This is a genomic window from Streptomyces sp. NPDC033131 (genome assembly GCF_055578365.1).
The window spans coordinates 1-49,180 of sequence record NZ_JBVIPA010000053.1; the positions used below are offsets into that span (position 1 = coordinate 1).

Below are 49,180 nucleotides of genomic sequence, written 5' to 3' on the forward strand. Positions count from 1 at the left end.
GGGGGGACCCCCATCGCGGCCGCTCCGGCGCCTTGCGATGCACGGCACCAGACCACGCGACCTGATCGGACGCTCATAGTGAAAGGACCCCTTAGAGCGCGCGCTCTCCGGCCTGAAGTGCCGCTTCACGGACCGGACCGCGGTGCGCGGGCCCGTGCCCGGGCAGCAGCAGGTCCCCGGCCAGTCCTTCGAGCACGTCCAGCGAGGCCACGGCACGGGCCCGCTGGTGGTGGAACATGTCGGGCAGCAGCTGCGGACCCCTGGTCCGCGAGGTGGGGTGACCGCTCACCAGGGCGTCGCCCGAGATCACCACCCCGGAGTCCGGGAGGTGGAAGGCGGCGTGTCCGTCGGTGTGGCCGGGCGTGTGCACCGGGACGGGCCGCCCCGGCAGGTCGAGCGGTCCGGCCGCCGGGAACGGCTCGGGCGAGGCGACCGGGACGGGGACGGTGCCGCCCGAGCGGATCGCGTGCACGGCCCACGGCAGGACACCGGGCCGCCAGCCGTTCCTCAGGACCGTCCCGACGCTCACCTGGTGCAGGAACTCCCGCCGGGCGTGCGGCACTTCTGACTCGTGCAGGTAGACGGGGATGCCGTACGCGGCGCGCAGGTACTCGGCGGAGCCCAGATGGTCGTTGTGGGCGTGCGTGATCAGCACGGCCGTGACCGCCTCCGGTGAACTGCCCACCTCCGCGAGGGAAGTGAGGAGCTGCTCCCGGTCGCCGGGGTAGCCGGTGTCGACCAGGGTGGCGGAGTCGCCCTCCGTGAGGATCACCCAGTTCGTGTTGCTGCCGTGCACGAGATAGGTGCCGTCGGCCACGTGCTGGACGTCTGCCCGCATGATCGTCTCCGCCCGGTGAGATACCTGCTCGACGGGGACAGCAAAGCAGATGATCACGGGGCGGAATCGGTGGGTCCGGGGACAGGGCGCCCCGCTCGGAGGAACGAGGCTGCCTCCGGCACCGTCCGCCGGAGGCAGCCCCCGCGCGTGCCTTCGAAGCGGCCGCCTCTCCGCCCCGGCGCACGCCGCCCTCGGGTGTCACTGCACGTCGTGCGGGCGGAACTGGATGCTGATGCGCGGTCCCGTGGCGCGCGTGGACTTGGGGATGGAGTGCTCCCAGGTCCGCTGACAGGAGCCGCCCATCACGATCAGGTCGCCGTGCCCCAGTGGCCGCCGGACCGTGTCCCCACCGCGTGCCGGACGCAGCAGCAGGTCGCGGGGGGTGCCCACCGAGAGGATCGCGACCATCGTGTCCTGGTGGGCACCCCGCCCGATCCGGTCGCCGTGCCAGGCCACGCTGTCCCGGCCGTCGCGGTAGTAGCACAGGCCGGCCGTGGTGAAGGGCTCGCCCAATTCCTCGGCGTAGCGCGCGGACAGTGCCTCGCGGGCGTCCGTGAGCAGGGGGTGCGGCAGTGCGTCGTCCGCCCCGTAGTACGCGAGCAGTCGCGGTACGTCGACCACGTGGTCGTACATCTTCCGGCGCTCCGCCCGCCACGGCACCTCGGCGGCCAGCTGTTCGAACAGTTCGTCCGAACCGCTCAGCCAGCCCGGCAGCACGTCGATCCAGGCGCCGAGGCCGAGCACGGTACGGCGGACCCCGTCGAGGGGGCCGAGGCGGAGCTCGTCGGTCTGGTCGAAGAGGGAGCCCTGGAGGTGCCTGGTCATGGAATCCAGCGTACCCCTTAATCGAAAAGACGTTCTAGGCGAGGTGGCGGCGCGATCGGATTCGGCGGAGGCCTTTCGATACGTTGGTGTATCGGATACATTCCCGTATCGAACGGAGGTCGAACGTGGTGGTGGAGGAGACGACCAGGCGTGTCACCAAGCGCCGCGTCCGCACGCGGGCCAACCTGCTGGACGCCGCCTTCGCGGTGTTCGCCGCCAAGGGCTTCGGGCGGGTCTCGATCGAGGAGGTCTGCGAGGCCGCCGGCTACAGCCGCGGCGCCTTCTACTCGAACTTCGACAGCCTGGACGAGCTGTTCTTCGCCCTGTACCGGCAGCGAGCCGACCTGATCGCCGCCCAGGTCGCCGAGGCCCTGGCCCTGGACGGACCCGAACTCGACGTACCGGCGTCCGTGGACCGGGTCACCGAGGTGCTCCTGCTCGACGTCGACTGGCTGCTGGTGAAGACGGACTTCCTGGTGCACGCCGCCCGGGACCCGGCTGTCGCGCACTCCCTGCTCCAGCACCGGGAGCGGCTGCGACGGGCCATCGAGGACCGGCTCGCCCGGGCCACCGGACACACCGCACTGCCCGCCGCGCTCGGCGGCGTCGACGGCGCCGCCCGCGCCGTCGTCGCCGCGTACGACGGAGTCACCACCCAACTGCTGCTGGACAAGGACGTCGAACGCGCCCGGGTCTGGCTGGGGCAGTTGCTCACCGCCCTGCTGACCGACGGCAGCGGCACACCCGAACGAGACTCACTCAGACCCCAATAAGAAGGGCAGCGGTCGCCATGGATGCGGACGTCATCGTCGTCGGAGCCGGACTCGCGGGCCTGGTCGCCGCGCACGAACTGACCAGCCGGGGCCGCAGGGTCGCGCTGGTCGACCAGGAGAACGCCGCCAACCTCGGCGGACAGGCGTTCTGGTCCTTCGGCGGGCTGTTCATCGTCGACTCCCCGGAACAGCGGCGCCTCGGCATCAAGGACTCCTTCGAGCTCGCCTGGAACGACTGGCAGGGCAGCGCGCAGTTCGACCGGACCGACGACGAGGACTCCTGGGCGGTGCGCTGGGCGCGCGCCTACGTCGAGTTCGCGGCGGGCGAGAAGCGGTCCTGGCTGGAGGGACACGGCATCAAGTTCCTGCCGACCGTCGGCTGGGCCGAGCGCGGCGACCTGACGGCCCACGGACACGGCAACTCCGTACCCCGCTTCCACATCGCGTGGGGCACCGGCACCGGGGTCGTGGAGCCGTTCGTCGAGTACGCCGAGCAGGCCGCGCGCGACGGGCTGCTCACCTTCCACCACCGCCACCAGGTCGACGAACTGGTCGTCGAGGAGGGCGTGGCGCACGGGGTCCGCGGCACCGTGCTGGCCGAGGACAACTCCCCTCGCGGTGTCGCCTCGAACCGCGACCGCGTGGGCGACTTCGAGCTCACCGCCCGGGCCGTCGTCGTCACCACCGGCGGCATCGGCGCCAACCACGACATCGTGCGCCGCTACTGGCCGGAGCGGCTCGGCACCCCGCCCGCCGAGATGGTCACCGGAGTGCCCGCCTACGTCGACGGCCGGATGCTCGACATCAGCGCGAACGCCGGCGCGCGCCTGGTCAACCGTGACCGCATGTGGCACTACACCGAGGGATTGCAGAACTGGGACCCGATCTGGCCCGGCCACGGCATCCGCATCCTGCCCGGCCCGTCCTCGATGTGGTTCGACGCCCTCGGCCGCCGCCTGCCCGAGCCGTGCCTGCCCGGCTACGACACCCTCAGCACACTCAAGTACCTGCGCACCACCGAGGACATCGCGGACCACGACCACTCCTGGTTCATCCTCACCCAGAAGATCATCGAGAAGGAGTTCGCGCTGTCGGGCTCCGAGCAGAACCCCGACATCACCGCCAAGGACCGGGCCGGCTTCCTGCGCACGCGGGTGCTCGGCAAGGGGGCCCCCGGCCCCGTGGACGCCTTCCTGCGCAAGGGCGCCGACTTCGTGTCCGCCCCGAACCTGGAGCAGCTCGTCGAGAAGATGAACGCATTGACCGACAAGGCGTTGCTGGACGCCGCCGGGATCCGGCGCCAGATCGAGGCCCGCGACCTCCAGATCGCCAACTCCTACAGCAAGGACGCCCAGGTGCAGGGCATCCGCAACGCCCGCCGCTACATCGGCGACCGCCTCGGCCGCGTCGCCACCCCGCACCGCATCCTCGACCCGGCCGCCGGACCCCTCATCGGCGTCAAGCTGCACACCCTCACCCGCAAGACCCTCGGCGGCATCCAGACCGACCTCGACTCACGCGCCCTCGGCACCGACGGCAAGCCCCTGGACGGCCTGTACGCGGCGGGCGAGGTCGCCGGCTTCGGCGGTGGCGGCGTCCACGGGTACAACGCGCTGGAGGGCACCTTCCTCGGCGGCTGCCTCTTCTCCGGGCGGGCGGCGGGGCGGGCCGCCGCCCGGCAGACGGTCTGACCCGACCGCGACGGCCCGCCTCCCGCGGGCCTGTTCGGCGGACCAGGTCAGGGCATCAGCGGCGCGCATCATCGACGCGGGTGAGCGGCGCCTGGTCCGCCGAGCCGCACGGCGGAGGAGGGCGTCGACGCGATGGGGGAGTCGGCAACCGACGAGAACGCCGCAGATCGGCGTGCCGGGCCCCGCGTCCGCGGCATGATCCGCCGGACAGGCCCTAACCGTGGAGCAGGCGGGCCAGCACGGCGGCGTGACTCCGCTCGGGGGACTTGGCGGCGGTCAGCAGGGTGACGGCGCCCTTGGCGGCCGACCCCCGCACCCGGTCGAGCAGTTCGACCGCCTCCGGGGCGGCCAGCTCGGCCTCGTACCGCCGGCCGAACTCCTCGTACGACCCCTCGCCCGCGTGGTACCAGCGGCGCAGCTCGGTCGACGGGGTGAGGGCCTTGGGCCACTCGTCGACACGCGCCGCGTCCTTCGACAGACCGCGCGGCCACAGCCGGTCGACCAGGACACGCACGCCGTCCTCGGGCTCGGGCGGTTCGTAGACGCGGCGCACGCGCACACTCACGGGCGGGCCTTTCTCCGGTGGGTCAGGGTGCCGGGAGCGTATCGCCGTGCTCCGCCGTGTCCGGGTCACGCAACGCGGACACTCCGGAACGGGAGTGTGGGAAGGACCTGGGCGAACCGTTCCAGACCCGGCTGTGCACGGAGGGCAAGCCGCGCAGGCCGGAGCACCGGCAGGGCCGTAGCGGCCCAACAGGTTCCGGAAGCTGACGAGTTCCTCACAAGTGTCGGTCAAGGTCGTTCCGTGATCGGACACCGACCTTCCGCCGCGCTGCTCGTCGCGTCGCTGCTGCTGACCGGATGCGGCGGCGGCGCGGCGGCGGTCTCGGACCACCGGCCCGAGGCCGCCCCGACGACGAGCACCCCCGCGCCCTCCCCGGCGATCTCCGTCGAGGAGGCCCCGCGGCACCTGCCCGGCCTGGGGCCGAAGACCCTCGCGCACATCCCGCCCCGCGCCCGGCAGGCCGTCGTGGTGACCGGCCGCGGGAAAAACTCCCCGAACTCCACGGTCGTGCTGTACGAGCGCACCGCGGCCGGCTGGGAGGCCGCCTGGGAGAGCCGGCCCGCGCACAACGCGCTCAAAGGCTGGACCGACCATCACCGCGCCGGTGACCTGCGCTCGCCCATCGGGGTCTACACCCTCACCGACGCCGGCGGCCGGCTCCGCGACCCCGGCACCCGGCTGCCGTACGACCGCGGCAGCGGGTTCACCGCGACCGGCACGGGGTTCGAGGGGGAGCCGCTGGCCGGATCCTTCGACTACGTGATCGCCGTCAACTACAACCGCAGGCCCGGAACTTCGCCCCTGGACTGGACGCGCCCGCTCGGCGCGGGCCGCGGCGGCGGCATCTGGCTGCACGTCGACCACGACGGCCCCACACAGGGCTGTGTCAGCATCGCCGAGAAGCACATGAAGGAACTTCTGCTCGCGCTCGACCCCGACCTCCACCCCGTCGTCGTCATGGGCGACGCCGAGTCCCTGGCCCGCTGAGCCCGCAGAGGTCTCCCGAACCGCTTAGGATCCGCCGCGTGTGCGCACATGTGCTGGTCGCCGAGGACGACGAGATGCAGGCCGAACTCATACGCCGCTCCCTGCTGGCGGAGGGTCACACCGCCACGGTCGTCCACGACGGACGGGCCGCCCTGGACGCCGCCCGCGCGCTCCGGCCCGACCTCGTCGTCCTGGACCTGATGCTGCCGGTGATCGACGGCTTCGGCGTGTGCCGGGTGCTGCGCCGGGACGACGACGTGCCCGTCCTGATGCTCACCGCCCGCGCCACCGAGGACGACCTGCTGCTGGGTCTGGAACTGGGCGCGGACGACTACATGACCAAGCCGTACAGCCCCCGCGAACTCATGGCCCGCATCCGCACGGTCCTGCGGCGCAGCGGGCGCCCGTCCGCCGCCCGGTGGGATGATCCGGTCGTCAGCGCCGGAGGGATCACGGTGGACCCGGTACGGCACGAGGTGCGCTGCGAGGACAGGCCCGTGGAGTGCACGCCGGCCGAGTTCGACATCCTCCTCGCCATGGCCGCCGAGCCCGAACGGGTCTTCTCGCGAAGGCAGTTGCTGGAGATCACCCGCGGCACCGACCGCTCCTCCACCGAACGGGCCGTCGACGTCCACATCATGAACCTGCGCCGCAAGACGGAGCCGGACCCGCGTCGGCCGGTCCGGCTGCTGACCGTCTTCGGAGTCGGCTACAAGCTCAGCGGCGGCCGCGGATGAGCGGCCGGATACCGCTGCGCAAGCGCCTGCTGGTCCGGCTGCTGATCGCCTCCGGTCTCATCGCCGGGTGCTCGGTGGCGGCGACCGCCTGGCTGGCCGTGGAGACCACCACCCGTGCGCTGCGGGAGGAACAGGGCCAGGTCCTCGCCGACGACATGGACGTCCTCGCCCGGCTCAGCGGCCATGCCGCGACCCATCCCGACTGGCGGGGAGTGGAGAAGACCGTCCGGGAGCTGTCGGCGAAGACCGGGCGGCGCATCGCCCTCACCACCACCGACCGCACGCCGATCGCCGACTCCGCGCCGCGCGGCACCGTGCTGCCGGTGAGCGCCGCCGCCACCGTCGACCCGCTGCGCACCGACACCTACAGCGAACGCGGGGCCCAACTCGGCGGGACGGACCCGCGGGTGGTGGGCCCCTACCGGCTGACGGCGGCCGAACGCGTCAAGCTCGACGCCCTGGCCCGGCAGCGGCAGGACTGCTTCACCCGGTACGGCATCGACACCACCCTCACCCGCATGCCGAGCGGCCGCCCGGTCCTCACACCGTCGGAGGGTGCCGCCGACCGCGGGTACGTGCCCGACTCGTGCGCCGACGGCCGGCTCAACACCCCCATGCCCACCGAGGAGAAGGCGCTCAAGGCACTGGAGAAGCAGGCCCGCGGCTGCCTGACCCGGGCCGGCCTGGAACCCGACATGCCGCTGGCGCTCGGGGCGGACCTCACCCCCGGCGGGTCGCTCCAGGCCGCCACCCTCGCACCCGCGTTCGTGAAGGCAGGTGACGGCCAGGCCTGGCGGGCGGCCCGGGCCTGTCTCGACGACGCCCGCCGCGCCCAGCTCGACCCGTACGTCGCACCCACCGCCGAACTGTTCCTCGGCGGCGGGGACACCCCGGCCGTGCGCTTCGACATGTCCCCCGACAACAAGGCCAAGATCATCGGTGCTGCCGGACTCGTGCTGGCCGTCACCGTCGCCGTGACCGCCGTGGTCGCCACCCGGCTCGTCCGGCCGCTGCGGGCGCTGACCGAGGCCGCCCAGCAGCCGCCGGACCGGCATGTCCGCGTCCCCGTCACCACCCGGGACGAGACCGGCATCCTCGCCGCGGCCTTCAACGAACTGACCGAGCGCCGGGAACGCCTGGAGGCGCAGCGCAGGGCGATGGTCAGCGACATCGCCCACGAACTGCGCAGCCCGCTCACCAACATCCGCGGCTGGCTGGAGGTCACCCGCGACGGCCTCGTCGACCCCGACCCCGCCCTGCTGGCCTCACTGCACGACGAGGCCCTGGTGCTCCAGCGCGTCATCGACGACCTGCGCGACCTCGCGGACGCCGACGCCGGCACCCTGCGCCTGCACCCGGAGCCCGTGCGCTGCGACGACCTCCTGGACCAGGTCGCCGCGGCCCACCGCGTCGCGGCCGACGCCGCCGGTGTCCGTCTGCACACCGCGGTCGAGGGCACGCCGTGGCTGGACGCCGACCCGCTGCGGATGCGGCAGGCGCTGGGCAACCTGGTGTCCAACGCCCTGCGGCACACGTCCGCGGGCGGCAGCGTCACGCTGGGCGCGCGCCGCGACGGCGACTTCGTCCTGCTGGAGGTCACCGACGACGGCAGCGGCATAGCACCGGACGATCTGCCGCACCTCTTCGACCGGTTCTGGCGCGCGGAGAAGTCCCGCAGCCGTCGCACCGGCGGCAGCGGCCTCGGCCTGCCGATCGTCCGCCATCTCGTCGCCGCCCACGGCGGAACGGCCGACGCGAGCAGTGAACCCGGTGCCGGCAGCGTCTTCACGCTGCGGCTGCCGGGCGCGGCCGGGCAGAACGGGGCACCGGGGGAACCGGCCGTGTCCGTCGCTCCGGCGCCGTAGCGGTCGTACCGATTCCGCCGGCTTTGAACGGGTACCCCGTCTCCGCGACGGCAAAGAGGGAGGTCAGGACATGAGTGCAGCGGACGACCTGCCGGTCGTGAAGACACTCGAGGAAGTCGCCGATCTGGTCGAGCGGCACCACGGCCTCTACGTCCGCTGGTCCCGCGGCCCCGAGGTCGACCTCGCCGACGCCTCCAGCACGGACGACCTGACGGGCGTACGCATGTCCGGGCTGTCGGCGAACCCGCTCGACGTCGAGGAGTGGTGGGACGGGCGGCCCGTGGAGGTGTGGGTCGCCCGCCGTCTGTACGACTACTCGCATCTTCCGCACGAGAAGGGCCCCGGGGTGTACTCGTGGGTCCTCAGGGGCCGGGAGACGGGCCGGGGGCCCGACAACGAGCCGCTGGTCGCGGACGTCCGGCCGATGTGCCGGCTCGACGCCCGGACGATCGATCAGGCGCGCGACACAGTGGACCGCCAGGACACTTCCTGGGGTCCACTGCGCCGGCCCGGCCGCTGACGCGGCCCCGTGTCACCCGGAGTTCCTCCGGGAGCCCGCGCGCCGCCTCAGCGCACGGCGTTCGTTCTCGCTCGTCCCGCCCCAGACACCCAGGGTCTGCCCGGTGTCCAGCGCCCACTGAAGGCACTGCTCCCGGACCGGGCAGCGCCGGCAGACGGCCTTCGCCTGCTCCTGCTGCACCAGCGCCGGGCCGGTGCTGCCGATCGGGAAGAAGAGATCGGGGTCCTCCTGGCGGCACGCGGCATGGTCTCGCCAGTTGTCCATGAAATGTCACCTGCGATCGAAAGTCGTGTGCCCTCGGGATTTCCTTACTCGTTTCCGGGTCACCTGTCGATGCGTGGGTGAAACAACCGAGTCCTGTGCGACGCGAGGCCGGTGCGGAAGGAACGGGGTGAAAGGCGGCCGAAAGACGCGGTCGCAACACGCTGCCGTCAGGCGCGCTCACTGCTCGCGGACGCCCCACGGGGAGCCGTAGGCGGTCAGCAGATCCAGGAAGGGCCGGGCCGGGAAGGCCTCCGGGCCGAGGACGCCCGCGCCGGTCCAGGCGCCGGTGGCGAGCAGTTCCAGGGCGACGACCGGATTGACGGCGGTCTGCCACACCACCGCCTGGCAGCCGTACTCCGCCATGGACCACTGGTTGTCGACCACGTGGTACAGGTACACCTCGCGCGGCGCCCCGTCCCTGACGCCCCGCACCCAGGTGCCCGCGCAGGTCTTGCCCCGCATCCGCTCACCCAGCGTCGCCGGGTCCGGCAGACACGCGGCCACCACGTCCCGCGGCGAGACGGCGACCGGACCGGCGGCGCTCGGCACGGTCACCGGGTCGGTGCGGTCCAGGCCCAGCAGGTGCAGCGTCCGGAGCGTCTCGATGAACTCCCGGCCCAGCCCGTACTTGAAGGTGACGCGGCGCGCGCCGACCCAGCGCGGCACGAGCAGCACCTCCTCGTGCTCCACGTTCACGCACTCGACCGGACCGATGCCCTCGGGGAAGTCGAAGACCTCGGGCTCGCTGAACGGCTCCGTGGTGAACCACCCCCGGTCGGCTTCGTAGACGACCGGCGGGTTGAGGCATTCCTCGATGGTGGTCCAGATACTGAAGGAGGGCGCGAAGCCGTAGCCGTCGACCGTCAGGTTCGCGCCGTCGCGGATGCCGATCTCCTCGATCTCGTCGAAGAGTTCGTCGGCCGCGTACCGGGCGAAGACGTCCGACAGACCCGGTTCCACGCCCATGCCGACGAGCGCCAGCACGCCCGCCTTCTCCCACTCCTGCGCCTGCGCGAACTGCTCGTCGCCGAGCTTCACCCCGCACTCCTGGTACGGGCGCTCGGCGTGCGGGCGGGACAGCGACATCGCCATGTCCAGATAGGTGGCGCCCGCCGTGCGTGCGGCCCGGAACAGCGGCATCACGAAGCGCGGGTCGGTGGCGTTCAGGAGGACGTCGCAGCCGTGCCGCCCGAGCAGCGCGGCCACGGCCGCCTCGTCGCCGGCGTCCACGCGCTCGGCCAGGAAGCGGCTCCCCTCGTCGCCGAGGGCCGCTACGGCCGCCTCGGCGCGGGCCGGGTCGTGGTCGGCGACCACCATCGTGTCGAAGAACGGACGCCGGGCCGCGATCCGGGTGATGGCGGTGCCCACACCACCGGCTCCCACGAGCAGTACACGCATGACAGGAACTCCATCGGTCGAGGTCGACGAGTGGTCGAAGAGCGGGCCCGGAAGCGATCCAACGCCGTCGGCTCGCATAAGGTCAATGGCGTTGGCATAAGGCCGCGGGAGGAGACGAGAGCCGTGCCGAAACCAGTGGTCTCCGAGGAGAAGCGGCGGCGGCGCCGGCCCACCCGGAGCGGCACCGTGCTGTCCGAGGCGCTGATCGTGGAGACCGCGCTGCGCATGCTGCGCGAACACGGCAGCGCGGGCCTCACCGTCCGCCGCCTCGGCCTCGCCCTGGACGCCGACCCGTCCACGCTCTACCGGTACTTCCGCGGCATGGACGACCTGACCCTCGCCATCGGCGACGCGCTCCTCGGCCAGGCGCTGAAGGGCTGGCGGCCGACGGGGGAGTGGCGGGCGGATCTGCGCGCCGTCGGACTGCGCATCCACGCCGAGTACGTCGCCCACCCCCAGGCCGCCCTGCTGACCACGAGCCGGGTCACCGGCCGCGCCAACGAACTGGCCGCCGACGAGGCCGTCCTCGACGTCCTGCGCCGGGCCGGTTTCCCGCTGCCGGACACCGTGCGCATCTACCACGCCTTCATCGACCAGACCCTGGCCTTCGCCGCCCTCGACGCCGCCTCGCTCGCCCTGCCGAGCGACTCGCTCCACGCCGACGAGGACGTGTGGCGCTCGACCTACGCCCGGCTGCCCCGCACCACGCATCCCCGCATCGCCGAGGCGGCACCTCTGCTGGCCACCCGCATGGTGACCAGCGCGTATCCGACGGCCCTGGACATGCTCCTGGACAGTGCCGAGGCCCAGCTCCAGCGGTACGCCCAGCGCCGGGGTACCGGGGCCTGACCGGCGGATCATGCTGCAGACGCGGGGCCCACGCCGATCCTCGGTGTGGTCGTCGGCTGCCGACTTCTCCACTCCCGGCCTCGCCCGGGCGGGGGAACCATCGCGTCGACGCTCTCCTCCGCCTTGCGGCTCGACGCACCAAGCCCCGGCTCACCTGGGTCGACGAGGTGCCGCTTCTTTCCTGCGACCTGATCCGCCGGACTGGCCCTGGCCGCGCAGCGTCTCGGCGGCGGCCGCCACCACCGCCTCGGCCACGGCGGCCAGCGCGGGTGAGTCCAGCTTCCACTGCTGCCAGTACAGCGGTACGTCGACCGTGCGGTCCGGCGCCAGGGGCACGAGGCGGCCCTCGCGCAGCAGCCGGTCCGCCTGCACCTCGGGCACCAGACCCCAGCCCAGGCCGGCCGCGACGGCTTCCACGAAGCCCTCCGAGGTGGGCACGGAGTGCCGTACCGCGCTCGCCCCGCCCCTGCCCCGCCGCAGCCGCCGGACGAACGCGTCCTGGAGGTCGTCGGACCGGTCGAAGGTCATCACGGGCGCATGCGCCAGGGCTTCCCGCAGCGGTCCCGCGAGATGCCGTTCGGCGAACTCCGGGCTGGCCGCCGCGATGTACCGCATCCGCCCCAGGGTCCTTACGGAGCACCCCGCCACGGCGTCGGGCGACGAGGTCACCGCGGCCATCACGCGGCCCTCCCGCAACAGTTCCGCCGTGCGCGTCTCGTCCTCGCGGCGCAGCTCGAAACAGAGCCGCGGCTCCTGCGGGACGCGGCTCAGCGCGCCCAGAAACCACGTCGACAGGGAGTCCGCGTTCACCGCCACCGACACCAGGGTCGGCTCGTCGTCCCCGCGCATGCCGAGCTCGGCCCGCGCGTCGCGCTCCAGCCGGGCCAGCTGCCGGGCGAACCGCACCACGACCTCGCCGGACTCCGTCGGCCGCACCGGTTTGGTGCGCACCAGCAGCACCCGCCCCGTGCGCTGCTCCAGTGCCTTCACCCGCTGGCTCACCGCGGACGGCGTCAGGTGCAGGGCGGTCGCCGCCGCGTCGAACGTACCCTCGTCGACCACCGCGAGCAGGGTCCGCACCTGATCCAGCGGGAGTTCGGTCATCATCATGACAGCTAATGGTACGTAAGAATCTTTAGCTGTACACGCACTGATCGTTTCCCTAGCGTCGACGTCATGACCGCCTCCCTGACCGCCGCGGCCGCCGGCTTCGGCACCGGCCTCTCCCTCATCGTCGCCATCGGCGCCCAGAACGCCTTCGTCCTGCGCCAGGGGATCCGCCGGCACGCGGTCCTCGCCGTCGTCGGCATCTGCGCCCTGTCCGACGCCCTGCTCATCGCCCTGGGCGTCGGCGGCGTCGGTGCCGTGGTGACCGCGTGGCCGGGGGCGCTGACCGCGGTCGGCTGGGTCGGCGGCGCGTTCCTGCTCGGCTACGGCGCCCTCGCCGCCCGTCGCGCGTTCCGGCCGGGCGGCGCCCTGCACGCCGAGGGTGAGGCGGAGGGGTCGGTCCGGCGGGCCGTGCTGACCTGTCTGGCGATGACGTGGCTCAACCCGCACGTCTACCTCGACACCGTGTTCCTGCTCGGCTCCGTCGCCGCCGACCGCGGCCCGCTGCGCTGGACGTTCGGACTCGGCGCGATGGTCGCCAGTCTGTGCTGGTTCACCGCGCTCGGCTTCGGCGCCCGGCTGCTCGGCCGTTTCCTGACCAGGCCGGCCGCCTGGCGGGTCCTGGACGGCCTGGTCGCCGCCATCATGATCGCCATGGGCCTCATGCTCGTCATCGGAGCCTGAACCGCCCAAGGAGCATGACAGGCCGGGCAGGCCGGGCAGGCCGGGCAGGCCAGGCAGGCCGGACAGGCCTGCGGCGGGAACCGGGCATGCGGATCCCGGACGCCCGGCCGGTGCTGCGATAGTGATCCCTGGTCCGAAAGATGTAACGAGCAACCAGGAAGTCCGTGGACACCAGCGAGAGCAGCAGCCAACCCCGGACGGCGCCGGACGAGGACAAGCGGAGCAGCGGGCGCGGCTGGCGCCGCTGGGCCATGGACACCCGCCCCCTGCGCCGGCCCGCCTACCGCCGCCTGTGGTCGTCGACGATCGTCACGGCCGTCGGCAGCCAGCTCACCGCCGTCGCCGTGCCCAAGCAGATCTACGACATCACCGGCTCGTCGGCCTGGGTCGGCGCCGCCGCCCTCGCCGGGCTGCTGCCCCTGATCGTGTTCGCGCTGTGGGGCGGGGCGATCGCCGACAGCATGGACCGGCGCAGACTGCTCCTGATCACCAACAGCGGCATAGCCGTGACGTCCGTCCTGTTCTGGCTCCAGGCCGCCTCCGGGCTGGACTCGGTGGCCGCCTTGATGATCCTGCTCGCCGTTCAGCAGGCGTTCTGGGGTCTGAACGCACCGGCGCGCACCGCGTCCATCGCCCGCCTGGTCCCCGAGCAGGAGATGGCCGCCGCGAACGCCCTGGGCTCGACCGTCATGCAGACCGGCCAGGTGGTGGGCCCGCTGCTCGCCGGCGCCCTCATCCCCGTCATCGGCCTGCCCGAGCTCTACCTCATCGACGCCCTCGCGCTGTGCGTCACGGTCTGGGCGGTCTACCGGCTGCCCCCGCTGCCGCCCCTCGCCGCCACCGGGCCGGGCCCGCGCCGGGCGGGCGTGCGGGAGATCGCGGCCGGCTTCCGCTACATCTCCCTGCACAAGGTGCTGCTGCTGTCCTTCCTCGCCGACATCATCGCGATGGTCTTCGGCATGCCCCGCGCCCTGTTCCCGCAGCTCGCCTCCGAGACGTACGCCCCCTACGGCGAAGGGCTCGCCCTCGGTCTGCTCTTCGCGGCGATCCCCATCGGCGCGGTGATCGGCGGCCTGTTCTCCGGCACGTTCTCCCGTGCCCGCAGGCACGGCTGGATGGTCATCGGCGCGGTCGTCGTCTGGGGCGCCGCCATCACCGGGTTCGGCCTCAGCGGCAGCCTGTGGCTCGCCGTGGTCTTCCTCGCCCTGGCCGGGGTCGCCGACATGGTCTCCATGGTCTTCCGCGGGGCGATCCTGCTGTCCGCCGCGACCGACGAGATGCGCGGCCGTATGCAGGGCGTCTTCACGGTCGTGGTCGCGGGCGGACCCCGCCTCGCCGACGTCCTGCACGGCTCGGCGGGCTCCGTCTTCGGCGCCCGCACGGCGGTCGCGGGAGGCGGGATCCTGGTGATGGTCGCGATGCTGAGCCTGGCCTTCGCGGTGCCGGCCCTGCGCCGGTACCGGATCTGACGTCCTACAGGGCGCTCCGCCGGCCCGTCGTGTACTGCTCCATGAGCTTTCCCCGGGTCGTCTCCAGCCGGTGTGCGAGGATCTCGGCGACGGACCGCACCAGGATCATGCCGAGCTGCGCGTCCTCCTCGCACAGCCCGAGCACCGACGCCGCGTCGAACTCGTGGGCGCGGACCGGGCTGAAGGCCTCCGCGCCGAAGTCCCACCGGTACGGCGGGAACAGCCAGGACCAGCCGAGCAGGTCGCCCGCGCCGAGGCCGGCGACGGTCACCCGCCGCTGCGCCGTCACCTGCTGGGTGAGGGAGACCGCGCCCGAGCGGATGACCCAGAAGCGGTCGGCCGTGCCGCCCGCCTCGAAGATCCGGGCGTCCTCGGGGAAGGCGACCTCCCTGGCGAGCGACATCAGGCGCTGGCGCTGGGGTGACGGAAGGGCGGTGAGCAGTTTGATCGCTTTGGTCATGACGCGGGGCTCCTCGCCGGCGATGGATTCCGGTTTTTCCCTACGCCCATTTCAGCGGCTGCCGCCGCCCCGGGCACCTCGGCGGACCGGGGAATCGCACAGGGGAAGCCGCCGGGCCCTGCGTGCCATGGGGTGCCGAGGACAGAAAAAAAGCCCTGGCTGGACGGGGGAGACCAGCCAGGGCCGTTCAGGGTGGCGCCCGGAGGACGGTGACGTTCGACTCCGCGACCACGTATGAATGAACCGTAAACCATCCCTGGGCCCTGTGCGCAACCCGATTCGGGTCACGTGACCTGTTTCACTCTGTCTTCACGCGGAGTCCCGTGCCGCGACCCTGATCGTCTCCAGCCGGGAGTCGGCGGCGTCCGGAAGGTTCATGCCCGCCTCCAGACCGGTGACCAGATAGCGCAGCACGGGCTCCGTCAGCCGCTCGCCCGGCAGGACGGCCGGAATCCCCGGCGGATACGGCGTGATCATCTCCGCCGCGACCCGGCCGGCGGCCTCGGACACCGGCACGTTCTCGGCCGGGCCGAAGAACGCGTCCCTCGGCAGACAGGCCTGTGTCATCCGCAGCTCGGGCGGCGAGGGCACCTCCACCCGCGGGGCCGGGCGCAGTTCCGTCGCGGCGTCGGCCAGGTCCTTGAGCGCGGCGAGCAGCTGGCCGGCCGTCTCTCTGTCGTCGGCGTGGGTGAGCTGCGCGCCGATGCGGCGATGGTCCGTCAGATGCATGTCGATGTCGCGGTGTTGGCGCAGCCAGTCGGCCGCCTGGTACCCGGTGATCCCGAGCGCGTCGATGTCGATGACGCAGGGCAACGGGTCCATGTCCACGGCCAGCCCCTCACCGCAGAAGTCGTCGCGGTCGTTGACGTGCATCCCGTCGATCCCCTCGACGGCGGCCCGCACCTCGGCGGCCACCTCCAGCGCGCCGCCCATCAGCTCCCGGCCGTGCAGGGCCATCTGACGCCGCCAGCCGTCGAGCCCGGCGTACAGCAGCACCGACGGGCTGGTGGTGCCCAGCAGGTCGGAGCGCATCTGCAACAGGTCCGCCGGGACGAGATCGCCCTGCAGATGGAAGACCGACCCCTGCTCCAGCCCGCTGCCCATCTTGTGGATGCTGGTCACGCAGATGTCGGCGCCCGCGTCCATGGCCCAGGACGGCAGGTCGGGATGGAAGGGCAGATGCGCGCCCCACGCCTCGTCCACGATCAGCGGGACCGAACGGCGGTGACAGAGCTCGGCGACCGCCCCCAGGTCCGCGCAGGTGCCGTACGGCGTCGGGCTGGTGATCAGAGCGCCCTTCGCGTCGGGATGGGCCTCGAACGCCTCCTCGAAGGCCGCGGCGGACGGCGGATGAGCCAGATGCCGCTCCGCGTCCCACCGGGGTTCGACCCGGACCGGCTCGATCCCGGACAGGATCAGCCCCGACACGACCGACTTGTGGGCGTCCCGCCCGATCAGCAGCTTCTCGTGCGGGCCGGCCACGGCCAGCATCGCCGCCTTGACGGACAGCGAGCTCCCGCAGGTCGTGAAGAACGTGCGGTCGGCGTGCACCGCATCGGCCATGAGCTCCTCGGCCCGTTCCAGCACACGCCCCCGGGTGAGCCGGTCGTCCAGGCCGCCCGTCGCCGGCAGATCACCGAGGAACACCGCGTCACCGAGCACCTCACGCACCGCGGGATCGGCGCCCCGGGCCTGCTTGTGACCCGGGGGCGTGAACGACATCCGCCCCTTACGGTGGTAGTCGGCCAGGGCTTCCAGAACAGGTGCGCGTGTGTGATCAGCTGACATGCGCCACGGGTTCCCGGCCTCCGCGGCCGTCAATCCGCGACCCCGCAGAGCCGGTCACCCCTGCGCCGCGTGCCGGCCCGGCGTCAGGATCTCGTCGAGCACCCTGACCACGGCCTCGTACGCCAGGGTCCGCACGGCCGCGTCATGGGCGCCCTTGTCGTCCTGGTCCGCCCGGCGCAGGTCGTCGCTGCGGGTGCGCCAGTTCCGTTCCTCCTCCGCCGCACAGGCCCGGGCGCGTTGGATGCGTCGCAGCAGTTCGTCTGAGTCCACCACATCGGTCATGCCTTCCGCGTACCCGCTCCGGGCGCGGCAATGGGCCCGAGTTCCCGTCGGCACGAGAGGTTTGGCATGCCGGGGAGAGGTGAGCCGGAAGAGAGAGACCTGCGGAATGTCACGCAGCGTGATGCGGATTCCGCTGCGGCCGGATCGGTCGGCCGCCCGTCGAGCGACGTGCCCGCAACGTGTCCGCGCCCGTCCGCCGAACCGCGGGCGGCACCGGGCGCGGCTTCGTTTCTTCAGCGATCCAGGGAGCTACAGGGATGTGCGAGGAGCACAGGACCGAATTCGCCCTCCAGTCGTCGTCCGTGGCGGACCGGCGCGGGCACCAGCGGCCGTGCAAACCGGCCGAGGCACGCAGCGCGGTCGAGCGGGCCGTGACCGAACGCTGCCGCGCCAACCACACGACGTGCGACGCGGACACACTGGCCGACGCCCTGCTCGTCGCCTCGGAACTCACCACCAACGCGATACTGCACGGTGGCGGTATCACGGACTTTCACGTCGACGTGGTGGGGCCCGGCGTGCGCGTGTCGGTGAGCGACCGCAGTGACGAACTGCCGGTGGTCAGGGCGCCGGTGGACCCGTGCGGGCGCCGACGCGTCGGCGGCCACGGCTGGCCGATCGTCTGCCGGCTGTCCCGCGACGTCCGGGTGACCGACCTGCCTTCGGGCGGGAAGTGCATCACCGCCGTGGTGCCCCTGTCCTGAAGACTTTTTCGGAACCGGAGTTTGCACCAAGGGGGGCAGGGCAGACGCAATTTCGTGCTTCGGACCGGAGGCGCGCCAGCGGGAGCGGTATGGCTGCTCCGGGGCCCTTCCAGGTCATCCGGGCAGCGCTTTCCCTCCCGCGGTAATGACCTGAGACGACCGTTCAGGAGCGATTCCGCATGCTCATCGACATGTCGACAAACCGTCCCGGCACCCCCACTCGGCAGACCGCTCCGCCTCGGCGCCGGCACGACGACGCCCCCGACACGACCACCCTCTTCACCCGGCTGGCCGCCCTGGACGACGGCCCCGAGCGCGACGCCATCCGCGACGAACTCGTCAACGCCTGGCTGCCCATGGCCCACCGGATCGCCGGACGGTTCCGCGACCGCGGGGAGTCGATCGAGGACCTGCGCCAGGTGGCAGCCCTCGGCCTGGTGAAGGCGATCGACCGGTTCGAGCCGGAACGGGGTGCCTTCGAGAGCTACGCCGTGCCGACCATCACCGGAGAGGTCAAGCGGCACTTCCGGGACCGGATGTGGGCGCTGAGGGTGCCCCGCCGGGTCCAGGAACTGCGCAACAAGGTGCGAGTGGCCCGCCGCGAGCTGACCCAGAGCCCCGGTTCGGCCGAGCCGTCGGCCGCCGACATCGCCGCCCACACCGGACTGACCGAGGACGAGGTCACCGCGGGGATGGAAGCGCTCGAGAGCTTCAGCACCCTGTCGCTGGACGCCGAACTCTCCGCAGGCGACGACGGCTACAGCCTCGCCGACACCCTGGGCTCGTCCGACGCCTCGTACGACGTGGTCGTCGACCGCGAGTCCGCCAAGGAGGGCCTGCGCCGACTGCCCGAACGGGAACGGGCCATCCTCTACATGCGCTTCTTCGAGGACATGACCCAAAGCCGCATCGCCGACCAGCTCGGCATCTCCCAGATGCACGTCTCCCGGCTGATCAGCCGAAGCTGCGCCCGCGTGCGCGCCGAGGCGCTGGGCCGGCGGACGAACCTGCGCGGCCCCGGTGGCCGGGCGGTCTGAGGGAACGAGGGGTGAGAGGGATGCTCAGGCCTCATCCGGCCTTTCTGCGCCGGCTCGTCGAGGAGTACGAGTCGCTGCGGGCCCAGGAGGCCGCACGCGGCCCGGCGCCACCGAGCCCGCGCTCCCTCGACCTCGCCTACACGCTGTGCGTGTCGACCGGCACGCGGGACGTGAGGCTGGCGCTGGACGCGGCACACCGCGTGCTGGGTGCGGTACCGGAGTCCGGGCCCGCACCACTGACCGAATGACAAGGCCCGCATGACGTCGCACCGCCGGACGGTGGTGCGCGTGCGGAGCGCGAAGAACTGATCAAAGCGGCTGCGGGACGCCATGCGCGACCCGCAGCCGCTCGGTCGCGGCAGACGCGGCCGAGCGGATACGGCGGTCGTGATCCACGACCGTGCGCCGTGGAACACCACGTCAGCGCCGGGTGTGTCCACCCGCGACCAGGGCATGCGGATTTCAGGAGGACTGACATGAGCACGAGTGCCACAGCGCGAACCGCCCGGACGGACGCCCGCCGGGTCGCGAACGGCTCGGCGCGGGAAGGAGCCGCGCGTGCGGGACTGACCGCGCGCGGGGTGATCTACCTGCTGGTCGGTCTTCTGGCCCTGCAGATCGCCTTCGGCGAGGGCGAGCGGCAGGCCGACCGCGGCGGTGCGCTGGCGGAGCTCGCCGACAAGCCGTTCGGCGCGGTGCTGCTGTGGGCGCTGGGTATCGGCCTGGTCGGCATGGCGCTGTGGCGGCTGTCCGAGGTCCTGTTCGGCGCGGTCGGGCCGGACGGCCGCAAGGCGAAGAAACGACTGCTGTCCGCCGCGCGGTGCGCCTTCTACACGTTCGTCGCCTATTCCGTGCTGTCCTTCGCCGCCGGATCGGGCGGCGAAGGATCCAGCGACAAGCAGTCCAAGGACGTCACCGCCCGGCTGCTGGAGGTCCCCGGCGGGCAGTGGCTGGTGGGCGCGGCCGGCGCCGGGATCGCCGTCGCCGGTGTCTGGATCGCCGCGCGGGCGTTGATGCGCAAGTACCACGACAAGCTCAAGTTCGGCGCGATGACCGGGCGGACCCGACGGCTGGTCGACATCACGGGCATGGGCGGCGGCGCGGCGCGTGGCGCGGTGTTCGCCGCGGCGGGTGCATTCGCCGTGCGTGCCGCGGTCGACTACGAGCCCGACAAGGCGAAGGGCCTCGACGACACTCTGCGCTCGTTCGCCGACACCCCGCTCGGGCCGTGGCTGCTGGTCTGCGTGGCGTCCGGGCTCGTACTCTTCGGACTGTTCTCCTTCGCGATGGCCCGCTGGCGCCGGGTCTGAGGAGCGCCACCGGGTTCTGAAACACGGCACGGGGTCTGAGATCCGGCACACGGGGAACACGGACCGGATGAACGAACCCGAGCTTCCGCCCGACGGCCGGCCCGTGGACGTCTACCTCGACCTGCTGCGTGTCCGCATGGACACGGAGGACTACCGCCTCCTGCTCAGCGTGGTCGAACCAGTTCTGCGGGCGATAGAGGAACAACGCCTGCCCGCGCTCGACTTCGCCCTTGACGAGGCGCACGCGGAAGGGCTCCCCCAGGAGGTCCGCGACGAGGCCGCGCTGGTCATCGCCACCGCGGTCACGGGCCGACTGGACAACGAGGTGATCGAGCTGAACATCGAGGACACCGGCCCGGTCCGCGTGGTCACCGACGCGGTCACCGCGTCCGACCCGGTGCGCCTCGGCGAGATCGCCGACTACATCCGCGAACGACAGCAGATGAACGACGAACTGCGCGGCATCGCCGCGGTGAGCGACCTGCCGACGGACATCTGACCCGGCGCCCCGCCGTCACCGCCGGGGCGCCGCGACAGGCGCCTTCAGCGGGCGGGCCAGGCCCGTCACCGACTCGTCCAGGCGTTGCAGATGACGCAGCACGCGATCGGTGACCCTGCCGTACCGGGGCGTGCCCGGCACGTCCGGCTCCAGGAGCGAGGCGATGCTGGAGCCGGTGATCTCGATCTCGACGGCGGCCTGCGGGTCGGCGACGTGCGCGGCGATCGCCCCGATGTTGTGCGCGATGCGCCGCCCGGCCCGGCGCAGCCTCGGGTCCGCCGCGATCGAGGGATGGGTCGGCAGGAGTTCGGCCGTCGCCGCCAGCGACCGCGCGTGGTAGGCGCAGGTCTCGAGCAGCGCGACGACATACCGAGCCGTGTCCCGGCGGGCCCGCAGCGGCGTGACCGGGTGGGTGAGCGGCTGGGTGGCGGCGCGCAGGTCGGCCAGCGCCTGGTCGAGGTCGCGTGCCTTGTCCAGCAGGTCGGCCGGCGGGCCGCCGCTGAGCTGGTCCACGGCCGCCTCGGTGACGTCGGCCAGCCGGTCCAGGACGGTGACCAGCAGGTCGTTGGTACGACGGTCCGTGCGCACCGGCAGCACGAACGCCGCCGCGACGATCCCGCAGGCCGCGCCGAGCGCCGTCTCCGCGACCCGCAGCAGCAGCACCGAGGGGCTGTAGGTGTGCAGGAGGGTGTAGAGCACGCCCAGCGCCGCGGTGACGAAGAAGGACATCAGCGTGTACGAGAAGGGCGCGGTGTAGAACATCGCGAACACGCACAGCAGCACCAGCGCGAACGCCGTCCACGTGTGCTGCCCGACCAGCCCCGCCAGCACGATGCCGGCCACGACGCCGAGCACGGTGCCCAGCAGCCGCCGGTAGCCCTTGACCATGATCTCGCCCGTGGACGCGGTGTTGAGGAACACGATCCAGCAGGCCAGTACCGCCCAGTACCAGCGCTGGCTGGACAGGAACTCCCCGCCGACGATGGCCAGCGAAGACCCCACGGAGACCTGCACGGCGGCGCGGGTGGTCGGCCGCCGCAGCCCGGTGGGCTCCTCCTCGTCGCTGTCGTCCTCGCCGGCGTCGATGGCGGCGTCCTCGGCGTCCAGCTCCTCGCGCGAACGGGCCGTGGACGGACTGTCGTCCGAGTCGTCCTGGGGTCCCTCCAGGGCGATCCGCAGGCCCAGCACCGCCCGGGCGGCCTCGCCGATGCCCCGGAAGACGTCCTGGACGGCGGCCGAGGCGGGCGGCAGGTTCTCCTCGTCGCGGTACCCGAGGAGCCGGTTGCGCACATGGGACAGGGCTGTGCCGGACCCTTCGGCGACGGGCCGCAGCACGAGCATCCGCAGCGCCCGGAGATCGCGGCCCAGGGTGGCGGTCGCCTCGTCCCGTACCGGCAGATGGCCGCCCGCCGGGACGGGGGCGCCCGGCAGATGCAGGGTCAGGGTGGTCGCCCGCTCCGCGCTGCGCGCGGTCAGCAGCAACAGGCCCAGCCGCTCGGCGGCGATCTCGGCGTCCGCGATACGGCGCTGTACCAGCCGGGCCGCGGCCTCGTCCGAGGTGCCCTCCTCCAGCCGGCCCTGGATCATCATCGCCGTCTCGTGCAGGCGGGCGGTGCCGCTGCGCACGTCCTCGAGCGCCTTCTCCACCTCGTCCGGCCCGGCGTCGAGCAGTTCGAGCTGCGCGGACACCAGCTGGGCCAGCCGGGCGCGGAAGGCCTCGCGCAGCCGCCCCAGCAGGTGTGCCGGCGTCTCGGGCACGAGCACGAAGCGCACCAGGCCGCTGCTGAGGAAGGCGACGAGGATGGCGCCGTACAGCTCGGGCAGTGCGGCGACGGTGGCGCCGACGAACAGGGACAGGAAGTAGACCTGGAACCCGATCAGCCCGAGCGCGGTGCCGCGGTCGCCGAACCGGCGGCCGTAGACGGCGCTGAAGATGAGGGCGACGAAGAAGAGGTCGCCGGCCACCACATGCGAGCTGAGAAGCGCGCCGAGCGTCACCGACGCCAGTGCCACCGGCAGCCCCAGCGCGAGCGTCACGGCCTGCGGCCCGCGCTGTTTCTCGCGGATGGCGAAGGTGGCGACCATCGCCGCCATGGCCCCCGCCACCAGATGCGTGACGTCGACGTCCAGGAGGGCGAGCACGGCCAGCGTGAGGGCGATCGCGCCCACGGTCCGCAGACCGGCGGTCAGTCTCAGCAGGCCCGGATCGGAAGCGGCGACGCCGTCCCGCAGCCGTGCCCACACCGAACGTCCCGCTGCCTTCACGCCGCCGTACTCACTCCCGTGTCACGTCATGATCTCCGCCCTCAGCATGACACGGAGGGGTGGCGCTCACCGGTCCCGGGTCTCGGCGAGCGTGTGCGCCACCAGCGCGTTGGCGTGGCCGTGCCCCAGGCCGTGCTCGGCCTTGAGCCACGTGACCAGCTCCATGTGCCGGGTCAGCGGCGAGGAGCGGACGATCTCCAGCCACTCGGCGACCGGCCGGCCGTACTTCTTCTCGATGGAGGGGAAGTAGCTCGCGGGGCCCTTCACGGTCTCGGCCATGGCGGTGTCGTCCTTTCACTGTGACGTCGTGCTGTCCCTCCTACGACCGCCGACCGGTCGGAAACTGATCGGCGGTCAGGAGTGAAGCACGTCACACGCGCACCGGTGTCACTGGTCCTGCCGCTCGGTCCCCTCCACGTGCGCACGCACCTGCTCCGGCGTCAGATACGCGTTCGTGTACTCGAAGTCCTTCAGCTTGGCGGCCTTGCGGGCCTGGAAGCCGGTACGGACGAAGTCGTCCCCGGCGACGGCGTTCAGCACCCAGTTCGTCATCACGCGCGTCTTGGCGACGTTGGTGCGCAGCGCCGACCAGTGGTAGCCGCGGGCCACGGCCTGGGCGGGCAGACCACGCAGCTCGATGCCGAGCGGCTTGGACACGGCGTCCTTGCCGCCGAGGTCGACGACCAGGCCGAGGTCCTTGTGGACGTACGGCTTCGTCGTGCCGCCGCGCAGCGTGGCGATGACGTTGTCGGCCACGTGCTTGCCCTGCCGCAGGGCGTGCTGGGCCGTGGGCGGGCACACCGCGCCGTCCTCGCCCTTGGCCTCGTCGGGCACCGCGGCGGCGTCGCCGAGCGCGAACACACCGTCGTGGCCCGGCAGGTTCATGTCGGCGGTGACCGCGAGCCGGCCCCGGACCGTCTCCGCGCCGAGCGTGGCGATGAGCGGGCTGGCGACCACGCCGGCGGTCCAGATCAGCGTGCGGGTGGGCACCACCCGGCCGTCGGTGAACGTGACCTCCTCGGGGCCCGCCTTGGCGATGGAGACCCCGAGCGAGATCTCGATGCCCCGCCTGCGCAGGATCTCCTGGGCGCTGCGGCCCAGCTTGTCGCCCAGCTCCGGCATCAGCTTCGGCGCGATGTCGATCAGGTGCCACTTGATGAGCCCCGGGTCCAGGCGCGGGTAGCGCCTGACGGCGGCGTGCGTGAGGCGTTGCAGACAGGCCGCGGTCTCGGTGCCGGCGTACCCGCCGCCGACCACCACGAACTGCAGCCGCGAGGCACGCTCCGCCGGATCCTCACTGGCGTCGGCGAGGTCCAGCTGGGAGATCACGTGGTCACGGACGTAGGCGGCCTCGGCCAGCGTCTTCATGCCGAAGGCGTGGTCGGTGAGGCCCGGGATGTCGAAGGTGCGGGTGATGCTGCCGGGAGCCAGCACGATGTAGTCGTACGGCTCGTCGACGATCTCGTCGGTGATGGTGCGGATGACGCAGACCTTGGACTTCAGGTCCACACCGATCGCGCCGCCCGGGATGATCCGGGTGCGGTACTTCTTGCTGCGTCGCAGGGAGACGGCGATCGACTGCGGCGTCAGCACGCCGGAGGCGACCTGGGGGAGCAGCGGAAGGTAGAGCTGGTAGGCGAACGGCGTCACCAGCGTGACGTCTGCTTCGTCCGGGGAGAGCTTGCGTTCCAGACGGCGGACGCACTCCACTCCGGCGAAACCTGCACCAACCACCAGGATCCTGGGTCGTGTCACGGTGTTCATCCCTTTCTGCGGCTCCAGGCGGTCTGCCTCGAACGCCATTCGCCTGCCCGTGGATCGCTGCTTCGCACCTCATCGATCCCCTCGCGGTGCCGTCCCGCCCGCCGCGCGCGGCGAACAGACGAACGCGTCGAGGACCACCATGCCCGCCCCGCCGCCGAAGCGCACCGGGGCGATCGTGAAGATCGTGGGACGGACGCCGTGGACCAGGTCCTCAGGCCGCCAGATGGCACAGCAGCAGGCACACGTCGTCGTCCCGCTCGGAGTCGCTCAGCAGCGGGGTGAGGATCCGGTCCGCCGAACCGTCCAGGTCGGCCTCCAGCTCCGCGGAATCGAACGACCCGAGCGCCTGGGCCAGGCGCTCGATGCCCGGGTCTATGCCCAGGGCACGCCGCTCCACCAGACCGTCCGTGTACAGCGCCAGTGTGGAGCCGGGCTCGAGCGGCGCGGTGTGGTCGTGGATCACCTGCCGCAGCGGGATGCCCAGCATGGCCCCGGGTTTGGCGTCCAGCGTCCGCACCCGTCCGTCGGGAGTGCGCAGCACCGGCGGCGGATGGCCCGCGGCGGCCCAGGTGAGCGTCGGATCGCCGGGGCGGAAGCGCGCGATGACCGCGGTGGCGTACAGATCCGGCTGGAGATGGTGCAGGAACATGTGCAGCCGCGTCAGCAACTGGCCCGGGCTGCCGCCGTCGACGGCGTAGGCCCGCAGCGCCGTCCGCAGTTGGCTCATCATCACGGCCGCGTGCAGACCGTGCCCCGTCACGTCGCCGATGACGGTGATCAGACTGCCGTCGGGCTGCCGGAAGGCGTCGTACCAGTCGCCGCCGATGTTCAGCCCGTACGTGGCCGGCAGATAGCGGGCGGCCAGGCTCAGGCCCGGTGTGGTGGGCAGGTCCGTGAGCAGGGCGCGCTGGAGCGTCTCGGCGATGTCCCGGTTGTGCTCGAAGCGCCGGGCGTTGTCGATGGCGATGCTGGCCCGCCGGGTGAGCTCGATCAGCATCACCGCGTCGTCCGGGTCCCAGCGCTTGCCGGGCGGCGACAGCGTCAGCACGCCCAGCGGGGCGCGCCGCGTGGGCAGCGGGATGCACAGCAGCGGCCGGGCGGGATCCAGCGCCGAGGGCGGCTGGTCGGTGACGCCGGGCAGGCCTCCCGGATGGTCGGCGGCGTACTGCGGGCGCCCGGTGCGGGCGGCGAGCACGGCGGCGGCCGGGTGCGGGGCGGGCGGCTGCCGGTCGCCGTCGCCGTCGAAGAGCCAGACGTCGACGCTGCGGGCGTACTCGGGCACCAGCAGATCCGGCAGCCGGCGCACGATCTCGTGGTGGTTCAGCGACGCCGTCAGTACGGCACTGGCGTCCGCCAGGAACGTCAGTCTTCGGCGGGCGCTCTCCGCCTCGGTGCGCGCCTTGCGCTCGGCGGCGAACGCGTCGCGCTGGGCGCGCCCGGCGGCGTCCAGTTCGGCGTGCAGGGCCAGCACGCCCTGATTGGTCTGGTGCAGTTCCTCCCGGTGGAAGGCGACCAGCTCCTCCTGCTCGCCGAGCCTCTCCAGCACCAGAGCGGTGTCCTCGTCGGCGCCCAGCAGGGCCTCCGCCAGGACCGCCGGGTCGTCCGCCACCGCGGCGCCACCGGCCGGGTCCGCCGTCTCGGGACAGCGGACCGTCGTCCGCCACGGCGGCTGCGCGGCGGCGGCACCCGTGTCCTGCGAGGGGGTCACCACCACGTGCAGCAGCCCCTCCTCGGCGGGCGCCGCCGTGACTTCCAGGCTGAGCCGCCACGTGCCGCCCTTGGTGAGGCACTGCCGCACATGGGCGCTGAGCGCGGAGGTCAGACGCGTGCGGTCGAGGGCGGGCACACCGTACGCGGCCGCCAGCCGGGCGGTCGCGATCCGGGCCCGGGCCGCGTCGACGACGTCGGTGATCTGCAAACTGCGCGTCATGGACCCTCCGCGGTCGGAGACAGCACCACCACAGCCGTGTCGTCCCGCACCGGCCGCGCGGAACTGCTCGCGTCACGCACCGTCAAGGCGGCCACGAGGGCCGGGTCGGCGGACAGCAGGTCCGCGTCGGACGGCGCCGTCCAGCGGCTGGGCAGGCCGTCGCTGTGCAGGATCAGCAGCTGGTCCGCCGCCCAGGGCATACGGTCCTCACGCAGTGTCGCGTGCCGGTGGACGCCCACGATCCCGGGCCGGGACAGCAGGGAACGCCAGCCGTCGCCCTGACGCAGCCGGGCGCCTATGTTGCCGACGCCCGCGAACCGCAGCAGCCCGGCACGCGGCTCCACCTGGGCGACGGCGACGGCCGCGCCCCTGGTGCCGCGCAACGCCGTGTCGAGGTGCACCAGCGCTTCGGCGGGCGGCAGATGGGCGGCGCCGTTCAGGGCCTCCACCGCCGCCGTCGAGGCGCGGGCCGCCTCCGGACCGTGCCCCAGCCCGTCGGCCAGCATCAGGGTCAGCCGGTCGCCGGACCGGGCCCATGCCCAGGCGTCGCCCGAGTAGTCCGCACCGGCGAGCGGGATGTTCACCCCGCCGGCCCGCACCGCGGCGACCGGCGCCGCGGCCTTCGGGCGGGCACCGACCCGGGCCAGCGCCACGGTGCCCCGCCCCGGCGCGCTGTGCAGGCCGAAGTCGTCGGCTATACGGCGGCACGTGCCGAGTCCGGCGCCGAGGGAACGGGTGGTGGAGAAGCCGTCGCGCAGGGCGGCGGCCATGTCGGTCATGCCCGGCCCGTGGTCGATCGCGGCGATCTGCACCAGGCAGGCGCCGCCGCCCGTGGGCGTGGGCGGCGCGACGACCTCGATGAGGATCAGACCGCCCCCGGCGTGCTTGAGCAGGTTGGTGGCCAGCTCGGTCGCCACCAGAGCGGCGGCCGCCGTACGCGGCTCGTCGAGCCGTGCCGAGGTGGCCGCGTTCACCGCGGCCACCCTGGCGTCGCGGACCCGGGTCGAGTCGTGGACCGGGACCTCCCACACGCGCGGCATCAGAACTCCCCGCGCGGGTGCGGTGGCCGGGCCGCCCAGGAGATCACCGTGATCTTGGTGCCGACGCCCGGAGTGCTGTCGACGGCGAACTCGTGCACGAGGCGGCGCGCACCGCCCAGGCCCATCCCCAGACCGTCCCCCGAGGTGTAGCCGTCGCTCAGCGCCCGCTCCAGGTCCGGGATGCCCGGCCCTTCGTCGGAGAACGTCAGGCGCAGCCCGTGCACGCGCCCGTTGTCGACGCGTGCCGACTCCATCTGTCCGCCCCCGCCGTGCACGAGGGTGTTGCGGGCCAGCTCACTGGCCGCGGTGACCAGTTTGGTCTGGTCCACCAGGCCGAAACCCAGCAGACCGGCGGCCTGCCGTACGTGCTGGCGCACCCACACCAGATCCATGTCCGAACGGATCGGCAGGCAGGCGTCGACGCCCGCGGCTGTCTGCATCACCGGCTCTCCTGGCGCGGTCCGCCGGAGCGGGTGGCCGGATGCAGGCCCGCGAGCAGGTCCATGGCCGCCTCCGCGGTGAGCGCGGTGCGCAGCCCCGGAAGCGTCAGTCCGAGCTCCACCAGCGTGATCGCGACGGCCGGCCGCATGCCGGCCACGACGGTACGGGCGGCCAGCAGCGTGGCCTGCGCGGCGATCTCGGCCAGTACACGACCGAGGAAGGAGTCGACCATCTCGACCCCGGAGATGTCGATGACCAGGCCGGTCACCCCGGTGCCGACGATGGTCTCGCCGATGTCCTGCTGGAGCTGCTCGGCAGTGCTGTCGTGCAGGTCTCCCTGGAGGGTGACCAGGAGGACGTCGCCGAGCTTGAGCACCGGCACGTGCCCCGTGACGGGGCCGGAGGAGAAGTGGTGGTTCACCGGGTACCCGCCACACCGCCGGGCGTCGCGTTGATGATGTTGGCTCCCAGCTCGTGCAGTGCGTACGCCAGGGCGTCGGCCAGGCTCGCCCTGGTGATCACGGTGCCCAGGTCCAGGCCCAGGTGGACGATGGTCTGCGCGATCGCCGGACGGATGCCGGAGACGACGCACTCCGCGCCCATCAGCCGGGCGGCCGCGACCGTCTTCATCAGGTGCTGGGCGACCAGGGAGTCGACCGTCGGCACGCCGGTGATGTCGAGGATCGCGAACCGGGCGTGCTGGTCGACGACGGCCTCCAGCAGCGTCTCCATCACGACCTGGCTGCGGGCGCTGTCGAGCGTCCCGATCAGCGGGACCGCCACGATGCCGTCCCAGAGTTTGATGACCGGCGTGGCCACTTCCATCAGCTGCAGCCGCTGCCGCTCGATCAGGGCCTGCCCTTCGCTCAGCGCCGTCTCCAGCACGACCAGCCGCAGGGTGCCCATCAGCACGGTCAGGGCCGTCGTGCAGTCCCGGACCAGCTCGGTCGGCTCTTCGGGGAGATCGGCGATCAGGAGGTTCTCGACGGGCGGGCGCAGCGCGTCCACGTCGTTCGAGACCTGCGCGGTGGTGAAGCCGGCCCGGGAGCGGGCCGCGCCCATCCGCGCCAACTGCTCGCGCACCACGGTGAATCCGGCGGCGTCGGGGTCGTGCACCTGGTCCGTGTCGGCGACCTGGGCCAGCGCGTCGACGACGATCTTGCCCGCTTCCACCGCCTCGTCCCGCGAGACGGTGAACACCGTGCGGAACAGGGGCTCGTCGGCCCATCGCCCGGCGATCTGTTCGGCGCGGCGGCGCAGGAAGTCCCCGACCTCCCGTGCCGGCGATTCGTGCTGGCCTACCGTTTCGTGCTCCGGCACCTGTACTACTCCTCAGCGTCCTCTTCGGGGTTTCGTCGCACCGAACCCGTTGGAGGCAACGAGACGGCGATGTGACCCTGCCGGGCGACCACTGTAACCATGGCCCCACGGTGTGGGGCACCGCGTCCCGGACGAACGATCACGTGGTGCGGGAAGCCCTTCGACGGCTCGTGGACGGCCCGCCGGATCAGGTCTGTCGGCCGTCCTGAGCGACCTGCTCGACCTGCCCGGTCTCAGGCGCGTCGACGCGGGCCAGCGCCTCGTCCAGGCTCTCCGACACCGGGACCGTGATGCTCACGCCCGTCAGGTCCAGGATCCGCCGCACCGCAGGTGTGGGGGAGATGATGTGCACGCTGCCCGGTATGTCGCGGGCCTCCTGGTAGACCCTCAGGATGATGTTCATGCCCGACGAGTCCATGAACGGGACGGACGAGAGGTCCAGCAGGAAGTGCCGCCGGCCGTGGTGGAGCTGGTTGGCCAGGTGATGCTGGAACTCCGTTGCGGTGTCTACGTCCAAGTAGCCCTCGACCGAGATCAGAGCGACGTCCTCCCGGGGCAGGGTGACCTCGACGGACAAGGGGTTCTGGGCAATGGACACGAATACCTCCACAAGTCTTACGGCCAGGGCTGGTTACCCCTGTGGGCGACTTCGATGCACGCCTGTTCCGACAGTGCTCCGTGATCAAGATCTCATCGGGCCGGGGGGCGCTGAGCGGCTCCGTCCCCCGCCGGGCAGCACGTCCCCCGCCTGCCGAATCCCATCCTGTGCGCCTTCCCGTCGCCGGTCGTCATCTGTCACCGCGCCCCGCGTTTACCCGCGAACGAACGAGGTATGTCACCCGACCCGGATGCCGACGAGACAGGTGTCGTCGTCCGTGTCCGATCGGCTGTACGTCAGCAGACGGTCCAGCTGCAGGTCGAGTGTCCGTGGAGCCGTGCGCGCCGTGGTCAGCAGCTGCTTCAGCGACTCCTCCACGGAGCGGTCCCGGCGCTCGATCAGCCCGTCGGTGTACATCAACAGGGTGTCCCCGGCGGCCAGTTGGACCTCGGCCTCCTCGTACTGCGCCTCCGGTACGGCACCGAGCAGCATGCCCTTGACCAGAGGCAGCGGCGTGGCCTCGGCGCCGCGCACCAGCACGGGCGGGAGATGGCCCCCTCGCGCCCAGCGCAGTGTGTGCCGGTCGGGGTCGTACAGTGCGCAGACCGCGGTGGCGGTGACGGCGCCGTTGAGGTGGTGCGCCACGATGTTGAGCCAGGACAGCAGTTGGCCCGGCCCGGCGCCGGTGACGGCCAGTCCGCGCAGCGCGTTGCGCAGCACGACCATGCTGGTGGCCGCCTCCATCCCGTGCCCCGCCACGTCGCCGACGCACAGCAGCACCATCCCGGACGGCAGTACGACGGCGTCGTACCAGTCGCCGCCCACGAGTTGCTCCATCTCGGCGGGCCGGTAGCGGACGGCCACCTGGAGGTCGGGGACCTGGAGCGGGGCCTGGGTGGGCGGCATGATGGCGTGCTGCAACTGCAGGGTGAGCCGGTTGCGTTCGGTGGCCTGCTGCTCGGTGTGCGCGAGCTGGTCGCGGGTGGCCGCGAGGGCGACCTCGGTCCAGTGCTGGGCCGAGATGTCCTGGTAGGCGCCGCGGACGGCGAACAGCCGGCCGTCCGTGTCGAGCACCGGTTCGGCGACGATCCGGATGTGCCGGGTCACCCCGTCGGGCCGTTGCAGCCGGAACGCCGTCGACGCGGGACGCCGCTGGTGCAGCAGCGTGCGCAGGAACCGGCGGATGGCGTCGGTGTCGTCGGGGTGGGCGTGGGCGGTCAGTTCCTCGAGCGGGACCGGGGTGCTCGACGGGGAACGGCCGTACAGGTCGAACAGCTGCCCGTTCCAGGTGATCTCGCCGGTCAGCAGGTTCTCCTCGAACCCGCCGATCCGCCCGAGCCGCTGGGCGTGCTGCAACAGGCTCGCCAGCCGCGCGGTCTCGTCCTCGATCCGCCACAGCAGCAGGACGCCGGTTCCGTGCCGGCTGATGCTGATGTCGGCGATCGCCGACAGCGGGACCTGGTCCACCAGGGCGGTGAGGTTCATCCGGCGCGCACGGAACGGCTCGCCGGTCGCGTAGACCCGCTCGACGCGCTGGAACAGCTCGCTCTCCCCGGCGGCCATCGGATAGGCCTCCAGGAGCAGAGCCCCGTTGACGACGGCGCGCGGCCGGCCCGCGGGATCGAGGAACCGGCTGTTCACGTGCTGGATACGGAAGTCCACCAGGTGACCGGAGTCGTCGAGGTGCGGCACCAGGACCAGAGCGGGGTCGTGCAGCCCGTCGGCCAGGTCCATGAGCTCCGCCGCGTCCGGCAGCACGCGGGGTTCCGGCACGGAGTCGTGCACCAGCGTGTAGGTCTCCAGGGTGTGGGCGCACAGCTCCGCCAGGGCTTCCAGCTGACGGATGATCCGCGGCGGCTGCGGGGCCAGCGGCTCGGCCCAGACGATCTCCAGAACGCCGTGCACCCGCCCACCGGTACCCGCGGGCAGCGCGGCCCGGCCGCCGTCCGGATGCTGATGCCGGCCGATGCTGGGCAGTCCGGTGCGGGCCAGGGAGGTGATCCACTGACCGTCGCGCTCGGTCAGGCCGCGCCGCGCCACCGTCACCACGTCCGGCGGCACATAGCGCCAGCGCGCCGCCTCGACCGGGGAGAACCCGGCGCTGCCCGCCAGGGACAGCGAGCCGTCGGGGCCCGCCGCCCAGATGGCCACGGCCACCGCCCCGAGCGGCTGCAGGGCCTGCTGCAACAGGGAGTCCGCGACCGCCTGGGTGTCGTCCGCGGCCAGCGCACCGCTCTCGGCGGCCCGCAGCCGTACGGCCGCGGCGTCGACCACCGACTCCGCGGTCTCGGACGTGGCGGCGAGGAAGGCCTCCGTGACCTCGGACATCTTGTCCCGGGCGGCCTGGTTGATGACCTCGACCGCGAACTCCAGAGGTGTCATCTTCGCCTGCTCGGCCAGCTCCGCGAGCTGCCGTGCGGCCTGCGCGGGACCGCACTGCAGACGTTCGACCAGGATGCCCTTGGCGAGTTCGATCAGCGCACGTCCCTCGGCCTCCGCCTGGGCCGCCCGCACCTCGCGGCGCAACCGCTCGACGGTCGCGGCCAGCCTGCCCACGGGGGAGGCGGAGGGTACGGGCCCGCCGTCGGGCTCCGGCCCCGGGCCGGCCGGGGGAGAGGCCGACGCGAAGGGTCCCCCCGCGTCGCCGTGCGCGTGCGGACCGTCGGAACTCGGCGGCCTCATGCGGGCAGCCAGCTTCGGACGCAGGCCATCAGATCCTGGGTGTCGACGGGCTTGGTGACGTAGTCGCTGGCGCCCGAGGCGAGGGACTTCTCGCGGTCGCCGGGCATCGCCTTCGCGGTGACCGCGATGATGGGCAGGTCGGCGTACTGCGGCATCCTGCGGATCTCCGCCGTGGCGGTGTACCCGTCCATCTCGGGCATCATCACGTCCATCAGCACGAGGGCCACGTCCGGGTTGTCGACCAGCGTCTCGATGCCCTTGCGGCCGTTGTCCGCGTGCAGCACCCGGAAGCCGTGGAGTTCGAGGATCCCGCTGAGCGCGAAGAGGTTGCGCGCGTCGTCGTCGACGACGAGCACCGTACGGCCGGCGAACGACTCGTCGACCGGCTGTGGCGTGACCGGCTGTGGCTCGTCGGGGCGCACCAGGGAGAGCACGTCTCCGGGTTCCTCCGCCGACAGGTGCAGCGCGATGCGTTCGCGCAGTTCGTCCAGGCTGGACAGGAACTCCAGCGACCCGGCCTGCGCGCGCGACCGCAGCGACTCCTCCAGGGCGAGGTCGGCGCGGTGACCGCTGTGCACCAGCACCGGAACGCTCGCCAGCGCGGAGTCGCCCCGCAGCGCCTCCAGGAACCGGGAGGCCTCACCGTCCGGCATGCCCAGTTCGAGTACGACGCAGTGGCACGGCTCGTCGGCCAGGGCGCCCGCGGCCTCCTGGGCGCCGGCGGCGGTGATGACGTCGACAGCCGCCCCCTGGCCGCTTCCGCCCCGGCCGTGGGCCACGTCGGCGACCACGCTCTCGGCGACCAGGGTCAGCAGCCCGCGAGCGCGCTCCTCCACCACCAGCAGACGCCGCCGCCGCTGCCCGGCTCCGGCCGGCAGACCGATCGCCGTCGGACGGCTTCCCACGGCGTCGAGGGCGAGCGCCATGTCCGGCGCCCTCTCGGAGGGCAGGCCGCTGCTCAGCAGCTCCTCGAAGTCCGGACGTGCCACCGGCAGGAACAGCGTGAACGTGCTGCCCTGGTCGGGTGTGCTGTCCACGGTGACCGCGCCGCCGAGCAGATGGGCGATCTCCCGGGTGATGGACAGACCGAGCCCGGTGCCGCCGTACTTGCGACTCGTCGTGCCGTCCGCCTGCTGGAACGCCCCGAAGATCGTCTCCAGTTGCTGCTCGGGAATACCGATCCCGGTGTCCTTCACACGGAAGGCCACGATGGTGCTGCTGCGCAGCACGCCCTGGGGCACCTCGTCGTCGGAAGCGGGTTCGATACGCAGTTCCACGCTGCCCTGCTCGGTGAACTTGACCGCGTTGGACAGCAGGTTGCGCAGCACCTGGCGCAGGCGGGACTCGTCGGTCAGCAGGTCGGCCGGGGCGCCGGGGGTCGTGGTCACCGCGAAGTCCAGGCTCTTCTGCGTCGTCATCGGCCGGAAGGTGGCCTCCACGTAGTCGATGAGCTGGCGCAGGGACACGACCTCCGGCGCGACGTCCATCTTTCCGGCCTCGACCTTCGACAGGTCGAGGATGTCGTTGATCAGCTGGAGCAGGTCCGACCCGGCGGAGTGGATGATGCCCGCGTACTCGACCTGCTTGGGGGTGAGGTTGCGCGAGGGGTTCTGGGCGAGCAGCTGGGCGAGGATCAGCAGGCTGTTGAGCGGGGTGCGCAGCTCGTGGCTCATGTTCGCCAGGAACTCCGACTTGTACTTGGAGGCCAGCGACAACTGCTGGGCGCGGGCCTCCAGTTCCTGCCGGGCCTGCTCGATCTGGAGGTTCTTCGCCTCGATGTCGCGGTTCTGCGCGACCAGCAGCGAGGCCTTCTCCTCCAGTTCCTCGTTGGAGTGCTGCAGCTCCTCCTGCTGGGCCTGCAACTCGGCCGAACGGGCCTGGAGTTCGGCCGTCAGACGCTGTGACTCGCCCAGCAGTTCGTCGGTCCGGGCGTTGGCCACGATGGTGTTCAGGTTGACGCCGATGGTCTCCATCAGCTGTTCCAGGAAGTCCTGGTGGATCTGCGTGAAGGCGGTGACCGAGGCCAGCTCGATCACGCCGAGGACCTGGCCCTCCACCACGATGGGCAGCAGCACGAGCGCGCGCGGCACCACCTGGCCGAGCCCCGAGGAGATGGTCACGTAGTCCGACGGCAGTTCCTCCACCGTGATGGTGCGCCGGCTGCGCGCCGCCTGGCCGACCAGGGTGCGCCCGAAGGCGATCCGGGCGGGCCGGCTGTCGTCGTCGGGGCGGCCGTAGGAGCCGACCAGCCGCAGTTCGGGGCCGTCGTCGCCGTCCTCGGCGAGGTAGAACGCGCCGTACTGGGCCGAGACCAGCGGGACCAGCTCGTCCATGATCAGCTCGGCCACGACGGGCAGGTCCCGGTGCCCCTGCATCAGGCCGGAGATCCGGGCGAGGTTGGTCTTGAGCCAGTCCTGCTCCTGGTTGGCCCGGGTGGTCTCGCGCAGGGAGCCGACCATGGAGTTGATGTTGTCCTTGAGCTCGGCGACCTCGCCGGAGGCCTCCACCGTGATCGAGCGCGTCAGGTCGCCCTCCGCGACCGCGCTCGCCACCTCGGCGATCGCGCGCACCTGCCGGGTCAGGTTGCCCGCGAGTTCGTTCACGTTCTCGGTGAGGCGCTTCCAGGTGCCCGAGACACCCTCCACCTCGGCCTGTCCACCGAGCCGTCCCTCGGTGCCGACCTCGCGGGCGACGCGGGTGACCTCGTCGGCGAAGGCGGAGAGCTGGTCGACCATCGTGTTGATCGTCGTCTTGAGTTCCAGGATCTCGCCGCGGGCGTCGACGTCGATCTTCTTCGACAGGTCGCCCTTGGCCACCGCGGTCGTCACCAGCGCGATGTTGCGCACCTGACCGGTGAGGTTGTTCGCCATCGAGTTGACGTTGTCGGTCAGGTCCTTCCACGTGCCGGCCACGTTCGGCACGTGGGCCTGTCCGCCGAGCCGCCCTTCGGTGCCGACCTCGCGGGCCACACGCGTCACTTCGTCGGCGAACGCGGACAGGGTGTCGACCATGGTGTTGATGACGTCGGCGAGGGCCGCGACCTCACCCTTGGCCTCGACGGTGATCTTCTGCGACAGATCGCCCCGGGCCACGGCGGTCGCCACCTGGGCGATGGAGCGGACCTGGCCGGTCAGGTTCGACGCCATCACGTTGACGTTGTCCGTGAGGTCCTTCCAGGTGCCGGACACGCCCCGGACCTGGGCCTGACCGCCGAGGTTCCCGGCGGTGCCGACCTCGCGGGCGACGCGGGTGACCTCGTCGGCGAAGGCGGAAAGCTGGTCGACCATCGTGTTGATGGTGTTCTTCAGCTCCAGGATCTCGCCGCGGGCGTCGACGGTGATCTTCTGCGAGAGGTCGCCCTTGGCCACGGCGGTCGCGACCTGGGCGACGTTGCGGACCTGGGAGGTGAGGTTGCCGGCCATGAAGTTCACCGAGTCGGTGAGGTCGCGCCAGGTGCCCTTGACGCCCTTGACGTCGGCCTGTCCGCCGAGCCGCCCCTCGGTGCCGACCTCGCGGGCCACACGCGTCACTTCGTCGGCGAAGGCGGAGAGCTGGTCGACCATCGTGTTGATGGTGTTCTTCAGCTCCAGGATCTCGCCGCGGGCGTCGACGGTGATCTTCTGCGAGAGGTCGCCCTGGGCGACGGCTGTCGTCACCTGGGCGATGTTGCGGACCTGGCCGGTCAGGTTGCCCGCCATGCCGTTCACCGAGTCGGTGAGGTCACGCCAGACGCCGGCGACCCCCGGCACCTGCGCCTGTCCGCCGAGCCGCCCCTCGCTGCCGACCTCGCGGGCCACACGCGTCACTTCGTCGGCGAAGGCGGAGAGCTGGTCGACCATCGTGTTGACGGTCTCCTTCAGCTGGAGGATCTCGCCGCGCGCGGGTACGTCGATCTTCTGGGAGAGGTCCCCCTTCGCCACCGCCGTGGCCACCTGCGCGATGTCGCGCACCTGGGTCGTCAGGTTGCCCGCCATGGCGTTGACGGAGTCCGTCAGGTCGGCCCAGGTGCCCGAGACGCCCGGTACCTCCGCCTGCCCTCCGAGCGTTCCCTCGGTGCCGACCTCGCGGGCCACGCGGGTGACCTCGGAGGTGAACACGGACAGCTGGTCGACCATGCCGTTGAACACGGTGGCGATGTCACCCAGGAGGCCATGTCCGTCGTCCGGAAGGCGGGTGCCGAAGTCCCCGTCCCGTACCGCCGTCAGCCCGGCCAGGAGCTGCCGCAGCTCGTGGTCCCCCGGGACCGCATCGCTGACCTCGATGGTGTTGCTGGTCATGCGTACCCTCGTTCCGCTCCCCAAGAGTCCCCGGGGACGGGGACTCGGAACCAAAGCCGGGCCGGGCGGCCCTCGCAAGTTGTGCGTGCGTTTCCGCAGTTCACGGATCTGCGTGATGAGAAAGACGACGTAGGCTAACCCAGCTGCCGAGTGCCGGACAAAGTGTCGCGCGAACTTCTGCCCGAGGTGCGGAAAACAGGTGGTGAGTGTGCATGCCCGGACTTGACAGGGGTACTGGGAGCGGTTTCTTCCGCGGCCCGTGAGGATGTTCGGCCGTTGTGGCGCGCTGTTCAGAATGCGAATGCCGTCGGCGGGTAACTGCTGCTGTGGAGCAGGCGGCCGCAGCGGGGTCCGCAGGCTCATGACACGGCATCGGCGCGGGGAGAAAGGAGCGGCGTGGCCATCGACGGAATCTGGTCGTACGCACGGGACAGCGGTCATGTGGAGGGACAGGAGCTCACGGGCTACACCGTGGAGGCGACCGACGGCACGATCGGCCAGGTGGACCGGCAGGCCGATCACTTCGGGATGCGGCACCTGGTCGTGGACACCGGCGTCTGGGTCTTCGGCCGGAGTGTCCTGGTTCCGGTCGGCGTGATGACGGGCGTCGACGACGAGAGCCGGACGATAACGCTGTCATGCACGAGGGGTGAGGTGAAGGGGGCTCCCCGGTTCCACACGGACAGCGAAACCATGGACCGGGCGTACCTGGCGAGCGTGGGCGAGTATTACCATCGGCTGCCGCCGGGCGCGACGCCCACCACCTGAGCGGGGACGCCGAGGCGCGGGCCGCCGACGTCGGACCGACGGGCGGCGGCCGCGCCGGTTCCACCACGGTGAACGGGCCCACCTGAGGGGAAAAGGCTGATTGACGGGGACAGGAACGGCGGGGTTCCTCGTCCTGGTCGATTCCGGCCGAGGCGCGACGGAGGGCCCCCGGGCAGTGACGCGGTCGTGAGCGCGGCCGAGCGTACCGAGGAGACCCGGACGGCGCCCCCGGTGACGACCGCGGCAGCGGCACGCGCCCATGTCCGGGCGGTGGTGCGCGAGGAGTGGGGCTCGGGATCCCGCGCCGTTCGGGAAGAAGACGTCATCGACCTGCTCCTCGTCGTCTCGGAGCTGGTCACCAACGCCATCCGGCACGGTGCGGGACTGGCCGGGTTCGACGTCCTGCCCACACCCCGGGGGGTCCGGCTCGCCGTCCACGACAACAGTCAGGCCGTGCCCGACGCCGCGTACGGATCCGGTGCCCTGCCCGTCGCGCACCACGGCAGCGGGTACGGCTGGCCGCTGATCATTCGCCTGGCCCGGGAGATCGCCGTCGAACCGCGTCCCGGAGGCGGCAAGACGATCAGCGTGTTCGTGCCGCTGCGCGAGGCGTCCGCCTGAGTTCCGCCCACGTCCGACCGGCCTCACCAGGGCAGGAAGACGTGGATCTCCTTGCCGCTGTCTCCGGTGACCACGCTGACCTGGTCGCACAACGTGTGGATCAGATGCCAGCCGATGCCTCCGCCACCGCGGCTGGGGTGGAAGGGCCGGGGCGCGGGCGGAGTGGTGTTGGTGTCCCGCATGACCACGTGTACGCCGTCGAACGTCCGGCGCATGGACAGTTCGAAAGGACCCGGAGCGTACTGGACCGCGTTCGCGGCCAGCTCCGTGACCACCAGGAGGATGTCGTCCCAGTACTCCGGCGTGGCCGGCGGAGAGGTGCGTGCCAGGTCATAGAGGAACTTCTCCGCTTCAAGGCGCGCACCTGTCACATTGCGCAGCTCCCCTGGGAAGCGTGTGCTGCGGCTGGGCATCTCTTTGGAAGCCAGTGTGTCGTCCCTATGCGGCTCGGCTGCCATCTCGCCTTCCCGGCCCGGCGTCAGCAGGGCTGTAGTGCTTTCCCTTGCGCCCCCTCCGTCTGCAGAGTTCCCAGGCGGACAGAGCTTACGCGCCCGCGTGCGATCAGACCGGCGGACCGCGGGGGATCCTCCTGTCTGCCGCCGCGGATCCGGGGCATGGGGACTTCGTAGGTGGATACGGACGGAGGGTGACTCGTGCTCGCCATTGCTGCGGCAGTTCTGTTCTTCATCGCGTTCCTGATCAACGCCGCCGAGATCTCGACCAACGACGTCTTCACGTCGACGAACGTCATGCTGCTCGGCCTGATGGTGCTGGCCCTGCATCTCGCGGGTGTGGGCACCTCCTGGGCGGCTCGCGGTCGACGGCGTTGACCGCGCGAAAAGCGGAATGGGCAATTTCGGAAATTCCCTGACGGCACATCAAATATTCGGTATGTGCGGCATTTTGAAGGGAACTCGCCGGATATCCAAGCACCCGACACCGGGAGAATGTGATGACGAGTTACGGCAGCACCTCTGCCGCGTCCTCCAGGTCACGCACCAATGGTCTGGCCATCGCGAGCCTCATCTGCGGAATCATCGGACTGATCTTCTTCAACGTGATTCTCGGTCCGGTGGCGATAGTGCTGGGCGCCGTGGGCATGCGCCAGGCACCGGCCAAGGGCGGGGCGGGGATGGCCAAGGCCGGTATCGTCCTCGGCATCGTCGACCTGGTCATCTTCGCGGCGCTCTTCGCGGTGGCCGCGGCGAACGGCGGCTTCACCTGGTACGTCGGCGGCTGACCCAAGGCCCCTGACCGAAGCCCCCGACCGGGATCGAAGGGCGCATGCGCACCACGGCATGCGCCCTTCGGCATGCTCCGGGCAGGCCTCGCCTGCCCCTCCCCACAGGCACGCCCTCACCGGAACACGTTGTCCGCCTCGTCCCAGCTCGCCGAATCGTCCGGCACGCTCTGCCGCCCGCCGCGTGAGCGCGCCTGGTACATGGCGTCGATCTCGAACGCGTACGTTCGCACGATCAGGTCCCGGCGCAGTTTCATCGACGGTGTCATCAGCCCGCTGGCCAGGTCGAACGGCTCCGGAAGAACCCGGAAGACGCGGATGGACTCCGAGCGCGAGACGGCACTGTTGGCCGCCGCCACGGCCCGCGTGATCTCCTCCCGCAGCGCGTTCTCCTCACGCGCCTCCCGGTTTCCCGCGTCACCCTGCCAGGCCAGTCCCGCCCGCCAGTGCGCGAGGAACTCCGGGTCCAGGGTGATCAGCGCCCCCACGCAGGGCCGGTTGTCGCCGACGATCACCGCCTGGTGGATGAGCGGATGCATCCGCAGCCGGTGCTCCAGGGCGGCCGGGGCGACGCTCTTGCCGCTGTTGGTGATGATGACGTCCTTCTTGCGCCCGGTGATCGTCAGATAGCCCTCGGGATCCAGCCGCCCGATGTCCCCCGTGGCCAGCCAGCCGCCGGGCAGCAGTGCGGCCCGGGTCGCCGCCTCGTCGCTCACGTACCCCTGGAACACCGACGGCCCGCGCACCAGGATCTCCCCGTCGTCGGCCACCCGGATGTCCGTGCCCGGAAGGACCTGCCCCACCGTGCCGGACTTCTCCCGGCCCAACGGCTGCATCGTGATCCCGCCGCTGGTCTCCGTGAGCCCGTAGCCGTCGTGGACGTAGACGCCGATGCCCTCGTAGAACAGGCTCAGATCGCGGTTGAGGGGTGAGCCGCCCGAAGTGGCGCGCCGGGCCCTGCCGCCGAGCGCGGCCCGCAGCTTGCGGTACACCGTGCGTTCGTACAGGGCGTGCTGGAGCCGCAGATCGAGGCCGGGGCCGGACCCGGCGTCCAGCCGCTGCCGCTCGCACGCCGCGGCGAAGTCCCGTGCCGTCTCGGCCGCCCGCTCGAACAGCGCGCCGCGGCCCGCCTGTTGGGCGGTGCGCAGGAAGGTCTTGTAGATCTTCTCGAAGACCGACGGTACGGCGTAGAAGTAGGTGGGGCGGAAGGAGCGCAGTGCCGACGACAGCGCCTCCCCGCTCAGGTCGGGTTCATGGGCCATGAGCAGACCGCCGCGCAGGCACATGCCCTGGATCATGAGGCCGTACACGTGGGAGAACGGCAGGAACGCGAGGACGGACGCCTGCTGCCCGGGCGGCGCGGCCGTGTGTCCCCAGCCCGCGAGCAGGGTGTCGCAGGGGCTCGCGAGGCCACGGTGACTGAGCGCGCAGCCGAGCGGGTGCCCGGTCGTGCCGGAGGTGTAGGCGACGACGGCGGTGGAGTCCGGCAGCACGATGCGGCGCAGCGAGTCCACGGTGGCGAACGGGATGAACTCGCCCCGCTCGACTAGATCCCGAAGAGCCCCCGAGTCCAGCTGCCAGACATGGCGCAGCCGAGGCAGCGCCGCGCACACGGAGCCCACCGTCATGACGCTCTGCTCGTCCTCGACGGCCACGGCCACGCAGCCCGCGTCGCGCAGGATCCACTCGACCTGCTCCCGCGAGGACGTCGGATGGATCGGCACCACCTCGGCGCCCACCGCCCACAGCGCGTAGCCGAGGACCGTCCACTCGTACCGGGTACGCGCCATGATCGCCACGCGGGACCCCGGCGAGATCCCGCAGGCGACGAGGCCCTTGGCCAGATCCACCACCTCGTCCCGCAGTTCCACGGCGGTCACCTCCTCCCAGACGGAGGAGGCGGCGTCGGAACGACGGGCGACCATCGGCAGGGAGGGGTTGCGGGCCGCCGTCTCGAAGACACTGTCGGCGAGCCCTCCGGTCAGGGGTCGGGTGGCCGGGGGAGCGAGGGCGAGGTCGCGCATGCGCTGCTCCTGTTGTGTACGGGGTGTGACTCCGCCGACGTGCACGGTTATCTTGCGGTGCTCGAATCTAGCCCAGGTGCGGGCGCTCGGTGCCGGGATCGGAGAACTGGCCCCGGGGCCGATGATCTCGGCGGGTTCGGGGGACTCGGACGGCATGAGCTACACGAACCCCGACCCCGATCCCGAACGCACCACCGGCCTGGAACCGGGCGGCGGCGTACCTCCCGGCGAGACCCCGCCGGCCGAGAGCAGCCTGCCCGAGGCGGGCCCCAGGGAGACGCACAATCCGCACAAGGGCTGGGCCAAGGCGCCACTGACGCTGATCCTGGGCCTCGCCGTCCTGATCGCGGCGTTCTTCCTGGTGTACGCCATCATCCTCATGCTGTGAGAACAGGCAAAGAGAATCAGGCGGAGAGAATCAGGCGGTGAGAGGACACCGCGAGAGGAGGCCGCGATACAGGTCGTGAGAGCAGCAGGGAAACGGTCGCGAGACCAGGCCGAGAACGCGGCCGCCAGACGGTCACGGACGTACGGACGGCAGCGTCACGCCTGCGTGATGCGCACGCACTCGGTGACCACGTCCCTGAGGCTTCCGGTCCGCTCCATCAGCGCGCGCTGCACCCCGGCGCCGCTGCCGAGCCGCAGCAGCTCGGCGCACGTGTCGCGGGCACGGTCGAGGTCGCCGGTCTCGGCGAGGGCGTCCCCGACGTGGTCCAGCAGGGCCCGTATCACCGCCTGAGCCGGCATGCGCCGCATGGTCGCGGGGTGGAGCAGTTCCTCGGTCAGACCGGACCGCGCCGCCCGCCAGGCCGCCAGCCGCAGCAGGCTCACGCTGTGGCCCAGCGGCTCGCGGCCCGCCCGCCACTCGCGCGCGGCGGTCTCGACGAGACCGCGGGCCAGGGTGGCGACGAGCACGGCGGTGCTCGCGTGCAGACACACGTCGGAGACCCGGATCTCCACGGTCGGGTAGCGCCGGGACAGCCGGGCGTCGAAGTAGATCATCCCCTCGTCGAGGATCACGCCGGTGGCCACCATGTCCGCGACCCTGCGGTGATAGCGCTCGGCCGAACGGAAGGCCTCGGTCGGACCGGCCGACGGCCACCGCTGCCACACCCGGCTGCGATAGCTGCTGTAGAGCGTGTCCATTCCCTGCCAGAAAGGGGAGTTGGCGCTCAGCGCGGACAGGACCGTCAGCCAGGGCTGGATCCGGTCGATGACGGCGACGCCCTCCTCGTCGGACTCCACCGACACGTGCACATGGCAGCCCATGACGAGCTGTTCCTGGGTGGCGATCCCGTACTGCTCGGCCATCCACTGGTAGCGGCGGCCCACGCCCACGGAGGGGCTGACGGGCAGCGGTGAGGTGGCGAGCGCGGCGACCGTGCAGCCGATCTCCCCGGCGTGCCGGGCGGCCTCCTTGCGGCAGCGGACGATCTCCGCCCGCAACTCCTCCATCCCCGACTGCGGATGCGTCGCGAACTCCAGCATCTGGTTGTGCAGTTCCTTCTCGAAGACGTCCCTGTCCGCGCCGTCCTGCGCGGCGCGGGCGAGGACCGCGGCGGACAGCGCCTGCGGCTCCCCCGTCTCGGGATCGACCAGGAGGAGTTCCTCCTCCACTCCGACGGTGCGCACCTGATGCAGCCCTCCTGTGGCTTCTCTGCGGCGACGAGACTGTTCGCTCGTGTACGACCCCGACTGCCCCCCCGGGGCCGTTCGAACACCTGGCGTCGCCGCGGGTACCTCAGCCGGGCTGCGGAACCAGCCACACCGTCGCGAGGGGCGGCAGCGTCAGCCTGAGCACCCCGTCCTCCGGCTTGACCGGGTCGGGCCGGGTGAGGTCGCTGCCGCCGTACCGAGCCGCGTCGGTGTTGAGGGCTTCCTGCCACGCGGGCACGGAGCCGGGCACATGCAGGACGTAGTCGTGGCGGACGACAGGGGAGAAGTTGGAGACCGCGAGCAAAGGGGTGCCCTCGGCGTCGTACCTGACGAACGCGAAGACGTTGTCCTCGGCCGCGTCCCCGACCACCCACCGGAACCCGCCGGGGTCGGTGTCGCGCTGCCACAAGGAGGGGCTCTCGCGGTAGACGGTGTTGAGATCGCGGACCAGATCCCGTACCCCGCGGTGGTCCGGCTCCGCGCTGTAGGCCGGGTCGAGCAGCCACCAGTCCGGGCCATGGGGCTCGGACCACTCGGCTCCCTGCGCGAACTCCTGCCCCATGAAGAGGAGTTGCTTGCCGGGATGGGCCCACATGAACCCCAGGTACGCGCGGTGGTTGGCGCGCTGCTGCCACCAGTCGCCGGGCATCTTCGACACCAGGGCCTGCTTGCCGTGCACCACCTCGTCGTGCGAGATCGGCAGGATGTAGTTCTCGCTGTACGCGTACATCATCGAGAAGGTCATCTCGTTGTGGTGGTACTTGCGGTGGACCGGCTCGTGGCTGATGTAGCCGAGCGAGTCGTGCATCCAGCCCATGTTCCACTTCAGGCCGAAGCCCAGACCGCCGCTGTCGGTGGGCCGGGTCACCCCGCCCCAGGCCGTCGACTCCTCGGCGATCGTCACCACGCCGGGCGCCCGCCGGTACACGGTCGCGTTCATCTCCTGGAGGAAGGCCATCGCGTCCAGGTCCTCGCGGCCGCCGAACACGTTGGGCGACCACTGGCCCGAGTCGCGGGAGTAGTCGAGGTAGAGCATCGAGGCGACGGCGTCCACGCGCAGGCCGTCGATGTGGAACTCCTCGCACCAGTACACCGCGTTGGCGACCAGGAAGTTGCGCACCTCGACCCGCCCGAAGTCGAACTCGTACGTGCCCCAGTCCGGGTGCTCGGCCCGCCGGTCGTCTCCCGGCTCGTACAGCGGGTCCCCGTCGAAGCGGGCCAGCGCCCAGTCGTCCTTCGGGAAGTGGGCCGGCACCCAGTCCATGATCACGCCGATGCCCGCCCGGTGCAGGGCGTCGACCAGGTACTTGAAGTCGTCCGGTGTGCCGAGCCGCGCCATCGGCGCGTAGAAGCCGGTGACCTGGTAGCCCCAGGAGCCGCTGAAGGGGTGCTGCGCGACCGGCATGAGCTCCACGTGGGTGAAGCCGAGGTCCTTGACATACGCCGGGAGTTCGTCGGCCAACTGACGGTACGTCAGTCCTGGTCGCCAGGACGGCAGATGGACCTCGTACACCGAGAACGGGGCCTCGTGCACCGGCACGTCCCCGCGCCGGGCCATCCACTCCCGGTCGCTCCACTCGTACTGCGAGGAGGTCACGACGGACGCCGTGTCGGGCGGCACCTCGCTGCGCCGGGCCATCGGGTCGGCCTTGAGGAACCGGCCGCCGTACCGGGAGGTGATCTCGAACTTGTACCGCGTGCCCTCGCCGATGCCCGGCAGGAACAGCTCCCAGACACCGGACGCACCGAGCGACCGCATCGGGAAGGCCTGCCCGTCCCAGAAGGTGAAGTCGCCGGCGACCCGCACACCCCGGGCGTTCGGTGCCCAGACCGTGAACCGGGTGCCGGTCACGCCCTCATGTGTCATCGGCTCAGCGCCGAGCGCCTTCCACAGCTGCTCGTGCCGTCCCTCACGGATGAGGTGCAGGTCGGTCTCGCCGAGAGCGGGCAGGAAGCGGTACGGGTCGTGCACCTCCTGCTCCCCTTCGGCGTACGCCACCAGCAGCGTGTACGCGGGGATCGCGTCGAGCGGGAGTACGCCGGAGAAGAGCCCGTCGCCCTCCGAGGCGAGCGGGCTGCGCTCGCCGTCGACCACGACGCTCACCGAACGGGCGAACGGCCGCAGGGCCCGGAACACGATCCCCTCCGGCACCGGGTGGGCGCCCAGCAGCGCGTGCGGATCGTGGTGGGCGCCGGACAGCAGACGGTCGCGGTCGCCGGGGTCGAGCGGTGGGGCCGCACCGCACCGGGCAGGTCCGGAGGGCTCGGGCACCGAGGGGTCGTCGCGCAGGGCCACGGGTCAGTCTCCTCTCACGGCGAGACGTTCGATCGCCGCCATGGGTACGGGGAGCCAGTCCGGGCGGTGTCTGGCTTCATACAGGACCTCGTAAACCGCCCGGTCCGTCTCGTAGGCACGCAACAGGCCGTGCTTCTTGCGCGGGTCCCATCCGGCACGGGACGCGTAGCCCGCGCAGAACGCTTCCCGACAGCGGCGCGCCCACTCCGGACGCCAGGGGCGGCGCTGCCGGGCGGCGTAGTCGAAGGAGCGGAGCATCCCGGCGATGTCCCGCACCGGGGAGTGGGCGCTGCGCCGCTCGGCGAGCGGACGGGACGGTTCGCCCTCGAAGTCGATGACGAACCACTCCCGCCCCGCCCGGAGCACCTGCCCCAGGTGGAGGTCGCCGTGGATGCGCTGGGCCGGCGGCCCGGCATCGCAGGTCGCGAGGGCCCCGAAAGCGGCCCGCAGGCCGGGCACGAACGGCTTGAGCGCCGGCACGCAGTGGGCGGCGGAGTCGAGCCGTTCGGTCATCGCCGCCGCGGTACGGCCGCTCTCGCTGTGCGTACCGGCCGGGAAGGCCGAGGCCAGCGCGAGGTGCACCTCCGCCGTGGCCTGCCCCAGCTCGTGCGCCTGCGCGGTGAAGTCGTCCCCGCGGGCGAGCGCGCGCAGCGCCAGCGTCCAGCCGTCGGACGCGTCGCGCAGATACGGCTGGAGCACGCCCAGCGTCGCCTCCTGCGGATGTGCCGTCCGGAACCAGGCCACGGGCGCGGGCACCCGGCGGCAGCCCTGCCCGGCCAGCGCGCCCGGCACTTCCAGGTCCGGGTTGACGCCGGGCTGGATGCGCCGGAAGAGCTTCAGGATGAACTCGTCGCCGTACACCAGGGAGGAGTTGGACTGCTCGGCGTCCAGCAGCCGCGGCGGCAGCCCGGCCGGCACCGGCACGGACGGGTCGCATTCGAAGCGCAGCGGACCGGCCGTCCCCGGATGCCGCAGCCGCTCCAGGAGCAGCTGCGCCGACCGGGGGTCGTGCAGCGCGTCGTACACCGTCATTCCGGCGAACGGGCCCTGCTCCGCACGGCCGATGAGTGCCCGCCCGAGCCGCGGCGACAGATGCTGTCGTACGCCCAGCAGCAGCTGGTAGCAGTCTCCCGCCGGGGTGCCGCCGCCGGGGGCCGGCACGGGCGCGTGGCTGGCCTGCACCAGCAGGTGCAGACAGCCCGGGAACAGCTCGGTCATCGACAGCAGGGCGAGGTCCGTGATGGGCCGGTCCTTGCCCGCGAACCAGCGCTGCCTGGGCAGCCAGTCGCGCAGCAGGCCGCCGAGGGAGACCATCGGGTCGGCGACGACCGTACGTCTGGGGCGGAGGAATGCGGTCTTCGGCATGGTGACGCGTCCTTTCGTCGGCACACGCTCAAAGTCGTCGACCGATGCGGGATGCGACTCGGGAGAGCCGGAACCAGTAGAAGCCGTGCCCGCCGAGGGTCAGCAGATACGGCAGTTCACCGATGGCCGGGAAGCGGACCCCGCCGAACAACTCGACCGGGTATCGCCCTGCGAACTCACGCAGATCGAGTTCCGTCGGCTGCGCGAACCGGGCGAAGTTGTTCACGCACAGGACGAGGTCGTCCTCGTACTCCCGCAGAAACGCCAGCACCGCCGGATTGGAGGACTGGAGCTCGGTGAACGAGCCGAGGCCGAAGGCGGGGTTCTGCTTGCGGATCTCGATCATGCGGCGGGTCCAGTGCAGCAGCGAGGACGGGGAGGCCATCGACGCCTCGACGTTGGTGACCTGATGGCCGTAGACCGGGTCCATGATGGTCGGCAGGAACAGGCGGCCGGGGTCGGCCGTCGAGAAGCCGGCGTTGCGGTCCGGGGTCCACTGCATGGGGGTGCGTACGGCGTCGCGGTCGCCGAGCCAGATGTTGTCGCCCATGCCGATCTCGTCGCCGTAGTAGAGGATCGGCGAGCCCGGCAGGGACAGCAGCAGGGCGGTGAACAGCTCGATGGTGTCGCGGTCGTTGTCCAGCAGGGGCGCGAGACGGCGGCGGATGCCGATGTTGGCGCGCATGCGGGGGTCCTTGGCGTATTCCTCCCACATGTAGTCGCGCTCTTCGTCGGTGACCATTTCGAGGGTGAGCTCGTCGTGGTTGCGCAGGAAGATGCCCCACTGGCAGTTCGAGGGAATCGCCGGGGTCTTGGCGAGGATTTCCGAGACGGGATACCTGGATTCCCTGCGCACCGCCATGAAGATGCGCGGCATGACCGGGAAGTGAAAGGCCATGTGGCATTCGTCGCCGCCGCTTCGGTAGTCGCCGAAGTAGTCGACGACGTCCTCCGGCCACTGGTTCGCCTCCGCCAGCAGCACCGTGTCCGGATACATGGCGTCGATCTCGCGGCGTACCCGCTTGAGGAAGGCGTGCGCGGCGGGCAGGTTCTCGCAGTTGGTGCCCTCCTCCGCGTACAGGTAGGGCACGGCGTCGAGCCGGAAGCCGTCGATGCCCAGATCCAGCCAGAAGCGGAGGGCGGCCAGAATCTCCTCCTGCACCGCCGGGTTCTCGTAGTTGAGGTCCGGCTGGTGGGAGAAGAAGCGGTGGAAGAAGTACTGCTGCCGCACCGGGTCGAAGGTCCAGTTGGACACCTCGGTGTCGACGAAGATGATCCGCGCGTCCTGGTACTGCTTGTCGTCGTCGGCCCACATGTAGAAGTCGCCGTACGGCCCGTCCGGGTTCGTGCGCGACTCCTGGAACCACGGGTGCTGGTCGCTGGTGTGGTTCATGACGAAGTCGATGATGACGCGCATGCCGCGCTGGTGGGCGGCGTCGACGAACTCCACGAAGTCGGCCAGGTCGCCGAACTCGGGCAGGACGGCGGTGTAGTCCGAGACGTCGTAACCGCCGTCCCTCAGGGGCGACTTGAAGAACGGTGGCAGCCACAGACAGTCGACCCCCAGCCACTGCAGATAGTCGAGCTTGGCCGTGAGGCCCCTGAGGTCGCCGACACCGTCGCCGTCGCTGTCCTGGAAGGAGCGGACGAGGACCTCGTAGAAGACGGCGCGCTTGAACCACTCGGGATCCCGGTCCCTGGCCGGGGTGTCCTCGAAGGTGTCGTGGACGGGCTCGTTGACGGTCATGAGGCGGGGGACTCTCCGATCTGCGGCGTGGCGGACGACCGTTGGACGTGGAACACGTGTGCGGGCGCCCGACCGGGCTCCAGCCGCACATAGTTGTTCCTGCCCCAGCGGTAGGTCTCGCCGGCCAGTTCGTCGTGGACGGACAGGGACTCGTGCCAATCCAGGCCGAGCTGCGGCATGTCCAACGAGACCGTCGCCTCCTGGGGTCGGTGCGGGTCGAGGTTGACCACCACCAGAACCATGTCCGAATCCGTGCGTTTGCTGTACGCGATCACCGCGTCGTTGTCGGTCGGGTGGAAGCGGATGTTCCTGAGCCGTCGCAGGGCGGGGTGTGCGCGGCGGATCGTGTTGAGCCGGGTGATCAGCGGGGTCAGGGAGCGGCCCTCGCGGTCGGCGGCCTCCCAGTCGCGTGCCTTGAGCTGGTACTTCTCCGAGTCGTGGTACTCCTCGCTGCCCTCGCGCACCGGGGTGTTCTCGCACAGCTCGTAGCCGCT

Annotated in this window: 46 protein-coding genes; 19 read left to right on the top strand and 27 right to left on the bottom strand. The window is 71.5% G+C overall.

What is annotated here, in order from left to right; genetic code table 11:
* Nucleotides 1–91 precede the first annotated feature (91 nt).
* Nucleotides 92–838: an MBL fold metallo-hydrolase gene (locus tag ACZ5XS_RS40010; protein ID WP_468659930.1), complete on the bottom strand. Its 747-nt coding sequence runs from the start codon at nucleotides 836–838 to the stop codon at nucleotides 92–94.
* Between the two features lie 198 nt (nucleotides 839–1,036).
* Nucleotides 1,037–1,663 carry an alpha-ketoglutarate-dependent dioxygenase AlkB gene (locus ACZ5XS_RS40015; RefSeq protein ID WP_468659932.1) on the bottom strand — a complete coding sequence of 209 codons (627 nt, stop codon included), beginning with the start codon at nucleotides 1,661–1,663 and terminating at the stop codon, nucleotides 1,037–1,039.
* Between the two features lie 125 nt (nucleotides 1,664–1,788).
* On the opposite strand from ACZ5XS_RS40015, the gene ACZ5XS_RS40020 reads away from it, so the two are divergent.
* Both ACZ5XS_RS40020 and ACZ5XS_RS40025 read left to right on the top strand, forming a co-directional pair.
* Nucleotides 1,789–2,436 carry a TetR/AcrR family transcriptional regulator gene (locus ACZ5XS_RS40020; protein ID WP_468659934.1) on the top strand — a complete coding sequence of 216 codons (648 nt, stop codon included), beginning with the start codon at nucleotides 1,789–1,791 and terminating at the stop codon, nucleotides 2,434–2,436.
* A 17-nt stretch (nucleotides 2,437–2,453) separates the two neighbouring features.
* The gene (locus ACZ5XS_RS40025; protein ID WP_468659936.1) at nucleotides 2,454–4,127 is read left to right on the top strand and encodes an FAD-binding dehydrogenase; all 1,674 of its coding nucleotides are present in this window, start codon (nucleotides 2,454–2,456) and stop codon (nucleotides 4,125–4,127) included.
* 214 nt (nucleotides 4,128–4,341) lie between these two features.
* Here ACZ5XS_RS40025 and ACZ5XS_RS40030 read toward each other — a convergent pair whose 3' ends face one another.
* Nucleotides 4,342–4,692, bottom strand: coding sequence for a DUF488 domain-containing protein (locus ACZ5XS_RS40030; RefSeq protein ID WP_468659938.1), 351 nt, complete (start codon nucleotides 4,690–4,692; stop codon nucleotides 4,342–4,344).
* A 240-nt stretch (nucleotides 4,693–4,932) separates the two neighbouring features.
* Here ACZ5XS_RS40030 and ACZ5XS_RS40035 point away from each other — a divergent pair, with 240 nt between their 5' ends.
* From ACZ5XS_RS40035 to ACZ5XS_RS40050, 4 genes are all read left to right on the top strand, one after another.
* Nucleotides 4,933–5,679: a hypothetical protein gene (locus ACZ5XS_RS40035; RefSeq protein WP_468659940.1), complete on the top strand. Its 747-nt coding sequence runs from the start codon at nucleotides 4,933–4,935 to the stop codon at nucleotides 5,677–5,679.
* Nucleotides 5,680–5,717: 38 nt separating this feature from the next.
* Nucleotides 5,718–6,416, top strand: a complete 699-nt coding sequence (locus ACZ5XS_RS40040) for a response regulator (protein WP_468659942.1) — start codon at nucleotides 5,718–5,720, stop codon at nucleotides 6,414–6,416.
* Complete coding sequence (locus ACZ5XS_RS40045; protein WP_468659944.1) at nucleotides 6,413–8,281, top strand: sensor histidine kinase; 1,869 nt, start codon at nucleotides 6,413–6,415, stop codon at nucleotides 8,279–8,281. The genes ACZ5XS_RS40040 and ACZ5XS_RS40045 overlap by 4 nt, the downstream gene beginning before the upstream one ends.
* A gap of 70 nt (nucleotides 8,282–8,351) precedes the next feature.
* On the top strand, nucleotides 8,352–8,801 hold the full coding sequence (locus ACZ5XS_RS40050) for a DUF6098 family protein (RefSeq protein ID WP_468659946.1): 450 nt from the start codon (nucleotides 8,352–8,354) through the stop codon (nucleotides 8,799–8,801).
* 12 nt (nucleotides 8,802–8,813) lie between these two features.
* On the opposite strand, the gene ACZ5XS_RS40055 is transcribed toward ACZ5XS_RS40050, so the two are convergent.
* Together ACZ5XS_RS40055 and ACZ5XS_RS40060 are read right to left on the bottom strand one after the other, a co-directional pair.
* The gene (locus tag ACZ5XS_RS40055) at nucleotides 8,814–9,065 is read right to left on the bottom strand and encodes a WhiB family transcriptional regulator (RefSeq protein ID WP_217242745.1); all 252 of its coding nucleotides are present in this window, start codon (nucleotides 9,063–9,065) and stop codon (nucleotides 8,814–8,816) included.
* Nucleotides 9,066–9,242: 177 nt separating this feature from the next.
* The gene (locus ACZ5XS_RS40060; RefSeq protein WP_468659948.1) at nucleotides 9,243–10,463 is read right to left on the bottom strand and encodes a saccharopine dehydrogenase family protein; all 1,221 of its coding nucleotides are present in this window, start codon (nucleotides 10,461–10,463) and stop codon (nucleotides 9,243–9,245) included.
* Between the two features lie 123 nt (nucleotides 10,464–10,586).
* Here ACZ5XS_RS40060 and ACZ5XS_RS40065 point away from each other — a divergent pair, with 123 nt between their 5' ends.
* Nucleotides 10,587–11,312 carry a TetR/AcrR family transcriptional regulator gene (locus ACZ5XS_RS40065; RefSeq protein ID WP_468659950.1) on the top strand — a complete coding sequence of 242 codons (726 nt, stop codon included), beginning with the start codon at nucleotides 10,587–10,589 and terminating at the stop codon, nucleotides 11,310–11,312.
* A gap of 150 nt (nucleotides 11,313–11,462) precedes the next feature.
* Here the strand turns inward: ACZ5XS_RS40065 and ACZ5XS_RS40070 are convergent, their stop codons facing one another.
* Nucleotides 11,463–12,419 (bottom strand): LysR family transcriptional regulator ArgP, encoded by a 957-nt coding sequence (locus ACZ5XS_RS40070; RefSeq protein WP_468660008.1) that lies wholly within the window; start codon nucleotides 12,417–12,419, stop codon nucleotides 11,463–11,465.
* 69 nt (nucleotides 12,420–12,488) lie between these two features.
* Between ACZ5XS_RS40070 and ACZ5XS_RS40075 the strand changes: the two genes are divergently transcribed.
* Both ACZ5XS_RS40075 and ACZ5XS_RS40080 read left to right on the top strand, forming a co-directional pair.
* Nucleotides 12,489–13,103, top strand: a complete 615-nt coding sequence (locus ACZ5XS_RS40075; RefSeq protein ID WP_468659952.1) for a LysE/ArgO family amino acid transporter — start codon at nucleotides 12,489–12,491, stop codon at nucleotides 13,101–13,103.
* Nucleotides 13,104–13,267: 164 nt separating this feature from the next.
* Nucleotides 13,268–14,572 (top strand): MFS transporter, encoded by a 1,305-nt coding sequence (locus ACZ5XS_RS40080; RefSeq protein ID WP_468659954.1) that lies wholly within the window; start codon nucleotides 13,268–13,270, stop codon nucleotides 14,570–14,572.
* A gap of 4 nt (nucleotides 14,573–14,576) precedes the next feature.
* Here the strand turns inward: ACZ5XS_RS40080 and ACZ5XS_RS40085 are convergent, their stop codons facing one another.
* The 3 genes from ACZ5XS_RS40085 to ACZ5XS_RS40095 all read right to left on the bottom strand — a co-directional run bounded on the left by ACZ5XS_RS40085 (nucleotide 14,577) and on the right by ACZ5XS_RS40095 (nucleotide 17,102).
* Entirely contained in the window at nucleotides 14,577–15,032 is a 456-nt protein-coding gene (locus ACZ5XS_RS40085; protein ID WP_468659956.1) for a cyclic nucleotide-binding domain-containing protein, read from the bottom strand.
* A 309-nt stretch (nucleotides 15,033–15,341) separates the two neighbouring features.
* Nucleotides 15,342–16,820: an aminotransferase class I/II-fold pyridoxal phosphate-dependent enzyme gene (locus ACZ5XS_RS40090; protein WP_468659958.1), complete on the bottom strand. Its 1,479-nt coding sequence runs from the start codon at nucleotides 16,818–16,820 to the stop codon at nucleotides 15,342–15,344.
* Nucleotides 16,821–16,874: 54 nt separating this feature from the next.
* The gene (locus tag ACZ5XS_RS40095) at nucleotides 16,875–17,102 is read right to left on the bottom strand and encodes a hypothetical protein (RefSeq protein WP_468659960.1); all 228 of its coding nucleotides are present in this window, start codon (nucleotides 17,100–17,102) and stop codon (nucleotides 16,875–16,877) included.
* 257 nt (nucleotides 17,103–17,359) lie between these two features.
* On the opposite strand from ACZ5XS_RS40095, the gene ACZ5XS_RS40100 reads away from it, so the two are divergent.
* The 5 genes from ACZ5XS_RS40100 (at nucleotide 17,360) to ACZ5XS_RS40120 (ending at nucleotide 20,652) form a co-directional block, all read left to right on the top strand.
* Nucleotides 17,360–17,806 (top strand): ATP-binding protein, encoded by a 447-nt coding sequence (locus tag ACZ5XS_RS40100; RefSeq protein ID WP_468659962.1) that lies wholly within the window; start codon nucleotides 17,360–17,362, stop codon nucleotides 17,804–17,806.
* Nucleotides 17,807–17,985: 179 nt separating this feature from the next.
* Complete coding sequence (locus ACZ5XS_RS40105; protein ID WP_468659964.1) at nucleotides 17,986–18,843, top strand: SigB/SigF/SigG family RNA polymerase sigma factor; 858 nt, start codon at nucleotides 17,986–17,988, stop codon at nucleotides 18,841–18,843.
* A gap of 20 nt (nucleotides 18,844–18,863) precedes the next feature.
* Nucleotides 18,864–19,091 (top strand): DUF5133 domain-containing protein, encoded by a 228-nt coding sequence (locus ACZ5XS_RS40110; RefSeq protein ID WP_468659966.1) that lies wholly within the window; start codon nucleotides 18,864–18,866, stop codon nucleotides 19,089–19,091.
* A 228-nt stretch (nucleotides 19,092–19,319) separates the two neighbouring features.
* Nucleotides 19,320–20,153 carry a DUF1206 domain-containing protein gene (locus tag ACZ5XS_RS40115; protein WP_468659968.1) on the top strand — a complete coding sequence of 278 codons (834 nt, stop codon included), beginning with the start codon at nucleotides 19,320–19,322 and terminating at the stop codon, nucleotides 20,151–20,153.
* Nucleotides 20,154–20,220: 67 nt separating this feature from the next.
* Nucleotides 20,221–20,652 (top strand): hypothetical protein, encoded by a 432-nt coding sequence (locus tag ACZ5XS_RS40120; protein WP_217242756.1) that lies wholly within the window; start codon nucleotides 20,221–20,223, stop codon nucleotides 20,650–20,652.
* Between the two features lie 15 nt (nucleotides 20,653–20,667).
* Here ACZ5XS_RS40120 and ACZ5XS_RS40125 read toward each other — a convergent pair whose 3' ends face one another.
* The 11 genes from ACZ5XS_RS40125 to ACZ5XS_RS40175 all read right to left on the bottom strand — a co-directional run bounded on the left by ACZ5XS_RS40125 (nucleotide 20,668) and on the right by ACZ5XS_RS40175 (nucleotide 36,969).
* The gene (locus ACZ5XS_RS40125) at nucleotides 20,668–22,917 is read right to left on the bottom strand and encodes an FUSC family protein (RefSeq protein WP_468659970.1); all 2,250 of its coding nucleotides are present in this window, start codon (nucleotides 22,915–22,917) and stop codon (nucleotides 20,668–20,670) included.
* A gap of 66 nt (nucleotides 22,918–22,983) precedes the next feature.
* A complete protein-coding gene (locus ACZ5XS_RS40130) occupies nucleotides 22,984–23,196 on the bottom strand; it encodes a DUF4287 domain-containing protein (protein ID WP_468659972.1) in 213 nt (70 codons plus the stop codon).
* 108 nt (nucleotides 23,197–23,304) lie between these two features.
* Nucleotides 23,305–24,681, bottom strand: a complete 1,377-nt coding sequence (locus ACZ5XS_RS40135; RefSeq protein WP_468659974.1) for an NAD(P)/FAD-dependent oxidoreductase — start codon at nucleotides 24,679–24,681, stop codon at nucleotides 23,305–23,307.
* A gap of 211 nt (nucleotides 24,682–24,892) precedes the next feature.
* Complete coding sequence (locus ACZ5XS_RS40140; protein WP_468659976.1) at nucleotides 24,893–26,611, bottom strand: PP2C family protein-serine/threonine phosphatase; 1,719 nt, start codon at nucleotides 26,609–26,611, stop codon at nucleotides 24,893–24,895.
* Complete coding sequence (locus tag ACZ5XS_RS40145; RefSeq protein ID WP_468659978.1) at nucleotides 26,608–27,651, bottom strand: anti-sigma regulatory factor; 1,044 nt, start codon at nucleotides 27,649–27,651, stop codon at nucleotides 26,608–26,610. The genes ACZ5XS_RS40140 and ACZ5XS_RS40145 overlap by 4 nt, the downstream gene beginning before the upstream one ends.
* On the bottom strand, nucleotides 27,651–28,091 hold the full coding sequence (locus ACZ5XS_RS40150) for an anti-sigma regulatory factor (RefSeq protein WP_217242761.1): 441 nt from the start codon (nucleotides 28,089–28,091) through the stop codon (nucleotides 27,651–27,653). The genes ACZ5XS_RS40145 and ACZ5XS_RS40150 overlap by 1 nt, the downstream gene beginning before the upstream one ends.
* A complete protein-coding gene (locus ACZ5XS_RS40155) occupies nucleotides 28,091–28,513 on the bottom strand; it encodes an STAS domain-containing protein (RefSeq protein ID WP_468659980.1) in 423 nt (140 codons plus the stop codon). Before ACZ5XS_RS40155 ends, ACZ5XS_RS40150 begins: the two co-directional genes overlap by 1 nt.
* Complete coding sequence (locus ACZ5XS_RS40160) at nucleotides 28,510–29,412, bottom strand: STAS domain-containing protein (protein WP_468659982.1); 903 nt, start codon at nucleotides 29,410–29,412, stop codon at nucleotides 28,510–28,512. The genes ACZ5XS_RS40155 and ACZ5XS_RS40160 overlap by 4 nt, the downstream gene beginning before the upstream one ends.
* Before the next feature lie 187 nt (nucleotides 29,413–29,599).
* On the bottom strand, nucleotides 29,600–30,010 hold the full coding sequence (locus ACZ5XS_RS40165; RefSeq protein ID WP_217242764.1) for an STAS domain-containing protein: 411 nt from the start codon (nucleotides 30,008–30,010) through the stop codon (nucleotides 29,600–29,602).
* 237 nt (nucleotides 30,011–30,247) lie between these two features.
* Entirely contained in the window at nucleotides 30,248–32,692 is a 2,445-nt protein-coding gene (locus tag ACZ5XS_RS40170; protein WP_468659984.1) for a SpoIIE family protein phosphatase, read from the bottom strand.
* Nucleotides 32,689–36,969 carry a HAMP domain-containing protein gene (locus tag ACZ5XS_RS40175; protein WP_468659986.1) on the bottom strand — a complete coding sequence of 1,427 codons (4,281 nt, stop codon included), beginning with the start codon at nucleotides 36,967–36,969 and terminating at the stop codon, nucleotides 32,689–32,691. The genes ACZ5XS_RS40170 and ACZ5XS_RS40175 overlap by 4 nt, the downstream gene beginning before the upstream one ends.
* Before the next feature lie 396 nt (nucleotides 36,970–37,365).
* On the opposite strand from ACZ5XS_RS40175, the gene ACZ5XS_RS40180 reads away from it, so the two are divergent.
* Both ACZ5XS_RS40180 and ACZ5XS_RS40185 read left to right on the top strand, forming a co-directional pair.
* Nucleotides 37,366–37,737, top strand: coding sequence for a PRC-barrel domain containing protein (locus tag ACZ5XS_RS40180; RefSeq protein ID WP_468659988.1), 372 nt, complete (start codon nucleotides 37,366–37,368; stop codon nucleotides 37,735–37,737).
* A 186-nt stretch (nucleotides 37,738–37,923) separates the two neighbouring features.
* On the top strand, nucleotides 37,924–38,358 hold the full coding sequence (locus ACZ5XS_RS40185; protein WP_468659990.1) for an ATP-binding protein: 435 nt from the start codon (nucleotides 37,924–37,926) through the stop codon (nucleotides 38,356–38,358).
* 23 nt (nucleotides 38,359–38,381) lie between these two features.
* Here ACZ5XS_RS40185 and ACZ5XS_RS40190 read toward each other — a convergent pair whose 3' ends face one another.
* Nucleotides 38,382–38,816 carry an ATP-binding protein gene (locus tag ACZ5XS_RS40190; protein ID WP_468659992.1) on the bottom strand — a complete coding sequence of 145 codons (435 nt, stop codon included), beginning with the start codon at nucleotides 38,814–38,816 and terminating at the stop codon, nucleotides 38,382–38,384.
* 195 nt (nucleotides 38,817–39,011) lie between these two features.
* Here ACZ5XS_RS40190 and ACZ5XS_RS40195 point away from each other — a divergent pair, with 195 nt between their 5' ends.
* Together ACZ5XS_RS40195 and ACZ5XS_RS40200 are read left to right on the top strand one after the other, a co-directional pair.
* Entirely contained in the window at nucleotides 39,012–39,188 is a 177-nt protein-coding gene (locus tag ACZ5XS_RS40195) for a hypothetical protein (RefSeq protein ID WP_468659993.1), read from the top strand.
* A 122-nt stretch (nucleotides 39,189–39,310) separates the two neighbouring features.
* Nucleotides 39,311–39,598: a DUF4190 domain-containing protein gene (locus tag ACZ5XS_RS40200; RefSeq protein ID WP_468659995.1), complete on the top strand. Its 288-nt coding sequence runs from the start codon at nucleotides 39,311–39,313 to the stop codon at nucleotides 39,596–39,598.
* A 116-nt stretch (nucleotides 39,599–39,714) separates the two neighbouring features.
* On the opposite strand, the gene ACZ5XS_RS40205 is transcribed toward ACZ5XS_RS40200, so the two are convergent.
* Nucleotides 39,715–41,622 carry an AMP-dependent synthetase/ligase gene (locus ACZ5XS_RS40205; RefSeq protein ID WP_468659997.1) on the bottom strand — a complete coding sequence of 636 codons (1,908 nt, stop codon included), beginning with the start codon at nucleotides 41,620–41,622 and terminating at the stop codon, nucleotides 39,715–39,717.
* Between the two features lie 154 nt (nucleotides 41,623–41,776).
* On the opposite strand from ACZ5XS_RS40205, the gene ACZ5XS_RS40210 reads away from it, so the two are divergent.
* Nucleotides 41,777–42,010 (top strand): DUF6480 family protein, encoded by a 234-nt coding sequence (locus tag ACZ5XS_RS40210; protein ID WP_217242772.1) that lies wholly within the window; start codon nucleotides 41,777–41,779, stop codon nucleotides 42,008–42,010.
* A 155-nt stretch (nucleotides 42,011–42,165) separates the two neighbouring features.
* Here the strand turns inward: ACZ5XS_RS40210 and ACZ5XS_RS40215 are convergent, their stop codons facing one another.
* From ACZ5XS_RS40215 to ACZ5XS_RS40235, 5 genes are all read right to left on the bottom strand, one after another.
* The gene (locus tag ACZ5XS_RS40215) at nucleotides 42,166–43,254 is read right to left on the bottom strand and encodes a glutamate--cysteine ligase 2 (protein ID WP_468659999.1); all 1,089 of its coding nucleotides are present in this window, start codon (nucleotides 43,252–43,254) and stop codon (nucleotides 42,166–42,168) included.
* Nucleotides 43,255–43,363: 109 nt separating this feature from the next.
* Nucleotides 43,364–45,574 (bottom strand): 1,4-alpha-glucan branching enzyme, encoded by a 2,211-nt coding sequence (gene glgB / locus ACZ5XS_RS40220; protein ID WP_468660001.1) that lies wholly within the window; start codon nucleotides 45,572–45,574, stop codon nucleotides 43,364–43,366.
* A gap of 3 nt (nucleotides 45,575–45,577) precedes the next feature.
* Nucleotides 45,578–46,939, bottom strand: coding sequence for a maltokinase N-terminal cap-like domain-containing protein (locus tag ACZ5XS_RS40225; RefSeq protein ID WP_468660003.1), 1,362 nt, complete (start codon nucleotides 46,937–46,939; stop codon nucleotides 45,578–45,580).
* 28 nt (nucleotides 46,940–46,967) lie between these two features.
* Entirely contained in the window at nucleotides 46,968–48,686 is a 1,719-nt protein-coding gene (gene treS, locus ACZ5XS_RS40230) for a maltose alpha-D-glucosyltransferase (protein ID WP_468660005.1), read from the bottom strand.
* Nucleotides 48,683–49,180: alpha amylase C-terminal domain-containing protein (locus ACZ5XS_RS40235; RefSeq protein ID WP_468660006.1), on the bottom strand; the 498-nt coding region annotated here is incomplete at its 5' end. The genes treS and ACZ5XS_RS40235, both read right to left, overlap by 4 nt.

Bases quoted from the DNA above. Each gene is read 5' to 3' on its own strand.
- ACZ5XS_RS40010 (WP_468659930.1), bottom strand. From the start codon at position 838: ATGCGGGCAGACGTCCAGCACGTGGCCGACGGCACCTATCTCGTGCAC.
- ACZ5XS_RS40015 (WP_468659932.1), bottom strand. From the start codon at position 1,663: ATGACCAGGCACCTCCAGGGCTCCCTCTTCGACCAGACCGACGAGCTC.
- ACZ5XS_RS40025 (WP_468659936.1), top strand. From the start codon at position 2,454: ATGGATGCGGACGTCATCGTCGTCGGAGCCGGACTCGCGGGCCTGGTC.
- ACZ5XS_RS40045 (WP_468659944.1), top strand. From the start codon at position 6,413: ATGAGCGGCCGGATACCGCTGCGCAAGCGCCTGCTGGTCCGGCTGCTG.
- ACZ5XS_RS40050 (WP_468659946.1), top strand. From the start codon at position 8,352: ATGAGTGCAGCGGACGACCTGCCGGTCGTGAAGACACTCGAGGAAGTC.
- ACZ5XS_RS40055 (WP_217242745.1), bottom strand. From the start codon at position 9,065: ATGGACAACTGGCGAGACCATGCCGCGTGCCGCCAGGAGGACCCCGAT.
- ACZ5XS_RS40060 (WP_468659948.1), bottom strand. From the start codon at position 10,463: ATGCGTGTACTGCTCGTGGGAGCCGGTGGTGTGGGCACCGCCATCACC.
- ACZ5XS_RS40070 (WP_468660008.1), bottom strand. From the start codon at position 12,419: ATGATGACCGAACTCCCGCTGGATCAGGTGCGGACCCTGCTCGCGGTG.
- ACZ5XS_RS40075 (WP_468659952.1), top strand. From the start codon at position 12,489: ATGACCGCCTCCCTGACCGCCGCGGCCGCCGGCTTCGGCACCGGCCTC.
- ACZ5XS_RS40085 (WP_468659956.1), bottom strand. From the start codon at position 15,032: ATGACCAAAGCGATCAAACTGCTCACCGCCCTTCCGTCACCCCAGCGC.
- ACZ5XS_RS40090 (WP_468659958.1), bottom strand. From the start codon at position 16,820: ATGTCAGCTGATCACACACGCGCACCTGTTCTGGAAGCCCTGGCCGAC.
- ACZ5XS_RS40095 (WP_468659960.1), bottom strand. From the start codon at position 17,102: ATGACCGATGTGGTGGACTCAGACGAACTGCTGCGACGCATCCAACGC.
- ACZ5XS_RS40100 (WP_468659962.1), top strand. From the start codon at position 17,360: ATGTGCGAGGAGCACAGGACCGAATTCGCCCTCCAGTCGTCGTCCGTG.
- ACZ5XS_RS40105 (WP_468659964.1), top strand. From the start codon at position 17,986: ATGCTCATCGACATGTCGACAAACCGTCCCGGCACCCCCACTCGGCAG.
- ACZ5XS_RS40110 (WP_468659966.1), top strand. From the start codon at position 18,864: ATGCTCAGGCCTCATCCGGCCTTTCTGCGCCGGCTCGTCGAGGAGTAC.
- ACZ5XS_RS40115 (WP_468659968.1), top strand. From the start codon at position 19,320: ATGAGCACGAGTGCCACAGCGCGAACCGCCCGGACGGACGCCCGCCGG.
- ACZ5XS_RS40120 (WP_217242756.1), top strand. From the start codon at position 20,221: ATGAACGAACCCGAGCTTCCGCCCGACGGCCGGCCCGTGGACGTCTAC.
- ACZ5XS_RS40130 (WP_468659972.1), bottom strand. From the start codon at position 23,196: ATGGCCGAGACCGTGAAGGGCCCCGCGAGCTACTTCCCCTCCATCGAG.
- ACZ5XS_RS40135 (WP_468659974.1), bottom strand. From the start codon at position 24,681: ATGAACACCGTGACACGACCCAGGATCCTGGTGGTTGGTGCAGGTTTC.
- ACZ5XS_RS40140 (WP_468659976.1), bottom strand. From the start codon at position 26,611: ATGACGCGCAGTTTGCAGATCACCGACGTCGTCGACGCGGCCCGGGCC.
- ACZ5XS_RS40145 (WP_468659978.1), bottom strand. From the start codon at position 27,651: ATGCCGCGCGTGTGGGAGGTCCCGGTCCACGACTCGACCCGGGTCCGC.
- ACZ5XS_RS40150 (WP_217242761.1), bottom strand. From the start codon at position 28,091: ATGCAGACAGCCGCGGGCGTCGACGCCTGCCTGCCGATCCGTTCGGAC.
- ACZ5XS_RS40170 (WP_468659984.1), bottom strand. From the start codon at position 32,692: ATGAGGCCGCCGAGTTCCGACGGTCCGCACGCGCACGGCGACGCGGGG.
- ACZ5XS_RS40175 (WP_468659986.1), bottom strand. From the start codon at position 36,969: ATGACCAGCAACACCATCGAGGTCAGCGATGCGGTCCCGGGGGACCAC.
- ACZ5XS_RS40190 (WP_468659992.1), bottom strand. From the start codon at position 38,816: ATGGCAGCCGAGCCGCATAGGGACGACACACTGGCTTCCAAAGAGATG.
- ACZ5XS_RS40200 (WP_468659995.1), top strand. From the start codon at position 39,311: ATGACGAGTTACGGCAGCACCTCTGCCGCGTCCTCCAGGTCACGCACC.
- ACZ5XS_RS40205 (WP_468659997.1), bottom strand. From the start codon at position 41,622: ATGCGCGACCTCGCCCTCGCTCCCCCGGCCACCCGACCCCTGACCGGA.
- ACZ5XS_RS40210 (WP_217242772.1), top strand. From the start codon at position 41,777: ATGAGCTACACGAACCCCGACCCCGATCCCGAACGCACCACCGGCCTG.
- ACZ5XS_RS40225 (WP_468660003.1), bottom strand. From the start codon at position 46,939: ATGCCGAAGACCGCATTCCTCCGCCCCAGACGTACGGTCGTCGCCGAC.
- treS (WP_468660005.1), bottom strand. From the start codon at position 48,686: ATGACCGTCAACGAGCCCGTCCACGACACCTTCGAGGACACCCCGGCC.